The organism is Rhodococcus sp. MS16, assembly GCF_013277795.1.
In the GTDB taxonomy this organism is placed as follows: Bacteria; Actinomycetota; Actinomycetes; order Mycobacteriales; family Mycobacteriaceae; genus Rhodococcus_F; species Rhodococcus_F globerula.
Genome location: NZ_VBTM01000027.1, coordinates 1 through 57,671, shown reverse-complemented (window position 1 = coordinate 57,671; position 57,671 = coordinate 1). Strand labels below are relative to the sequence as shown.

General features: G+C 59.9%; 52 protein-coding genes. 34 read left to right on the top strand and 18 right to left on the bottom strand.

Features of this window, described 5'->3' with window-relative positions; all coding sequences use genetic code 11:
• Positions 1-1,130 precede the first annotated feature (1,130 nt).
• A complete protein-coding gene (locus FEZ60_RS31555) occupies positions 1,131-1,976 on the bottom strand; it encodes an IclR family transcriptional regulator (protein WP_080711852.1) in 846 nt (281 codons plus the stop codon).
• 565 nt (positions 1,977-2,541) lie between these two features.
• Here FEZ60_RS31555 and FEZ60_RS31550 point away from each other — a divergent pair.
• The 7 genes from FEZ60_RS31550 (at position 2,542) to FEZ60_RS31520 (ending at position 9,301) form a co-directional block, all read left to right on the top strand.
• The gene (locus FEZ60_RS31550) at positions 2,542-3,504 is read left to right on the top strand and encodes a hypothetical protein (protein WP_202026728.1); all 963 of its coding nucleotides are present in this window, start codon (positions 2,542-2,544) and stop codon (positions 3,502-3,504) included.
• Between the two features lie 212 nt (positions 3,505-3,716).
• Entirely contained in the window at positions 3,717-4,124 is a 408-nt protein-coding gene (locus FEZ60_RS31545) for a nuclear transport factor 2 family protein (protein ID WP_033236762.1), read from the top strand.
• Between the two features lie 181 nt (positions 4,125-4,305).
• Positions 4,306-5,052, top strand: coding sequence for an SDR family NAD(P)-dependent oxidoreductase (locus tag FEZ60_RS31540; RefSeq protein ID WP_033236804.1), 747 nt, complete (start codon positions 4,306-4,308; stop codon positions 5,050-5,052).
• A gap of 78 nt (positions 5,053-5,130) precedes the next feature.
• A complete protein-coding gene (locus FEZ60_RS31535) occupies positions 5,131-5,976 on the top strand; it encodes a TauD/TfdA family dioxygenase (protein WP_033236763.1) in 846 nt (281 codons plus the stop codon).
• 156 nt (positions 5,977-6,132) lie between these two features.
• Entirely contained in the window at positions 6,133-6,726 is a 594-nt protein-coding gene (locus FEZ60_RS32770) for a carboxymuconolactone decarboxylase family protein (RefSeq protein ID WP_051730736.1), read from the top strand.
• A 356-nt stretch (positions 6,727-7,082) separates the two neighbouring features.
• A complete protein-coding gene (locus tag FEZ60_RS31525; RefSeq protein WP_230590391.1) occupies positions 7,083-7,658 on the top strand; it encodes a VOC family protein in 576 nt (191 codons plus the stop codon).
• Positions 7,659-7,711: 53 nt separating this feature from the next.
• Complete coding sequence (locus tag FEZ60_RS31520; protein WP_230590393.1) at positions 7,712-9,301, top strand: FAD-dependent oxidoreductase; 1,590 nt, start codon at positions 7,712-7,714, stop codon at positions 9,299-9,301.
• A gap of 74 nt (positions 9,302-9,375) precedes the next feature.
• Here the strand turns inward: FEZ60_RS31520 and FEZ60_RS31515 are convergent, their stop codons facing one another.
• A complete protein-coding gene (locus FEZ60_RS31515; protein ID WP_033236766.1) occupies positions 9,376-10,356 on the bottom strand; it encodes an NAD(P)/FAD-dependent oxidoreductase in 981 nt (326 codons plus the stop codon).
• Positions 10,357-10,432: 76 nt separating this feature from the next.
• On the bottom strand, positions 10,433-11,950 hold the full coding sequence (locus tag FEZ60_RS31510; RefSeq protein ID WP_165826232.1) for an MFS transporter: 1,518 nt from the start codon (positions 11,948-11,950) through the stop codon (positions 10,433-10,435).
• Between the two features lie 592 nt (positions 11,951-12,542).
• Between FEZ60_RS31510 and FEZ60_RS31505 the strand changes: the two genes are divergently transcribed.
• The 3 genes from FEZ60_RS31505 to FEZ60_RS31495 all read left to right on the top strand — a co-directional run bounded on the left by FEZ60_RS31505 (position 12,543) and on the right by FEZ60_RS31495 (position 15,256).
• Positions 12,543-12,824, top strand: coding sequence for a ferredoxin (locus FEZ60_RS31505; protein WP_033236768.1), 282 nt, complete (start codon positions 12,543-12,545; stop codon positions 12,822-12,824).
• Between the two features lie 66 nt (positions 12,825-12,890).
• Positions 12,891-14,327, top strand: a complete 1,437-nt coding sequence (locus FEZ60_RS31500; protein WP_033236769.1) for an aromatic ring-hydroxylating dioxygenase subunit alpha — start codon at positions 12,891-12,893, stop codon at positions 14,325-14,327.
• A gap of 71 nt (positions 14,328-14,398) precedes the next feature.
• Positions 14,399-15,256, top strand: a complete 858-nt coding sequence (locus tag FEZ60_RS31495) for a VOC family protein (RefSeq protein WP_033236770.1) — start codon at positions 14,399-14,401, stop codon at positions 15,254-15,256.
• A 134-nt stretch (positions 15,257-15,390) separates the two neighbouring features.
• On the opposite strand, the gene FEZ60_RS31490 is transcribed toward FEZ60_RS31495, so the two are convergent.
• On the bottom strand, positions 15,391-16,191 hold the full coding sequence (locus FEZ60_RS31490) for a GntR family transcriptional regulator (RefSeq protein WP_033236771.1): 801 nt from the start codon (positions 16,189-16,191) through the stop codon (positions 15,391-15,393).
• 303 nt (positions 16,192-16,494) lie between these two features.
• Here FEZ60_RS31490 and FEZ60_RS31485 point away from each other — a divergent pair, with 303 nt between their 5' ends.
• The 3 genes from FEZ60_RS31485 to FEZ60_RS31475 are packed head-to-tail and all read left to right on the top strand — an operon-like array spanning position 16,495 to position 20,607.
• Positions 16,495-17,484 carry a nitronate monooxygenase family protein gene (locus tag FEZ60_RS31485; protein ID WP_033236772.1) on the top strand — a complete coding sequence of 330 codons (990 nt, stop codon included), beginning with the start codon at positions 16,495-16,497 and terminating at the stop codon, positions 17,482-17,484.
• A 7-nt stretch (positions 17,485-17,491) separates the two neighbouring features.
• A complete protein-coding gene (locus tag FEZ60_RS31480; RefSeq protein ID WP_051730737.1) occupies positions 17,492-18,271 on the top strand; it encodes an enoyl-CoA hydratase-related protein in 780 nt (259 codons plus the stop codon).
• 47 nt (positions 18,272-18,318) lie between these two features.
• Positions 18,319-20,607 (top strand): acyl-CoA dehydrogenase family protein, encoded by a 2,289-nt coding sequence (locus tag FEZ60_RS31475; RefSeq protein ID WP_172937874.1) that lies wholly within the window; start codon positions 18,319-18,321, stop codon positions 20,605-20,607.
• Between the two features lie 134 nt (positions 20,608-20,741).
• Here the strand turns inward: FEZ60_RS31475 and FEZ60_RS31470 are convergent, their stop codons facing one another.
• A complete protein-coding gene (locus tag FEZ60_RS31470; protein ID WP_092803950.1) occupies positions 20,742-21,641 on the bottom strand; it encodes an acyl-CoA thioesterase domain-containing protein in 900 nt (299 codons plus the stop codon).
• Between the two features lie 120 nt (positions 21,642-21,761).
• Positions 21,762-22,520 carry an SDR family NAD(P)-dependent oxidoreductase gene (locus tag FEZ60_RS31465; RefSeq protein WP_033236774.1) on the bottom strand — a complete coding sequence of 253 codons (759 nt, stop codon included), beginning with the start codon at positions 22,518-22,520 and terminating at the stop codon, positions 21,762-21,764.
• Positions 22,521-22,688: 168 nt separating this feature from the next.
• Here FEZ60_RS31465 and FEZ60_RS31460 point away from each other — a divergent pair, with 168 nt between their 5' ends.
• The 8 genes from FEZ60_RS31460 to FEZ60_RS31425 all read left to right on the top strand — a co-directional run bounded on the left by FEZ60_RS31460 (position 22,689) and on the right by FEZ60_RS31425 (position 31,991).
• Positions 22,689-23,000 (top strand): hypothetical protein, encoded by a 312-nt coding sequence (locus tag FEZ60_RS31460; protein WP_092805089.1) that lies wholly within the window; start codon positions 22,689-22,691, stop codon positions 22,998-23,000.
• 57 nt (positions 23,001-23,057) lie between these two features.
• Positions 23,058-24,563, top strand: a complete 1,506-nt coding sequence (locus FEZ60_RS31455; protein ID WP_092803947.1) for an AMP-binding protein — start codon at positions 23,058-23,060, stop codon at positions 24,561-24,563.
• 192 nt (positions 24,564-24,755) lie between these two features.
• Positions 24,756-26,036 carry a MaoC family dehydratase N-terminal domain-containing protein gene (locus tag FEZ60_RS31450; protein WP_033236777.1) on the top strand — a complete coding sequence of 427 codons (1,281 nt, stop codon included), beginning with the start codon at positions 24,756-24,758 and terminating at the stop codon, positions 26,034-26,036.
• Between the two features lie 93 nt (positions 26,037-26,129).
• Positions 26,130-26,912 (top strand): enoyl-CoA hydratase/isomerase family protein, encoded by a 783-nt coding sequence (locus tag FEZ60_RS31445; protein WP_172937870.1) that lies wholly within the window; start codon positions 26,130-26,132, stop codon positions 26,910-26,912.
• Between the two features lie 48 nt (positions 26,913-26,960).
• Positions 26,961-28,151 (top strand): acyl-CoA dehydrogenase family protein, encoded by a 1,191-nt coding sequence (locus FEZ60_RS31440; RefSeq protein ID WP_033236778.1) that lies wholly within the window; start codon positions 26,961-26,963, stop codon positions 28,149-28,151.
• Positions 28,152-28,404: 253 nt separating this feature from the next.
• On the top strand, positions 28,405-29,919 hold the full coding sequence (locus FEZ60_RS31435; protein ID WP_172937869.1) for a class I adenylate-forming enzyme family protein: 1,515 nt from the start codon (positions 28,405-28,407) through the stop codon (positions 29,917-29,919).
• Positions 29,920-30,008: 89 nt separating this feature from the next.
• Complete coding sequence (locus tag FEZ60_RS31430) at positions 30,009-31,163, top strand: thiolase family protein (RefSeq protein ID WP_033236780.1); 1,155 nt, start codon at positions 30,009-30,011, stop codon at positions 31,161-31,163.
• A 30-nt stretch (positions 31,164-31,193) separates the two neighbouring features.
• Positions 31,194-31,991 carry a crotonase/enoyl-CoA hydratase family protein gene (locus tag FEZ60_RS31425; protein WP_033236781.1) on the top strand — a complete coding sequence of 266 codons (798 nt, stop codon included), beginning with the start codon at positions 31,194-31,196 and terminating at the stop codon, positions 31,989-31,991.
• A gap of 101 nt (positions 31,992-32,092) precedes the next feature.
• On the opposite strand, the gene FEZ60_RS31420 is transcribed toward FEZ60_RS31425, so the two are convergent.
• A complete protein-coding gene (locus FEZ60_RS31420; RefSeq protein ID WP_033236782.1) occupies positions 32,093-33,148 on the bottom strand; it encodes an acyl-CoA dehydrogenase family protein in 1,056 nt (351 codons plus the stop codon).
• Positions 33,149-33,455: 307 nt separating this feature from the next.
• Here FEZ60_RS31420 and FEZ60_RS31415 point away from each other — a divergent pair, with 307 nt between their 5' ends.
• The gene (locus FEZ60_RS31415; protein ID WP_233364777.1) at positions 33,456-34,214 is read left to right on the top strand and encodes an enoyl-CoA hydratase-related protein; all 759 of its coding nucleotides are present in this window, start codon (positions 33,456-33,458) and stop codon (positions 34,212-34,214) included.
• A 102-nt stretch (positions 34,215-34,316) separates the two neighbouring features.
• Here the strand turns inward: FEZ60_RS31415 and FEZ60_RS31410 are convergent, their stop codons facing one another.
• The gene (locus FEZ60_RS31410) at positions 34,317-35,147 is read right to left on the bottom strand and encodes a TauD/TfdA family dioxygenase (RefSeq protein ID WP_033236784.1); all 831 of its coding nucleotides are present in this window, start codon (positions 35,145-35,147) and stop codon (positions 34,317-34,319) included.
• A 158-nt stretch (positions 35,148-35,305) separates the two neighbouring features.
• On the opposite strand from FEZ60_RS31410, the gene FEZ60_RS33025 reads away from it, so the two are divergent.
• On the top strand, positions 35,306-35,959 hold the full coding sequence (locus FEZ60_RS33025; protein WP_095887133.1) for a TetR family transcriptional regulator: 654 nt from the start codon (positions 35,306-35,308) through the stop codon (positions 35,957-35,959).
• A 35-nt stretch (positions 35,960-35,994) separates the two neighbouring features.
• Here the strand turns inward: FEZ60_RS33025 and FEZ60_RS31400 are convergent, their stop codons facing one another.
• Complete coding sequence (locus tag FEZ60_RS31400) at positions 35,995-37,701, bottom strand: MFS transporter (RefSeq protein WP_095887132.1); 1,707 nt, start codon at positions 37,699-37,701, stop codon at positions 35,995-35,997.
• A gap of 127 nt (positions 37,702-37,828) precedes the next feature.
• On the opposite strand from FEZ60_RS31400, the gene FEZ60_RS31395 reads away from it, so the two are divergent.
• A complete protein-coding gene (locus tag FEZ60_RS31395; RefSeq protein ID WP_165826234.1) occupies positions 37,829-38,278 on the top strand; it encodes a MarR family transcriptional regulator in 450 nt (149 codons plus the stop codon).
• Positions 38,279-38,401: 123 nt separating this feature from the next.
• Here the strand turns inward: FEZ60_RS31395 and FEZ60_RS31390 are convergent, their stop codons facing one another.
• Positions 38,402-39,166, bottom strand: a complete 765-nt coding sequence (locus FEZ60_RS31390; RefSeq protein WP_033236786.1) for an SDR family NAD(P)-dependent oxidoreductase — start codon at positions 39,164-39,166, stop codon at positions 38,402-38,404.
• A 154-nt stretch (positions 39,167-39,320) separates the two neighbouring features.
• On the opposite strand from FEZ60_RS31390, the gene FEZ60_RS31385 reads away from it, so the two are divergent.
• The 9 genes from FEZ60_RS31385 (at position 39,321) to FEZ60_RS31345 (ending at position 48,150) form a co-directional block, all read left to right on the top strand.
• On the top strand, positions 39,321-39,842 hold the full coding sequence (locus FEZ60_RS31385; protein ID WP_033236787.1) for a DoxX family protein: 522 nt from the start codon (positions 39,321-39,323) through the stop codon (positions 39,840-39,842).
• 58 nt (positions 39,843-39,900) lie between these two features.
• Positions 39,901-40,632, top strand: coding sequence for a tyrosine-protein phosphatase (locus tag FEZ60_RS31380; protein WP_092803921.1), 732 nt, complete (start codon positions 39,901-39,903; stop codon positions 40,630-40,632).
• Positions 40,629-42,245: an AMP-binding protein gene (locus tag FEZ60_RS31375; RefSeq protein ID WP_245006138.1), complete on the top strand. Its 1,617-nt coding sequence runs from the start codon at positions 40,629-40,631 to the stop codon at positions 42,243-42,245. The genes FEZ60_RS31380 and FEZ60_RS31375 overlap by 4 nt, the downstream gene beginning before the upstream one ends.
• A 170-nt stretch (positions 42,246-42,415) precedes the next feature.
• Complete coding sequence (locus FEZ60_RS31370) at positions 42,416-43,438, top strand: phosphotransferase family protein (protein WP_033236788.1); 1,023 nt, start codon at positions 42,416-42,418, stop codon at positions 43,436-43,438.
• A 31-nt stretch (positions 43,439-43,469) separates the two neighbouring features.
• Positions 43,470-44,126 carry a TetR/AcrR family transcriptional regulator gene (locus FEZ60_RS31365; protein WP_033236789.1) on the top strand — a complete coding sequence of 219 codons (657 nt, stop codon included), beginning with the start codon at positions 43,470-43,472 and terminating at the stop codon, positions 44,124-44,126.
• Positions 44,127-44,187: 61 nt separating this feature from the next.
• The gene (locus FEZ60_RS31360; RefSeq protein ID WP_033236790.1) at positions 44,188-45,492 is read left to right on the top strand and encodes an acyl-CoA dehydrogenase family protein; all 1,305 of its coding nucleotides are present in this window, start codon (positions 44,188-44,190) and stop codon (positions 45,490-45,492) included.
• Positions 45,489-46,232, top strand: coding sequence for a glucose 1-dehydrogenase (locus tag FEZ60_RS31355; protein ID WP_092803914.1), 744 nt, complete (start codon positions 45,489-45,491; stop codon positions 46,230-46,232). Before FEZ60_RS31360 ends, FEZ60_RS31355 begins: the two co-directional genes overlap by 4 nt.
• Before the next feature lie 105 nt (positions 46,233-46,337).
• Positions 46,338-47,099 (top strand): SDR family oxidoreductase, encoded by a 762-nt coding sequence (locus tag FEZ60_RS31350; protein WP_033236792.1) that lies wholly within the window; start codon positions 46,338-46,340, stop codon positions 47,097-47,099.
• A 73-nt stretch (positions 47,100-47,172) separates the two neighbouring features.
• Positions 47,173-48,150 carry an NADPH:quinone oxidoreductase family protein gene (locus tag FEZ60_RS31345; RefSeq protein ID WP_033236793.1) on the top strand — a complete coding sequence of 326 codons (978 nt, stop codon included), beginning with the start codon at positions 47,173-47,175 and terminating at the stop codon, positions 48,148-48,150.
• 55 nt (positions 48,151-48,205) lie between these two features.
• Here the strand turns inward: FEZ60_RS31345 and FEZ60_RS31340 are convergent, their stop codons facing one another.
• The 3 genes from FEZ60_RS31340 to FEZ60_RS31330 are packed head-to-tail and all read right to left on the bottom strand — an operon-like array spanning position 48,206 to position 50,954.
• Complete coding sequence (locus tag FEZ60_RS31340) at positions 48,206-48,982, bottom strand: crotonase/enoyl-CoA hydratase family protein (RefSeq protein WP_033236794.1); 777 nt, start codon at positions 48,980-48,982, stop codon at positions 48,206-48,208.
• Entirely contained in the window at positions 48,979-49,746 is a 768-nt protein-coding gene (locus FEZ60_RS31335; protein ID WP_033236795.1) for an SDR family NAD(P)-dependent oxidoreductase, read from the bottom strand. Before FEZ60_RS31335 ends, FEZ60_RS31340 begins: the two co-directional genes overlap by 4 nt.
• 47 nt (positions 49,747-49,793) lie before the next feature.
• Positions 49,794-50,954, bottom strand: coding sequence for an acyl-CoA dehydrogenase family protein (locus tag FEZ60_RS31330; RefSeq protein ID WP_095887123.1), 1,161 nt, complete (start codon positions 50,952-50,954; stop codon positions 49,794-49,796).
• 115 nt (positions 50,955-51,069) lie between these two features.
• On the opposite strand from FEZ60_RS31330, the gene FEZ60_RS31325 reads away from it, so the two are divergent.
• On the top strand, positions 51,070-52,134 hold the full coding sequence (locus FEZ60_RS31325) for a CaiB/BaiF CoA-transferase family protein (RefSeq protein WP_033236813.1): 1,065 nt from the start codon (positions 51,070-51,072) through the stop codon (positions 52,132-52,134).
• A gap of 97 nt (positions 52,135-52,231) precedes the next feature.
• Here the strand turns inward: FEZ60_RS31325 and FEZ60_RS31320 are convergent, their stop codons facing one another.
• The 5 genes from FEZ60_RS31320 to FEZ60_RS31300 form a co-directional block, all read right to left on the bottom strand.
• Positions 52,232-53,383 carry a thiolase family protein gene (locus FEZ60_RS31320; RefSeq protein WP_116104650.1) on the bottom strand — a complete coding sequence of 384 codons (1,152 nt, stop codon included), beginning with the start codon at positions 53,381-53,383 and terminating at the stop codon, positions 52,232-52,234.
• A gap of 49 nt (positions 53,384-53,432) precedes the next feature.
• Positions 53,433-54,662 (bottom strand): CoA transferase, encoded by a 1,230-nt coding sequence (locus FEZ60_RS31315; RefSeq protein WP_033236797.1) that lies wholly within the window; start codon positions 54,660-54,662, stop codon positions 53,433-53,435.
• Between the two features lie 38 nt (positions 54,663-54,700).
• Positions 54,701-56,359, bottom strand: a complete 1,659-nt coding sequence (locus FEZ60_RS31310) for an OB-fold domain-containing protein (protein WP_172937868.1) — start codon at positions 56,357-56,359, stop codon at positions 54,701-54,703.
• 102 nt (positions 56,360-56,461) lie between these two features.
• Entirely contained in the window at positions 56,462-56,689 is a 228-nt protein-coding gene (locus FEZ60_RS31305) for a hypothetical protein (RefSeq protein WP_033236798.1), read from the bottom strand.
• A gap of 35 nt (positions 56,690-56,724) precedes the next feature.
• A partial coding sequence (locus tag FEZ60_RS31300) for an amidohydrolase family protein (protein WP_172937867.1) occupies positions 56,725-57,671 on the bottom strand: 947 nt, incomplete at its 5' end.

Here is a 57,671-nt window from a genome sequence, read left to right as displayed (position 1 = left end):
GCAGTCAAGCGAGTGGGGAACAGCGGTGCGATGACAGTTACGAAGTGCGTCCGGATCGAAAGTGGACCGACGTGCCGGCCGAGAAGTCAGCTGAGGCGATATGCCTTCGGCCAGTTCACTTCCCATGCAGTTCTGGTGAGGAAGGTCTGCAGTTGAGCCGGCTCGGATACTGGCATCGTCGTCCTCACGCGGTCTCGGGATCTAACCAGTTCGTTGAGCACTCCTACGAAACAGCGCTCGTTATCGTTCCGGATAACGGAACGCATGTTCCGTGTTTCGATTAAGCTTGGCAGCTGAGGTTGTCAGCGTCAAGGGGTGTGCCCGGTCCTGTTCTTCAGGAGACCCATTCGCTCTGGACGATCAAGGTAATTTACTTGGTTCAAGAACTCAGTTCTCGGCAGAGTCCGATGTGTGTAGTGGTGCAGAGCCGTAATCTCGGTCGGCCGTGGAAGGTTGAAGTTTCGTGGATTCGGCGGCAATCGACCCAGTCGATCTTCCCGCCGGTTTGCGAGTTCGGGCTGTTCACAGGCCAAAACGGCCTCTATGTCTGACGGGTTCGGGCGTGCTGCACTCACCGCATATCTTCACGAAGGCGTTGTCCTATCTGGCGATATCGCGCCGGTGCGGACACGATCAGGCCTCGGTAATTCGCGTCGCCCTGGAGCTGCGGTGCTCAGTGGCGGCCTTGTGAAAGCTACAGATGTGAGCTGGGATCCGCAGTCGTTTCGGCGAATAGGTGCCGACAGATTGGCAATGCCTCCGGGTTTCAACGCTCAGATGACTAGATCGAATTAAGCGCCACTCGGTTTTGTCATCGCTCACAGTATGCGCCGTCGGCTACCCAGGGAGTGAATATATCGACCATCGGTAGCCGTGCACATGCCCTTCGGTCATTGGAGTTACCACCAACACGACCGTACGGTCCTATTTGACTAAAATCGGCTGTCTGCAATGGATTTGGTACCCAGGCGTATCTGCCTGTCTCGAGCAGACAGAGCCTTCGGGGCTACAAGACCGCGCCGTCAAGTGTCGACCCGCTAAAGCCGATTCCTGCAGCGATTCTTGTGGCGGGGGGAACGAATACGGAAGTCAGCCGAGGTCAGCATGTTTCGGCGGAATCTGACATTCGGTCAACTCGTAGGTACAGTCCCGCCCATACTGACAGTGAGGATCTCGGCCGAGTGGACGACGAGTCCGGCAAGGACAGGTTCGTCTGTTTCGTTGAACCGACTCTCGGGGATCGTGACGCCGACATCGCCGAAAACCTCACCGGAGGGCCCGAACACGGGTGCGGCCACCGCCACGGCGCCAACGATCCGTTCGGCGCGGGAACTGGCGTAGCCCTGGCGCTTAATCTCTGTAAGGCGTTCGGTGAGGCGCAACGTATCGTCGCTGATATCAGGCGATGTGCCGAGTTGTTTTTCCACGATCTCGCGGCGATCCTCATCGGGTAGGAACGCGAGGATCGCGAGTCCACTCGCGCCGGTGTGGACCGAGAGCCATTTGTTCAGTTGGAGCACGTAGCGGAGCGGATGAGCGGACTCGATGGACAAAGTGAACATCATCTGTTGACGTTGACTACTGTAAACACTGAGAAACGAGGTTTCTTCGCTGCGTCGAGTGAGCTCGCAGAGAACGTCGTTCGCCTTGTCGTGTAGTGGGAACTGGGCTATCGAGGTTCGGGCGATTCGCAGGAATTCCAGTCCGACTCGGTAGGTGCCGCTGGGTGTCCGATCTACCATTCCGAGTTGTTCAAGTTCGCCGAGTAGACGGTGGGCTGTGCTCGCGCTCGCGCCCAGTCGCGTACCTAATTCTCGGACACCGTAGGCCTCTTCACCGCTGTCGACCATGTGGACCAAAAGTTGTATTGCTCGCCCCAGTGGATCACGGCGCCGCCTGATTTCGTTCTGCTCCAACAGTTCCTGTGGACTTTCTACGACCAAGTTCATCTCCTCGGGATCTGCTCTTTGCGTCATTCGTCTTCTGTGTGGCACTTGACTCTTCACAGCGAAACGAGTGTCCCGTTCGATCGAACGTTAGCATCAACGTGGTCTCGCTGCGTGAAGTCGGGAGTCCAGCGCGACCCTTGCTCGGGTGTACTTCGGAAACCGCGTCGACATCAAGCAATGCATGTGACCGCACCATTTGTCGATGCTCGTGTCAGGTGATTGACACAATCCAAGCTACTATGCTTAATTGCTAGGATTCGATGTGGTCGGACCTGGATCGGTCCAACTCTGACCTGATCCAGGCATGGAGGCTGGCGCACTGCTGTGCGGCAGTCGGTCCGAGGTGAGTGCGAGGGACTGCCGGATCAGGGAGCGAGATGATCGCGAAGTGGTTGTGAACGACTGCAAGGGCTTTTTGCCATTTCCAGTAGGCATCGCGCTCGAACCGACACCCGCGAGGTAGTCGGCACCGTTCCGGATGTGTGCCGGTGTAGAGATCCCGGTACCGATACACAAACGCACCGGTGCACAACGATACCGGTGCGCAGAGGGAAATCGATCGATTGCATTGTCATGACACGAGAGGGTGACCATGTCTGAAAACACAAGAAGCATTATAAATGCTCAAGCTCGTGAGCGTGACTTTCGCGTCAAGATGATCTACCACCCTGTGCTTCACGTTGTTGATCTCGACGAAGCCGAAGATTTTTACCGGAGGGTTTTCGGCCGGTCGAGCACCCCCCTCGCGTCGGTAAGGAAAGCACCGCCGAAGCCGAATCATTCCATCGACCATTCGATATTTACTTCTGTTGGCGACGTTCTGATCGACAGTCTTGATCCGAAGCGGTACATCACTGGGGGAGTCCAGCGACCTGCAGTCGAGCAGGGACATTTGCAGACCTTCGGTTGGTACATCGAGGGAATGCCCGAGCTTTACCGCGAACTCAAGCATCAAGGCATCCGAGTTACCAACAGCCAGGACGAAATTGCCGAAGGCGACGAGCTGCCGATGGCCGGCCCGATTCCGCACTTCCATACGCTTCCGGTGGATGCCGGAATTCGTTACTACTTCTTTCCGCTGTTTCCCTTCAAGCCTGACCTCCGACTGACGCCTGACTGGTCTATTCCCGTTGTGTCAGAAGATGACCCGCTGGGCATCGAATACTGTTCGCACCACACGGTATTGACTGATAACCCGAACCGGGCACACAAGTTTGTCGTCGATGTCTTGGGTGGAACAGTCATCCATGAGGGTCACGACAATGTCCGGTGTGTCACCGGTTCGTACGTTCATCTTGCCGATGCGATCCTCCAGTACGCAGCACCGGATGCAGATTCGGCCGCGCAAGCAGACCTTGCTGCGAATGGTGCGGACGACGTGTATCACGCAATAACATGGAAAGTTGTCGACATCGATCGGGTCGAACGTCATGTCGAAGCCCAGGGCTTGCGCATCTTGACCCGCACTGACGACACGATCATTACCGACCCCTCTACGAGTCTCGGTGTCCCGTGGGGCTTTACAACCAAGAGGGTCCCAGGTGATCCGCGTTGAACATGTACGCCTGCGCGCACAGGGACGCCCAACCGCTGGGTTTCGAGAAGATTGCCGGAAAATATGCTTCCCATTTCTTAACAAACTGTGCTTAACTATCTGTGTTGGCAGTCACATCTCGAACCAAAATTGTGGGCATCCGCCGCCCATCCCACCCGCACCCTTCGATGCCCATTCCGTCTGTGTATCGATGTGCTGACTCAGGAGGTCGTATGAGTACGGAAACTCTGACCTACGCAGACGTTGTCGCAGGTGTCCAGGCCAGCCTCGCTGCATACACCCAGGCGATGGATTCTGGCCGTTTCGACGACGTCCTAGCCACATTCAGCAGCGACGCCGTATTCGAGATTCCCAATTTCGGTGTGGTTGCCGAGGGGCACGATGCGATCCGTGAGTACTACGCGACCACGACAGGTGGGGCGCCCTTACGGCATGTGGTCGTCAATACGCTTGTCTCCGATCAGAAGGAAGGCGAGGTAGAGGTGAGCAGTGACCTCCTCGTCCTTCAAAAGGGCGACGCCGGTTGGGGGCTCATCATGGTCGGTAAGTATCAGGACATCCTGCGGTCCGTCAGCGGCGCGTGGCTGTTCCAGCGCCGGACACTGTCCTTTGCAATCTGAGTTCCAAGGTCTTCGATCGACCGGCTGGTCAATTCGGAGTGCTCCGGGAACCAGCCGAAAGTCCGAGAATCAATCCGGTGCCTCCGGAAGATAATGCCGCGTTTGAAAGGTCCATGGTTATGGCCGTTAGGGATTGGTCGAAGTTCGTGAGTCTTTTTGAGGGATTGGGTCGGTGCTTGTGATGAAGCGTGTGGCGGTGGTGACCGGCGGCGGTTCAGGTATCGGTAGCGCAATTTGTCAGCGCCTAGGTGCCGACGGTTACGCGGTCGCTGTTCTCGACCTCAATGGTGACGGTGCCGAGTTGACAGCGAAAGAGATCGTAGCTGCCGGTGGCCAGGCTGTCGGGTATCAGCTTGACGTCAGTGATCGAACTGACGTCGATCGCGTCCTCGGAGAGGTCCGGGCAGAGCTGGGTTCAGTGAGTGTGCTGGTTACCAGTGCCGCGGTTGCCATTCAGGAGCCGTTCGCGGAAATCAGTGTGGAGTCCTGGAATCGGATCATGGCGATCAACCTCACCGGCACATTCAACTGTGCGCAATCGGTTTTGCCGGAAATGGTCGAATCTGGTTGGGGCCGCGTAGTTTTCATTTCCTCGTCGAGTGCACAGCGTGGCGGTCCGAAGATGGCCCATTACGCCGCGTCGAAGGGGGGTGTGATCGCGTTGACGAAGACGCTTGCTCTCGAATACTCGCCGTTGGGCGTGACGATCAACAACATTTCCCCGTCTTCGATCGACACCCCCAGTGTTCGCCGTAAGCAGGAAGCCGGTCTGGTCCCGTCGAATGAAGTGATGGGCCGACATATTCCAGTGGGCCGCATGGGCACCGGCGCAGATATCGCAGGGGCGTGTGCGTACCTGTGTTCTGACGACGCGTCCTTTGTTACCGGGCAGACCGTCAGCGTCAACGGCGGTTCCTACCTCGCCTGAACCTCGCCGTAGCCGCGCCGGCTACGGCGACAGGTCTATTCCGGACAGGAATCCTTTTCTCCAAGGAGACAACGTTTCATGAGTACCTTGACCATCAACACACTGACGGCGTCCATGGGCGCAGAGATCAGCGGCATCGGCCTCGACCAACTGCTTCACGACGACACTGTCCCGGAACTGATCTGGAACGCACTACGCGAGCACGGCGTCCTTCTTTTCCATGACCTCGGGTTCACTCCGGACACCCAACTCCAATTCAGTGAACGACTCGGCACCCTGGACCGCACCAACGGGGAGCAGTACAACGAACCCGGAATTCAGCGGGTCTCGATGGACCCGAAGAAGAACGGTGGCCAGGAGACCGTGCGCGGCACGTTCAACTGGCACATGGACGGCTGCACTCTGCCCGCCGAGAAGAACCCCTCACCGGCAACAATCCTCACCTGCGCGGTCACATCCGAGACCGGCGGCCAAACCGAATTCGCCAGCACCCGTGCATTCTTCGACTCGCTCAGCGATGAAGAGAAGGACCGGTTGTCGACGATGCGGGTTGTGCACTCCGTCGCCGGTTCCCGGCGACGAGTGATCCCGAACCCTACTCCGGAGCAGGAACAGGCCTGGGCGGCGATGCAGAGCCGTGAACACCCGATGGTCTGGCGGCACCGTGAGGGCCGCCCTTCGGTGATCATCGGCGGCACGTCGGACTACATCGTGGGTATGGGTAAGGACGAAAGTCGGTTGTTCCTCGACGATCTCGTTGCTCGGGCCACAACGCCGGATCGGGTGTACAGCCACGAATGGTCGGTCGGTGACACCGTGATCTGGGACAATCCGGGGATGCTGCACCGTGTGCAACCCTACGAAGACGGTTCCGCGCGCGAAATGATCCGCTGCACACTTGTCGGTGAGGAACCCACTGAGTAACACCCAGCTTGGGTTTGTAGGGTCTGCTGCACAGCCGCAGAAAACGTAAGGCAATATGTCAACGCGTAGACCGTGTGGGGGAGGTCGACAAAGGTGAGCGACCCCAGTCCGACTGGATCGTCAGTCCCGTCTACCAGAGCACAATGGAGTGACGCAGTGAGTGAACCCCGGATTGTTCCTCGCCCCCTGGAAGATTGGGACGAAGAAGTTCGAGACGCGTTGTCTGTCCTGAGCACGGGCAAGAGCAACTCGACTGTCGGCGCGCAGCCACCGGTCGTGACTCCTCCCCAGCCCCGATCAGTGCCCAACATCATCGCTATCTACGCGTGGCACCCTGAGTTGAGTCGCAGTTGGCTGACGTTTTCCAATCATCTGCGCGATTCGACGTTGAATGAACGGGACCGGGAGCTACTCACGCTCGGGACTTCATGGTTACGACGAGGTGAGTACGAGTGGGCGCAACATACAGGAATGGGTCGAGCTGCGGGGCTCTCCGATGACGAGATCGAGGCCGTCAAAATTGGCTCATCGGCGACTATCTGGAGTCCGATGGATGCGGCTTTGCTCTGCGCCGTAGAAGAAATCTGCCAGGACCGTTACGTTTCCGACGCCACCTGGGCTGAGCTTGCAACATACTTCGATCGCAAGCAGATGATGGACGTGGTTTTCCTGATCGGCGCCTACGACATGCATTGCATGGTGTTCAACACCTTCGGGCTGCAACTGGAACCTGGAATGCAAGGTTTCTAGTCGCCCTGGACTCCCCACGATGAAAGTCCTTGTGGAGCAGTCGGTCAATTCGCAGGGGGACGTACCCACTGGTGCGGCCCGCCCCGACGGCCTGTGGGGGACGTTTGTCGATGCCGCGAATCGGAGTCGCCGGGTCCAACACCTGTGATGCACTGCGCTGTTCGGGGCAGTCGACCGGTTAGGCGCTCGAGCGTCCACTACCGCTGAAAGGATCGGATCCGATTCCGCCTGATGGTATGAGCGGTGGACTCGATGCCTTCCGAGCGGCGACAGTCAATGTGTTGTGGGCTCGGTGATCTGCACACGCTCGTGGCGAGCGCCCACTCATATCTACAAGGCTGAAGGTGAGGTTTCGGATGAAATCATTGAGTGATCTGCTACGTAACTGTATGCAACTCGGATATGTGGCAGACGATATCGATGCCGCCGCAGAATTTCTCGAGAAAACGCTGGGGACAGTCCAGTGCGTGAAACACTATCGATCGTCATTGGGTCGTCGGCCTGATGAGATTGCGGCCGAAGAGTCCTCACGTGCGAATGGGAATGAACCCCAGGGATCGTTCGTAGTTGTCGGAGGAACAATAGCCGAAGAATGGGTGATCGATGTCGCGTTGGTCAACGCCGGCGCAACCAACATCGAGATCATTCGGCCGGTCAGTGGCGCGGTCGATCTTTACCGGGGCGCACTGCGCGGCGGTGCTCCAGCGACACTCCATCACATGGGTTTTCGCGTGGACGATTTCGACGAGGCATCCGCAATCGTTGCCGAAAGTGGGCGTACGTGGGCGCAATACGGAAGAAGCGGCGGTATCCGGTTCGGTTATCTGGATCTGACGGCGGAACTCGGTCACTTCGTCGAGGTGATGGAACTCGACGAAGCCGGTGCGAGCGGATTCGCGAAGCTGGAAGCGGCCTCGAACGTGGTCAATTGATTTCCGCTACATCGCGTGTCGCGCATTTCCGGTAATACACGAGAGGAATGAAAGTGGAAAGCAATAAGATTGATGACATCTACGATGTCATCGTCGTCGGTTCAGGTGCCGGGTTGGTCGGTGCACTCGCTGCGGCTTCGCGCGGTCTGCAGACTCTTGTCATCGAGAAGACCGAGTTCATCGGTGGTACAACCGCATACTCGGGGTCTGGCCTGTGGCTGCCAGGCAATGCCGCGGAGCGTCGCGCCGGGGTCGACTCCGGTCCGGATCAAGCCCGGCCTTATCTGGATGCGATCGTCGGTGACGATGCTCCCTCTGCGCTGAGAGAAGCCTTTCTGCAGGTGGGGGCGCCGATGATCGACGAACTGGAGAGCCATGAATGGCTTGGACAGTTTTACTGGCAGGGCGTTCCTGACTACTTCGAGAAGGCTCCGGGCAGCTTGTCGACCGGGCGCACGATTTTTCCTGAGCCGCTTGATCGTTCGGCTTTGGGTGACCTCGAGCCGCTGGTTCGGCGACCGCAGTGGGCTGAGCGTTCGGGTGCAGAGCCGGGGCCCGTCATGACTGGCGGGCAGGCGCTGATCGCTCGACTGTTGCTTGCCTTCGTAGCCACTGGTAACGGAACGATCCGCACAAACACCGGTCTGGAGCGGCTCGTTCTGGAGGGCGACCGCGTAGTTGGGGTCGACGCGACCACGGATGGTGGATCGATAACTATCCGTGCGCGTCAAGGCGTGCTCCTTGCAGCCGGTGGCTACGAGAGGAACGCTGAACTGCGTCAGAAATATCAACCGGAAGTGACGGATGAATGGTCCCAGGGAGCGCCCGGCAATACTGGTGATGCTCTAGTTGCCGGCATGGAAATCGGTGCTGCGACTGATCTACTCGAGGAAGCCTGGTTTGCTCCGGGACTGGTGGTTCCCAATGAGCGTCCGGTGTTCTATACCTCTGTGTGGAGTGGCATTTGGGTGAACGATGCCGGTGAGCGTTTCATGAATGAACGACTTCCGTACGACAGGTCGGGTCATGAGATACTTCGTGCGCACCGAGCGTCGGAGGTGTCGCATCTGCCGACGCATTGGGTGTTCGATCAACGCCAGTTCGACAACGAACGGGCATTTGCATCGCCTCCGGTCGCACCGCAGTCCACGAATTGGTTCGATGTGGACAAGTTCCTCGCTGCCGGTGTTCTCCGAAAGGCTGACACACTCGAGGAGTTGGCAGAGCTTATCGGTATTCCGGCAGGCGCCCTGACGAAGAGCGTCGAGCAGTTCAACGAGTACGCGCGCAGCGGCAAGGATGAAGCGTTCGGCCGAGGCGACGCACCGTGGGATCGAATCATCGTCGGTATGTGTGGCAGTCACGAGGACGGCCCGAATCCGTGCCTGGGTGTAATCGACAAGGGGCCGTTCTACGCGGCGCAGATCGTACTGTCGGATCTCGGGACGAAGGGCGGACTGAAGACGGACGAGAACTCCAGAGTTCTGCGGGAGGATGGGTCTGTGATTTCAGGTCTCTATGCCTCGGGCAACACGATGGCACCGATGACTGGTCGGATTTACCCCGGTGCGGGTGGTCCGGTGGGATCGTCGATGGTCTTCTCGTACCTGGCTGCTTTGGACATGGCTGGTCCGAACGGCTGATTCGCGAAGTGTCAGATGAAAGTCGATGGCCCCGAAGGATTTCCTTCGGGGCCATCGACTTTCTGATCTGGTGTTTATGCAGCGTCGGTTGAGTGACCAGGAAAGAGCGAGAGTGCAGGATCCAAGGCGACGGCTGCGTTGTTGACAGCTGTGGCAACCTCGCCGAACCCGACCGACATGAGCCGAACCTTGCCTGTGTACGACGTGATATCGCCGGCCGCATAGACATGTGCGGCGGTGGTCTGCATACGAGTGTCGACGACGATCGTGCGGCGGTCCAAGTCCATGCCCCATTCAGTCAGCGGTCCGAGATTGCTGATGAATCCCAAGGCGGCGACTACCGCGTCCGCCGGGAGGATTCGAGGCTCACTCTGACCGTCGATTCGAATGTGGGCTTGCTGCAGTGTGCCGTTTCCGTGGAGCGCCTCTACCTGTGCGTCGGTAATGATCTCGACGCCGCTGTCCATCAATTCCTGAACACTCGCCGCGTGGGCTCGGAACGCGCTGCGGCGGTGTACCAAAGTGACGGATCGAGCGATCTTCCGCAGGGCAAGGGCCCAATCTACGGCGCTGTCGCCGCCGCCCACGACGAGTACGTCGCGGTCAGTGTGTTCCTGCGGGTCGGGTACGAAATAGCTCAGGCCACGATCGAGAAACTCTTCTCCGGCCGGGAGTGTGCGGGGAGTGAAGGTCCCGATGCCGGCGGTGACGATCACTGCACCGGCATTGACAACGGTGCCATCGGAGAGTGTGACAACAGGGCGACCGTCGGTGTAACCGAGAGTGACTGCTTGGCGCCCTAGAAGGTAGATCGGTTTGAAAGCGTCGGCTTGTGCCTTCAGCGCAGCGACAACTTCCCGGCCGAGAGAGCCCGGGACGGCTGCGATATCGCGGATCTCCTTCTCGGGATACAGTGCGGTGATCTGTCCTCCGCACTGGGGAAGGGCATCGACGAGCACTGTGGACAAGCCGCGAAAACCTGCAGAGTATGCACCGAACAGTCCAACGGGACCTGCACCGATGATGAGGATGTCTGTCGTAACGGTCTCGGCCATGGGCCAACCTCCTGATGTGTGGCAACGATGAGTTTGGTCTGCTACCGAAGCGTGTCGGCAGACCAACGTGTAGATGTCAGATCTTGTTGGCTTCTAGATCGGCTGCTGGCGGTGCGACGCCGTCAGCGGTATCCGATGCTGGGTTCGGGCTGTTGACCGAGAACTCCTCGAAGCTTTCGCCACGCCGCTCGCGGAGAACCGTGGCACCGACGACGAGGGCAACGACACAGATAGCGGCCGAGATCCACAGCCACATGGTGATGCCCTGGTCTTGGTAGAACACACCACCTTCCGGTGCGGCCATCATGTAGGGAGCCAGGACAGCGAACATGACGACGGGAAGAATCGAGGATGCTCCTGTCGTACACAACTGAACCGTGCCGGCGGTCGATCCTTGGTCGCCGACGGGAGTAGCACGCATAACCAGATTCGGGATCGCAGCGTTGGACACGCCGCCTGCCAGACCGAGGAGCAGACTGCCGATCATCACGGTGGCGAAAGTATCGTGTGCCAGCGCGAGCGAGATCAACGCCGTCGCAAAGAGGGCGACTCCAAGGGTCAGGAATATCCGCGGGTTCCGCCCCCGTGCAAGGAGGAAGCCGATGACGACGCCGCCGATGACCGTGGCCAGTTGTTTCGGAGTCGCGATGCCCGAGAATTCGATGGTGTTCAGTCCGAGACCGTATGTGCCGCCGTTGTCCTTCGAGGTCATGGCGAGCAGGGGGATCAGCTGGTAGATCGAGGCGGATATCGAGTATGAAATCGCTCCGGCGAACGCCACGAAGACGAGGGGCTTACGTCGGAAGAGCGAAAGATTGATGATGGGCTCGTTGGCATTACGGGTGTGTCGCACAAACAGGAATCCCAGCGCGATGCCGATGAGCAGGAGCGGTGAGGCTTCAAGCCAGCCCCAAGTCCGGCCCATACTCACGTAGAGCATCACAGGCAGGACAGCACCAGCCAGGATGAGGCCGCCTAGTAGATCCGGCTTGGTCTCGCGGCGCATCTTCGATTCGGGCAGGGTCACCCAGATAGCAACGCAGAGGCCGAGAGTCCATATGGCATCGAACAGGAACATTCCGCGGAAGCCGTAGTTTGCCAGTAGCCAACCGATGACTGTAGGTGCCGCGAGGGAGAAGGCGCCCATTCCTGTCACGGTGATACTGGCCGCGAATGCGGCTTGTTTGGGCGGGTAGATGTCACGGACGAAAGAGGGGATCAGCGAGAGCGTTGCGAGGATGGGACCCTGGAGTACACGACCGATCAGCAGGATCGTGAAGTTCGGAGCGACGGCACAGATGAGGGCACCAACTCCGGACACCATCATCGTGATCAGCAGCACCCGGCGTTTGCCGTAGAGGTCGGCAGTTTTACCGAGCAGCGGTGCACATACCGCGCCGACGAGGAAGTAGACGGTTGTCAGCCAACCGCCCTGCGTCGTCGGGAATGCCTTCAGAATGTCGGGCAGGCCGATTGAAACCATGCTGGTGCCCAGCGAGAGCGCTTCGAGCACCATCGCCATGAGAATTGTTCCGACTATCAGGCGGACGGTCCAACCCTGCGCGGATCCGGGGTCGCTGCCATTCTTTGTCATCGAAAGTGCCATCTGAGATCTCTTCTCATTGAGGTAAGGACGAACCTGCAGGCACGCAGCCTCGCGAGTGTTCGCTCTATGAGGGACTAGGTGTAGCTGTGGTGCAGAAGACGGTCGGCGACGTTGCATGATCCGGCAATGTGGGGTCTTCAGGGCCGCAACGACTTCCGTAACGATGCTGAGACGAATGGCCGGCGTCAGATTGCCGTCGGCACGAGGAGGGGATTGTGCGTGTTGTCGGCGCAAGTGCAGTAGCCGCGCCCTCACACGCGGGTCCGTCATTGTCCGGCAAGCATAAATCGTGTTCATGCAAGTTACATAGTCCCGGTTCCGTTTGATGGAATGGCGAATGGACATTCGGAAACGACTGGTGGAGAGTATTTTTCAGGCCGGATATATGGGTTTCGGCGGGTGGCAGTGACTCCTCGCGAACGTGCAGATCTGGTTAGGACGTTGTTCGAGCAGTCGGTCGCGCATCGCTAGATTGCGCCTAGGCACTGCCGTCAACAGTCGCTGCGTATCGGATTGCTGTCGGGGAAGTAAACCTTCTGCGAGGCCCCGGAAAAGCTAGTGGACGAGGAAGGCATATCGCATGAGTGACGAAGTTCGAGTGTGGATCGAACACAACCTGTGTACTGGAGATGGACTGTGTGTTCAGTACGCCCCCGATGTCTTCGAGTTCGACGCGGGTGGGGTAGCACACGTCAAGAACGACCCTGCTGGACCCTTGTTGACCGATGAGGGGGCGTCGGCGAATGTGCCAGAACACCTTCGCCTCGATGTCATAGATGCAGCAGACGAATGTCCCGGTAACTGCATCCACGTTGCCCGCCTGTCAGACGGTGTCGAAATCGCCGGTCCGAACGCCGGCTAGTCGTTGTCCCAGTTTCCCGTGCAGACACGCACGATTGAGCATCAGTTACAAGAGGAGTGATTGTCGATGTCCGTTCTGGATGAATCCAAGGTCGATCGGGTTGTTCCGTGGTTCGAGGGTGATGTTCCGGCGGAGCAGGTTCCTGAGAAGTACCGTCTGGGAAGAGCTTTCATTCCGAAGACTCGCTTCCTTGATCAAGAGTTCTTGGATCTCGAGCTCGGTAAGATGTTCACTCGGACGTGGCAGATTGCGTGTCGGGTTGAGGAGTTGCCGAGTGTCGGTTGCTTCGTGGAGTACGAGATCGGTCGTTATTCCATTCTGGTGGTGCGTGAGTCGAAGGATTCGATTCGTGCGTATCACAATGCGTGTCGGCATCGCGGTACTCGCCTTGCGCGTGGGCGTGGTCGGGTGGGTTCGTTGATCTGTCCTTTCCACGGGTGGCGGTGGAATTTGGACGGTTCGATCAAGTTGGTGCTCGACCGTGAGGAGTTCGTGCCGCGTTCGGATGACGATCTGGGTTTGGGGAAGGTGCGAGCGGAGCAGTGGGCGGGTTTCGTATTCATCAATATGGATCCTGAGGCGAAGCCGCTGCTCGAGTATCTGGACCCGATCGCGAGGATTTTCGAGCCGTTCCAGATCGAGAATTTTCGGATCCGGTGGGGCAAGGGCGTTGTGATGGAGTGCAACTGGAAGACGGCGTTGGATGCGTTTCTCGAGGCGTATCACGTTGCGGGTACGCATCCTCAGCTGTTTCGTCTTGATCGCACCAATGACAAGATTGCGTCGTTGCGCGAGCTTGATATTCGTCCGTGGGCGCCGACGACGGTGTATGAGCGGCATGCTCATTATTCGGCGCTCGGACCGAAGTCGTCGGCGTCGAAGGATGCGGGCAAGGATCCGTCGAAGCGTAGTGGCGACGGTAAGTCCGATGAGCGCTTGTCGGTAGCGAATGCAGTGCAGTACCTGCACGAGGATATGGGTGGGCTGGAGAACGAGCGTAGTTGGCGTGCTGCGGAGGCGTTGAAGACGTCGGAGGTGCCTGAGGGTATGTCGGCGGGTCAGTATTTCCTTCAGTTGTATCGGGAGCTTTCGATTGCGGAGGGCTACGACTGGCCGGTTATTACGCCCGAGCAGTGGACGGAGGCGGGTAGTGCGTGGAATGTGTTCCCCAACAGCATTATTCTTCCTGGTCAGGGGTCTGTGTTCTGGTATCGGTCGCGTCCGGTCGACAATGATCCGAACAAGTGTCTGTTCGAGGTTTTCAGTCTTGATCAGATTCCGGTTGCCGACTACGACAAGAAGCGTGAGTTTACGCCGGAGTATTTCGATGATTACCGCGATGCCGATATGGGGCAGGTTTTCAATCAGGACTTCGCGAATATGAAGGAAGTGACGGTGGGAATGCATTCGCCGAGCTTTGATGGTCATCGGCTCAGCGAGGAGCAGGAGATGACGATTTGGAATCATCATCGTGTTGCGGATCGCTATATCTGGACCGACTGACCTCGGCACGCAGCAATTCGTGTTTTGTTTTGTTCGTTTTTCTTTGCGTCATTTGACGATTGGAGTGGAAAATGGGGATTCGATCTCTCGGCTATGTCAGGCTGAATGCACCTGACATCGATGCGTGGAAGACATTCGGGGAGGACTTCCTCGGGCTGATGCGTATCGACGGAGACAATCCGGACTCGCTCTATTTCCGAATGGACCACTATCCACCGCGTCTGGTGGTATCTGCGGCGGAAGAGTCCTCGCTCGGGGCACTGGGTTTCGAGGTGCTGAACCAACGTGACCTGGCTGAAGTCGTGACTGCCGTAGAAGCAGAGGGAATCAAGGTCACCGCTGGTTCGACTGAAGAATGTGCTGAGCGACGGGTTACAGGATTCGCTCGGTTCGACGATCCGGCTGGAAATCCGGTCGAATTGTTTTACGGACCCGTGCTCGATCACGTTCTCATCAACACGCCATTGGTGAGTCGTTTCGTCACCGGTGACATGGGAATGGGACATGCCATCGTCTCCGCCGAGGATGTGCCGTCGGCGTTCGACTTCTATTCTCGCGTACTTGGATTCGTCGAGCGGAACACAGCGGGCCCGACGTACTTCATGGGTTGCAACCCGCGACATCATTCATTCGGTCTTGCTCCCACGCCTGGCCCGGGCAAACTGCTCCACTTGATGGTCGAAATGGCTTCGATCGATGATGTCGGTCGTGCCCTCGACCGCGCCGCTGACCTGAACATTCCGATGATGAACACACTCGGCAAGCACACGAACGACCAGATGCTGTCGTTCTACGTCTATTCGCCGGAGTTGTACGCGATCGAATGTGGTTGGGAAGGCATTCGGGTTGAGACCGAGGAACCGACCTACGCGATAACCGAAGGGGCGCTCTGGGGACACAAGTTCACCCCGCCGCCGCTCCCCGCCTGATTGCAGACATGATGCCCCGGTGCTCTTTTTGAGCGCCGGGGCATCAGTCATATAGCGCGTAAGTTCCTGCACGGAAATCTAACTGGCTTGCCGGTCCGGATGAACAACGTTCGGCAATAACTCGTCCAGGCGGATCAGTTGAGGATGTCGCGGACTTGTGTGTTTTCGTTGCCGGCCAGCAGCATTGCCTGTGCGGCCTTCATGTGTTTACTCCAGTGAGTCGATGCGCCGTCGCCGTCGCGTTCGCGGAGGAGTTTGATGAGTTTTCGCAGCGATCGGATGAACAACCTGTATCGCTGCTGAGCGGCTTCGGCGTTGGACATGGCGCTTTCGCGGGCGATATTGCCGGAATGGCGTTCGAAAATTTCTTGGAGCATTCCGCCTATCAGTGCAAGTGTGGCGTTTCCCGACAACTGGACCATTCGGAGGTGAAACCGTGCTGCGGCAGGGCCGAAATCACCTACTGCGAAGGCCGCGGGTACTTCCTCGTCGATCAGCCGTTCGAGTTCGTCGAAGTCTTCAGTTGACCCGGTTTCGGCGAGGATCCGAGCTGCTGCTGGTTCGATAGCTTCGCGGGCGGCAAAGACGTCGACGACGGTGGCACCCGATAGCTCCAGTAGGAGCGAGGCAGGCCGGGCGACCACTTCGGGGCCTGGTACACACACGCGTGCACCGGATCTCGATCCGCGACGGACTTCGACGAGTCGTTCGGATTCGAGGACTCGAACCGCTTCTCTGAGTGTCGGACGGCTCACCGCGAAGTGTTCCATCAGTTCAGCCTCGTGTGGGAGGTGGTCGCCGTCCTTCAGTTCGCCGTCAACGATCATGCTGCGAAGCTTGAGTGCAACCAGCTCCGCGGTCTTCGGGGTGCGGATGGCGCGCCCGGAAGGTGATCGTTGCTCGAAGACGGGCGCTATGGCGGCGTCATCGGTCATGGGTACGTACACCTTCTCTAGTCAACGGTAACTATGCATACTCAGTAAAGCATCCTATTTAGAACATTGGCGGGAGCTGGGCGCATTGTCACTACGGTGTGGGTGGGCACGTGTGGAAGTTCTCGAACCTCGTGGTTGCCGAATACGGACAGCATGAGTGTGTTCCGTTCTCGATTCCCTGGATTTCACGGACTGATAATGTCACATAACATAGTAAACTATGTTACCTTCGTTGAAATGGACGGTGTGGTAGCTCACCGTGATACTGACTGCCGGATTTCCGGCACACGCCAAGGAGCGGCAATGTTGACGACACGGTTTACCGAGGAATTTGGCGTTGAGCACCCCATTGTGCAGGGCGGCATGATGTGGGTTGGACGAGCAGAACTTGCAGCAGCGGTGTCCGAGGCCGGGGGTCTCGGTATCATCACGGCGCTGACGCAGCCGACTCCGGCGGCGCTTGCGCTCGAAATCGAGCGGTGTAAGGCGCTGACGGACAAGCCTTTCGGCGTAAATTTGACACTCACTTTGTCGGTTAATCCACCTCCGTACGCCGAGTTCCGGCAGGTGATCATCGATTCCGGTGTAAAGATCGTGGAGACAGCCGGTTCCGATCCGACGGTGCACGTCGAGCACCTGAAAGAAAACGGTATCAAGGTCATTCACAAGTGCACCAGTGTGAGGCACGCACTCAAAGCGGAGCGGATCGGCGTCGATGCCGTGAGCATCGATGGATTCGAGTGCGCAGGACATCCGGGAGAGGACGATGTCCCGGGCCTGGTACTGATTCCTGCGGCGGCGGATGCGCTGAAGATTCCGTTCATCGCTTCTGGCGGCTTCGCCGACGGCCGCGGACTTGCTGCGGCACTCGCCCTGGGCGCGGACGGAATCAATATGGGCACTCGGTTCATGTGCACCCAGGAGAGCCCCATTCACGAGAACATCAAGCAGCAAATCGTGGGAGCCTCAGAACTCGATACCCAATTGATCTTCCGCCAGCTCCGCAACACGATGCGCGCAGCGCGAAACTCGGTCAGTGAGGAGGTTGTCGAAATCCTTGACAAGGGTGGGCGATTCAAGGATGTCAAGGATCTTGTCGTGGGTACCCGCGGCCGCAAGGTCTACGAGTACGGGGATCCGGAGGCCGGCATCTGGACCGTTGGTGTCGTTCAGGGATTGATCCATGATGTTCCTTCGGCCGGTGACCTCGTGCGCCGAATCGCTGCGGATGCGGAGACTCTGCTGGGAAACCTCGCCCGCAATGTTGTTGTCAGCCCTGTGACTGCGGGCTGAGCTTCTCATGACAGAGACTGGTTCAGCAGTCGTGAAAACTGACGAGTCGCCGCTTCTGGTCGAGCGAGACGGACACGTCACGGTCTTGACACTCAATCGTCCGGAACGTCGCAATGCGATCAACCGAGCAATGCGAAAGGCGATCAAGAAAGAACTCTGGAAGGCCGACGCCGACGACGACGTCCGCGTCGTTGTCATCACCGGTGCCGGCACCTCGTTCTCCGCAGGAGTCGATCTCCCCGAGGCGCTTTCAGGCCCGTCTCCGCGAACAGAAGGTGCTACGCCGACACAGGTATTGAGAGGAATTTCGAAACCTGTCATCGCCGCTGTGAACGGACCGTGCTATACCGGCGGTTACGAACTCGTGGTGAGTTGCTCGTTCATCATTGCCTCGGACCTCGCGGAGTTCGCCGATACTCATGCGCAGATCGGCCTGCTCAACGGATGGGGCGGCAGCGCGATGCTCCCACGAATGGTGGGGTTGCCCGCAGCCGTACAGTTCATGCTCAGCGGGGAACCGATAGACGGTGCGACCGCAGCACGGATCGGGCTCGCGAATGAGGTTGTAGTGCATGACCAACTCATGGACCGCACCCTCGAGATTGCTCACAAGATCGCGGCCGGTCACCCTGGTGCGATCCAGCGAATGTTGCGTCTTCTCAAGGAAGGCGCAGGAGCATCCACGTCGCACGCCCTCGGTCTCGAAATCGAGGCGTCGGTGGGCTTCCGCACGAACGGTGCCGATGTCGGTGCTCGTTTCGGCAAGCGTCGCGCTGAAAAAGACTGATCCAGAGAAGTTTTCGAACCAAGCAAGGGGAGGTGGCCGCGGTGGAAATGGCTTCTACGGCAGTACTCGACGCGCATATCGGCGACTGGCGTGTTCGCCTGACCGCACTACTCGACGACTATCGGGCACGTACGCGTCCGGCTACGTCCCGGGCTCGATTCGAAGAGTCGGTGTCCTGGCAGAGTGAACTCGTCGACGCGGGTTTGGCGGCCCCCGGCTGGCCCGCCGAGGTCGGCGGAATGGAACTCCCACTCGAAGACCAGCTCGACTACTACCGGATGACATCGCAGGCCGGAGTTCCGAAGCATCCATGTGCTATGTCGATGATTGTGGCACCCACGATCATCGTCCACGGGACCCAAGAGCAAAAGGACCGTTTCCTCGATCCACTCTTACGTGCGGATGAACTCTGGTGCCAAGGCTTTTCCGAACCAGGCGCCGGAAGTGACCTCGCATCACTGTCCACCCGCGCAGTCCGTGACGGAGATGTCTATCGGGTGACAGGTCAGAAGATCTGGACAACGAAGGCCGACAAGGCCGATTGGATCTTTGCGCTTGTCCGGACCGGACCGGCCGGTCGAGGAACATCGGGCATCACCTACCTGTTGATCCCGATGAACTCACCGGGAATCGAGGTGCGACCCTTGCGCGATGCTGCCGGAGGCCACCATTTTGCCGAGGTCTTCCTCGACGACGTCGAGGTACCGGTTGCGAACCGCCTCGGGGTCGAAGGCGAGGGATGGTCCATCATGCGGACATCTCTCGGCCATGAACGCGCTACCGCCTTTCTCGCGGACGAGTTCCGTTACCGAGGGACCGTCGACAAAGTTGTCCGTCTGGCGATTGATCAGGGCTATGGAAGCGACCCACTGATTCGTCAGGAGCTTGCACAGCTCGAGACGTCGGTGCGGAGCATCGCGGCGAATAGCGCGAGGGCGCTTGATGCGGTACTGCGCGGTGAAGATCCAGGCGGTGTCGCGTCGATCAACAGGCTGGTCAAATCCGAATTCGAACAGCGTTTGCATTCGTTGGCGCTGCGGCTGACCGGGAACGCGGTCGTTCTCGGCGCGCGTTCGACCGGAGTGGTTGAAAATGGACGGTGGACTTTCGGATATCTGATGTCACGAGCAGCCACGATCGGCGCCGGAACCGCGGAGATCCAACGCAACACGATTGCGGAGGGCGTGCTCGGACTGCCGTCGCATCGAGGCGAAGGTCGGCGGATTCCCACGGTGACACCCGGCCGGCCGCTCATCACCCCGGAAGAGGACGAAGCAGCATTGCGTGAGGTCGTCGGTTCGATGGTGTCCTCCGGTGTAGAGACCGAGCGGCTTCTTGCCCGGGAAGTGGCACCCGCCGACTACGACATCGGGCTCTGGGACAATCTGGTCAGCTTCGGGCTACCCGGTTTGGCCGCACCGAGCTCTCTCGGTGGAGGGGACGCTTCACTGCGTCTGTTGTGCGTTGCCGTCGAGGAAGCCGCATACCATCTCGCGCCCGTGCCGCTGGTCCCCACGGCAATCGCTCTGGAGTTGCTCCTTGCGGTCGGGGCGCAGGACGCGGCCGAAGCTGTCATCGGTGGAGCGACTGCGGCCTTCGTCGCCGCGGTGGACGATCGTGGATGGGTTCGCGACGAGGGATTACCGGTGGTCGAGGGCGGCCGGCTGACCGGCACCGTGGAACGTGTCGTGGGTGCGCCGGTAGCCGATGTGCTGGTGGTGCTCGCGACTGATGCGGCTACCGGCGATCCGGTGCTCGCGACCATTACATCGGAGGAGTTCACAGCTACGACACAGAACCCGGTGGATCTGACTTCGACGGTAGGCATAGTTACGTTCGATCGGGCGGCGGCGACGACCGTGGCCTCTGGAACCGATGTAGTTCGTGCACTCGAGTCCGCAGGTCGTGTAGCCCGTTTGCTGGTTGCCGCGGACTCGGTCGGTGTTGCGAATCGGGCGCTCGCACTCGCAGTCGAGTGGGCAGGCCGGCGTGAACAGTTCGGTCATGCCATCGGTTCGTTCCAGGCGATCGCTCACAAATGCGCGGATCTGCTGGTCCTCGCGGAAGGCGCTCGAGCCCAGGTGCTCGAGGCTGCGGATCGTGATGCTGCTGATCCGGATGCTGCAACAGCTGCCGATCTTGCTGCGGCAGAGGCGTTGTCGGCGGCGGTGAAGGCAACCGAGGAATGTATCCAGATTCATGGTGGTATCGGTTTCACCTGGGAGCATCCATCGCATCTGCTCCTTCGGCGAGCAATGGCGAATGAGGCTTCGATCTGTCGGCCCGAGGTGCTGAGGGATCTCGCCGCCGGCGAGTTGATCGCCCGTCTGGGGTAATCAGCGTGATCAGTGTGATCCGGACATGACGAAGGCCGTGAACCCTGGGTGACCAGGCTTCACGGCCTTTTATTGCGTATGTGGTTGACCGGTATAAAGATTGGGAAACGTTCGATGGCGCAGGGGATCGGCGTTCAGAGCGGAAAGCGGAGCAGGCCCTCCTGCGTTGTACTTGCCACCAGCGTGCCTTTCCGGTCGAAAAGGCGGCCTGTGCTGATTCCGCGTCCGCCACCCATCCAGTATCCGTGCTGTTCGTATAGATGCCATTCGTCAGATCTGAACGGTGCGTGCAACCACACCGCGTGGTTCATGCTCGCCAGCTGGAGTCCGGGTGTGTCGATATGTCGGGCATGGGGAGGGAGGGTCGCCGAAAGCAGGAACAGGTCTGAGCAATATGCGAACCCCGCGGCATGGATCAGACGTTCGTCCCCCAGGGGTTCCAGCGTGCGAATCCACGCGCGTTGCCGCGGCGGTCCGTTCTCTCCTCGTCGGCAGGCGAGTCGTGGGTACTCTTCGGGAAAGCGGAACTCGATTCCGACGCCGGCCATCAATGGCGGGAGCCAATTCGCCTCGGCGGCTTCCGAAATGGTGAGGCTGTCCTGAAAGTGAGGTAGATCCTCCGGTAGCGGTGGTACAGGAGACGGCTCTATATCTTGATGTCGCAGTCCCTCTTCATCTCGTTGGAAAGATGCCGTAGCCAGGAGTAGCGTCCGTCCACCTTGAACGGCGCGTACGTGGCGGGTGGTGAAGCTCGCGCCATCGCGCACGCGCTCGACGTGGTAGTCCACTGGGAGATCGGACCTTCCCGGGTGGACGAAATTTGCGTGCAGTGAATGGGGGTGGTGCTCGTGCTCGATGGTACGGCCTGCCGCGAGGAGCGACTGTCCCAAGGTCTGTCCCCCATAGACGCGGCGGACACCAGTGTGTGATTCACCGCGAAAGCTGTTCGAATCGAGTTGCGCGAGTTCAAGGATCGAGCTGACCGGTGGACGGGAAAGGCTGGCTAGGGCGGGCGTCGCCAATGGATGAGGCATAGCTGAAAAGTATAACTAGGTAATCTTGAATCAGTATTGCGGGCGCGCCCGCGGCCGATTCGGCACGTCGACACGAATCAGCCACGGCAGGAGGGGGATTGGCGAATCAGGTCGCTGGAACTAGCGGGGTGCGAATCGCTGTCCGGCGTCCAGGCGCAGGGCCTGTCCATTGAGCATTGGATTGTCGACGACCGCGAGTGCGAGCTTGGCGTATTCCTCCGGTCGGCCCATTCGCTTCGGGAACGCCGCGTCCTCGACGAGAGGTGCGACCTGCTCGTCGGTGAACTTCGCGGTGGCGCCGGTGGCGAACAAGCTGGGTGCAATTGCGACGACGCGGATGCCCTGCGGTCCGAGGTCTCGTGCCATGACCAGTGCCATCGCGGCGATGCCGGCCTTTGCGGCGCTGTAGGCGACCTGGCCGATCTGACCCTCGAAGGCGGCGATGGAGGAGGTGTTGACGATGACTCCACGCTCCTCGTCCTCGGGGTCGTTGCTGGACATGTGGAAGGCCTGCAGCCGATTGAGGTTGAAGGTGGAAATCAAGTTGAGATCGATGATCTTTCGAAAGCTGTCGAGGTCGTGGGGGCCGTTGCGGCCGAGGGTCTTCTTCACGGATCCGCCACCGGCGGTGTTGACGGCGATGTGAAGTCCGCCCAGTTCGGTCACGGCGTTGCCGAGAGCTTGTTCGGCTCCCTCGAAATCAGTGATGTCGATCGGATGGAAGATGCCGCCGATGTCGGTGGCGATTTCTTTGCCGTCACTGGTCTCCCGATCGAGAATTGCGACCTTGGCTCCCGCCGCGGCGAGGGCTTCGGCCGTCGCCCGGCCCATGCCCGATGCGCCGCCTACCACTACGGCCTTCTTTCCGGTGATATTCATACGTCGTCCTTAATCGTGTAGGTGTTCGCCTGTGAAGGCTTGAGTTAACTTATAGTACTATCTAAACTATGTGACGCGCGCTACCTTTAGGGGGCATAGGTGCGTTGTCCGAAGAATTCTCAGTGGCCGTGCGCGGCCGAACTGCTTGTCCCCATGAACGGAGCAATCGTGATTCTCAAGGTCGGTCAATCGTTGGCCAGCAATGTCGACACCACCACACTGATCGTGGTTCGCTCTCCTCAGGGAGGTGACGTGACACTGACCTGCGGTGGGTCTGCGATGGAAGAGGGCAAGAAGCCCTCGGGAGACGGTTCCACGATCGATCCGGCGAACACCGGTGGCGCCGTGCTCGGCAAGCGGTACGTCGACGAGTCTTCGGGTTTGGAGGTGCTGTGCACCAAGTCCGGTCAGGGGCAGCTCGCATTGGACGGGGTCGCGCTTGTGCTCAAGACCGCAAAGCCGCTTCCGTCCTCCGACTAGCAGTCTGCTTTTCGGCCAAGTAGTGCGTACCCAGAACGAAGACGAGTGGAGTGACGGATGAATATTTCGATGCTGCTGGACATGGCGGTCGATGGTTTCGGCGACCGCGTTGTCATCGGATCGAAAGACGCGGGCATCTCCGCGACGAGGTTGAACGAACTGGCAGTGGCCGGCGCAGACATGATCCGGAAATCGGGTGCTGATGCAGTGGTGTATCTGGCAGTCAACGGTCCGGCTTTTCCGGTCGCGATGTTTGCCGCTGCGCGCGCAGGCGTGCCGCTGGTTCCGGTCAACTACCGTTTGGGTCGCGAGCAGCTCGATTCACTTCTGTCGAATCATCCCCGAGCGCTGGGTATCGCTGACCCGAACCAGGCTGCCGTTCTGGCGAGTGCCGGACTGAGTGTGCATACGCCGGAAGAGTGGATGCGCTTGCTCTCGGGTTCGGACGTGACGACGGCCGATGAGGAGGAGGCTCTCGATGACGACGGCCCGGCGGTCGTCATCTATACCTCCGGCACGACCTCCGCGCCGAAAGGCGTGCTTCTTCGCCACGAGAATCTGTCGTCGTACGTGTTCGGATCGGTCGAATTTGCAAGCGCGGAGGATGCGGACGCGGCCTTGGTCAGTGTTCCGCCCTATCATATTGCGGCAGTAGCGAATGTGATCACGAATCTCTACGCCGGTCGTCGAACGATGGTCCTCGAGCAGTTCACGCCGGAGCAGTGGCTCGATACGGTTCGCAGTGAAGGCGTCACAAACGCTCTCGTGGTTCCCACGATGTTGGCCCGAATTGTGGATTCCGATGCGACAAAGGATATTCCGTCCTTGCGGGGCCTTGCATACGGCGGAGCGCCGATGCCCACTCGGGTTATCGAGCGAGCGCTGCAATTGTGGCCCGAGATCGGTTTTGTCAATGCTTATGGATTGACCGAGACCAGCTCGACCATCGCAGTTCTCGGCCCTGATGATCATCGAACAGCGATTGTCGGCGATGACGAAAAGGCCAGGGCACGACTTGGTTCGGTGGGTCGTCCGGTCCCCGGGGTCGAGATCGAGATTCGCGGAGACGATGAAACGGTCTTGGGGGCAGGAGAAGTGGGCCGAATCTGTGTGGCCGGTGACCAGGTGTCGGCAGAGTATGCAGGAGTTGGTCGGATGGTTGACGGCCGCGGCTTCTTCGATACGCGGGACAAAGGATATCTCGACGACGAGGGCTATCTTTTTGTCGGAGGTCGTGTGGACGACACCATTATTCGAGGCGCGGAGAACATCGCTCCCGCCGAGATCGAAGATGTGATTCTGCGGCACCCGGCCGTGCTGGATGTTGCCGTCGTCGGGATGCCGGACGAAGAGTGGGGGCAGCGAATCGAGGCGGCGGTTGTGCTTCGTCCGGGCGAGGGCGCCGATGTGGACGAATTGCGCGCCTTTGTGCGCGAGAAGTTGCGCAGTAGCAAGACACCTGAGCGAATCGTGTACTGGGACGAACTCCCGCGCACGGAGACGGGCAAGCTTGTCCGACGACATGTGGTCGAACGGCTCGGTACGCAGGTAGCACCTATCTGATCTGGTTACGTTCAGCTGCAGTCGATTTCGACTTCGCATCTTGGTTCGTGCCAACATCCGATCCTTGGAATCTCTTACATATATTACTAAGTTGACCTACTATTGGGTGGGGTCGAGTTGGATCATGCCGCTCGCCCAGTTGGCGTATCGGCATAGACATCATTTGCGCCCTATCGATCACGGAGGAATTCCATGAGCACATCGGAGATCACGGAAGCTGAACCCGAGGTTTACAGCTTCCTCGAGGACGACATTCAGCGGGCCCGGGACCTGGTCGGCATTTACCACGCCGTCACCCAGCGCGAGCAGTTCAGCCGGGTCACGCCGGACGTGGTGCGCAACTTCGCCCGCAGTTACGGAGACGACAATCCGTTGTTCGTCGATGAAGAATATGGACGTGACACACGCTGGGGTGGCCAGATTGCACCGCCGATGATCAACATCGGACTGCGCAAGGAACTGCTCGCAGATCGTGTCCCGCGCGAACAGCGTCGCCCGGCCTTCCGTGGTATCCACGTGTTTGTCTCCGGCAGCACAACCGACTGGTACCGACCTGTGTACGACGGTGACACCGTCTACTCGTTCCACGGCTTCGAGAAGGTTGAGCTCAAAGAGTCCGAATTCGCGGGCCGATCGCTACTCGTCACGCGTATTCACGTGCAGTTCAACCAGCGCGCAGAGGTCGTGCAGGCGCAGCGCGTGCTCACGATCCACACGGAGCGGCACGAGTCGAAGAAGCGAAAGAAGTATGACGCAATCGAGCCTGCGACATACACGCCCGAGGACATTGCGAAGATCGACGAGATCTACGCGGCCGAGAAGCCTCGAGGTGCAGAGCCTCGATACTGGGACGACGTACAGGTCGGCGAGAGCCTCGACCAGATGGCAAAGGGCCCGCTGACAGCTACCGACATGATGGTCTTCCATTCCGGTGGTTACGGTTTCGCGCCTTATACGCCGTCGGCCTCGCGCCTGACATACAAGAATCGGCAGCGCATCGCCCCGTTCTACATTCCCAACGAACAGGGCGTTCCTGATGTGGCGCAACGCATCCATTGGGATAGTGAGTACGCCCGCTCCATCGGCCTTCCGGCTGCATACGACTATGGAATGATGCGTGACTGCTGGCTGACGCACGTCCTGACCGACTGGATCGGTGACGGAGGCTGGATCGAGACGATGTCCAGTCAGATGCGTAAGTTCAACTACCTCGGTGATACCCACATCTTCACTGGAGAGGTTGTGGGGAAGAGAATAGAAGGCGACCGACACCTGATCGACATCGAACTCCGGGGAACAAGTCAGCGCGGCGAGGTGACCTGTCCGGCTACAGCGACGGTGTCGCTGCCGAGTCGGGAGTCCGACCTTGCCGTTCTCCCGACCGCGCCGGCGGAGTGGGAGCGGATTGCCGCGCAGATGCTCAAGCGCAACGGTGAGTTGCGTGCGCAGGCACGTTCTGGCTCGAAGGCTTGAGCAACCGCGCCGATCCGCTCACGTGCCGGCGAGTCGGGTAGCTCGGTGGCTGAGAAATTTCGTTACGGTGTGTCCCTAACTTCAGGAGGACCTGTGGACTTGAGCAGTTTGACGACGGTGATCGCAGAGCAGAACGATCATGTTCTGACGATTACGTTGAACCGCCCCGATCGGATGAATTCGTTCACCAATGTCATGCGGAGCGAGTTCCGTTCGCTGTGGCACTACGCGGCGGAGACGGACGACGTCCATGTTGTGGTCCTGCGGGCAAACGGGGATCGCGCATTCAGCACCGGGATGGACGTCAAGGAAGGGACGTACGTCGCCGAGAACGTATTCACCCGCCGAGACCCGGGCGCTGACCTGTCACCGAAGCAGAACGGGTGCTGGAAGCCTTTGGTCTGTGCAGTGCATGGCATGGTCGCGGGCGGTGCGCTGTACTGGATCAATGAGGCGGACATCATCATTGCAAGTGATGATGCGCAATTCTTCGACCCGCACGTTTCTTACGGCCTGGTCGCGGCGCTCGAGCCGATCGGGTTGGCGCACCGCATCCCGATCGGGGAGGTGCTGCGCATGGTTCTGCTCGGTCTCGACGAGCGGATGTCCGCGGAGCGTGCCCGCGAGATCGGACTGGTCAGTGAGATCGTGTCGCGCAGTGATCTGTGGGACCGCGCGCAGGATCTTGCCGGCCGGATCGCGGCCAAGCCGGCGGCCGCGATCCAGGGAAGTATTCGTGCGATCTGGGAGTCGAAGGACTCGACTCGTTCGCACGCACTCGCCACGGCGATGTCGTACACATCGTTGGGCAATCCGATCGGCAAGGCTCAGGTCAGCCGATCAGAGGTGCCTACGCGAAAGTACGAGGTTCGATGACCGCCGCGTTGGCGCACTGCGCCGGCACAATGCGCAAAGGGAGCTGAGATGGACTACGGCATGACTGCCGAACTCGAGGATTTCCGCGCCGAGGTGCGGGCATTCGTGAAGGCCAACGCGCCTGCGATCGCGCCCAAGGCGGGGGTGCGCACGGCAGAGGATGCGGAAGAGCTTGCGTTACTGAAGGACTGGACACGAAAGCTCTTCGATGCTGGATACGTGGGTGAGTCGTGGCCGGAACGTTTCGGGGGGCAAGGTAATCCGGAATCGATGGAACGCGAGGTGATTGTGGGGGAAGAGTTGGCTCGCGGCCGCACCCCCGCCGCGGTTCAGGGGGCCTCCAAACTTGTCTCGAACGCACTGCTCGACTATGGAACCGAGGAACAGCGAAAGGCGTTCCTGCCCGGCATTCGTTCCGGTGAGCTGATCTTCTGTCAACTTTTCAGCGAGCCGAGTTCCGGTAGCGACCTGGCTTCACTGCGTACGAAGGCGATACGTACCGACGACGGCGGGTTCCGGATCAGCGGACAGAAGGTCTGGACGACCAACGGTCAGTGGGCTGATTACGGCTATCTGCTGGCGCGTACGGATCCGGAAGCGTCGAAGCATCGGGGGATCAGTGCTTTCATCATTGATATGCGATTGCCGGGCGTGGAGGTGCGCCCCCTCCGCGAGATGACTGGCACTTCGGACTTCAATGAGGTGTTTCTCGACAATGTCGAGGTAGGTCCCGATGCTCTGATCGGTGATCTGAACCAGGGTTGGGTGATTGCCAATTCCAGTCTTGGACATGAACGCAGCGCAGTCGCAGCCAGCGCAGCCCGGCTGCAGCAGAATGTTTCCGCTCTCGTCGATCTCGCCAAGAAGGTGACGAGGAACGGACGTCCCGCTATCGAAGACGGCGCCGTACTGGACAAGCTCGGTCAGTTGACTGCGTCGGTCGAAGCGCTCTCGGCGATGGTGTACGCCAACGTAAGTCGGTGGTCACGGAAGACAGAACGGGTCTTCGACGGCCCGATGGCAAAACTGTTCTTCAGCGAATTGGGAGTCGAGATCGCGCGATTCGCGCTCGAGCTCAGTGGTGAGGCCGGCGTTCTTGTCGAGCGCGACCCGAATGCAATCGATTGTGGGCGTTGGCAAGACGAATTCCTGTATGCCCGCGCTTATACGATCGCGGGCGGAAGTTCCGAGATCATGCGCAACATTATCGCGGAACGTGGATTGTCAATGCCGCGCTGACGCAGGGATTTACATAGCCGGCGCCGCCGATTTCAGGATGTGCATCGCTCCGGCAAGGGGAGACTCGTGATATTCGAGTCTCCCCTTTTTTGTTCGGAGCCATCACCGAAGAAATAAAAGAATTGACCTAGTTAACTATGTGATCTATCTTATAGTTACACGCGTTCTATCGGCGCGATCGGATGCCGGGTGGCGCCTTATGGGCGGGCCGGGGGAGCAATGGCTTCCTCGTCGGCAGAACTGGAGGCAGTCAATGGCGGGAATCAGAGACGGGTTGGGTGCTCTGTGGTTGGCACCCGATGGCGCGAACATGATCCAGCAGGATGGTCGATGGGTCACATGGGGTGAGGTTCGCGTCCTCGCTGAACGTATCGACGAGCAACTCAGCCGGGTGGGATGCGACGAGGGTTCTCGTGTCGGCGTTGTTCTGGGAAACAGGATGGAGTCCGTCGCGGCCCTCGTGGCCATCCTCGGCAAAGGGCGAACAATCGTCACGCTGAACCCGATGCAGCCGGCTGCACGTCTGTCATCGGACCTGGTGAGTTCCAAACCGCAGGTCGTTCTCGGCCCCTCGAGTGTCTGGAAGGAGACTGAATTCTTTTCGGCTGCTGAGGATTCGGGAATTGTGGGCTTCGCTGTAGATGGCGTCGAGCTCCGACAATGCAGTGGCGGATCCTCGGCAACGATCGAAGCCCTGCACACCGAGGAGCATCCGGTGGCGGTGGAAATGTTCACCTCTGGAACAACAGGACCTCCGAAACGGGTCCCGCTGACATGGCGCCAGCTCGATTCCGCGATGTCAGCGGTGCACGGCCATACCGGTGCGGCCGGCCCTGAACGCGACCCGCTCACCGGACGGGTGTCATTGGTGTTCTTGGCGATGGTTCACATCGGCGGCCTGTGGGCAGTTCTGCAGGCGCTCACCGAAGCTCGACCCTTTGTCCTACTCTCGCGATTCACCGTAGACGGGTGGGTTACCGCGGTATCCGAGCATCAACTGCGGGTCGCCAGCTTGCCCCCGGCGGCAATGCGATCGGTACTCAGTGCCGATATCCCGGCAGAGAAGCTGTCGAGCTTGCGTGCGGTGACGGCAGGCACGACCTACGTCGGCCCGGATCTGGCCGAGGAGTTCACGCACCGGTACGGCGTGCCCGTATTGATCATGTACGGTGCCACCGAGTTTTCCGGTGCCATCGCCGGATGGACCAAGCCGCTGCATACCGAATGGTGGGCGCGCAAGCGTGGCAGCGTCGGGCGGCCGTTTCCGGGCGTGCATCTGCAGACTGTCGACGACAACGGAGAGGTCCTGCCGGTCAACGAGACCGGAAAGCTCGAAGTGCGGGCGGGTCAGACCGGTAAAGGTGCGAACGGTTGGCTGCGTACCAGCGATCTCGCGCACATCGACGAGGACGGATTCCTGTATATCGACGGTCGAGCTGACGACGCAATTGTCCGGGGCGGCTTCAAAGTTCACCCGGAGGTCGTTTCGAACGCCTTGCGTGCGCATCCGTCGATCCTCGACGCGAGTGTGTACGGGAAAGCTGACGATCGGCTAGGACAGGTGCCGGTCGCTGTTGTCGAGCTTGTGGACGGTGCGATTCCTTTGGTCGAGGACGAAGTGAAGACATTCCTCCGTGGCCAGTTGACCGGTTACGAGGTGCCCGTCGATATCCACACCGTCGCGGAACTTCCGCGGGGAGTATCACTCAAGATCGATCGTCGCCGACTGCTGGAGTTGGTGGCAGATCTCGAAGCTGCCCGAGTTTGACGCAGGCGATCGTTAAACGCCTTTTCGAATCGCTCGTGGTACCACTCAAACGAATTCGGGCTGCTGCCCGGTAATGCAAGGAGTACAACATGACTGCAGTCATCGTAGAAGCAGTGCGCACCCCGGTCGGCCGACGCAACGGCGGATTGTCGAGCGTTCATCCGGCCGATCTGTCGGCCGTAGTTCTCAATGCGTTGGTCGAGCGCGCCGGTATCGACCCTTCAATTGTCGAGGATGTCATCTGGGGTTGCGTCCAGCAGGTCGGAGACCAGGCCAACGACGTTGCTCGCAATGCGGTGCTGGCCGCCGGCTGGCCTGAATCCGTTCCGGGGGTGACGGTCGACCGTCAGTGCGGTTCGTCGCAGCAGGCGCTCAACTTTGCCGTCGCCAGTGTTGCAGCGGGACACTACGACGTTGTCGTTGCCGGTGGTGTCGAGTCGATGTCCCGAGTGCCGATGGGGTCCGCGGGAACCTTCGAGGGGAGCCCGTACAGCCCGGCTTACATGGAGCGCTACAACGGAGTCAAGCCGAACCAGGGCGTTGGTGCAGAGGCGATCGCGGAGAAGTGGGGTCTGACGCGAAATGACCTGGACACGTTCGCAGTTCAGTCACATGAACGTGCAGCAGCTGCTCAGGATGCAGGGCTGTTCGACCACCAGATCGTTTCGGTGACGACGCCGGACGGCACCGTGGTCTCGCGAGATGAGGGAATCCGTCGCGGCTCTTCTGTCGAATCACTCGGAAAGCTCAAGACGGTCTTCAAGGAAGACGGTGTCATCCATGCGGGTAACGCGTCACAGATCTCGGACGGCGCGTCGGCGCTGCTGATCATGAGCGAAGAGGCCGCTGCGCGGTACGGGGTGACTCCGATAGCGAAGATTCACTCGGTCGCTGTTGTCGGAGACGACCCGATCATCATGCTCACAGCTCCGATCCCGGCCACGAAGAAGGTGCTCGAGAAAGCTGGTCTGACTGTCGACGATATCGGTGTCTTCGAAGTCAACGAAGCTTTCGCGAGCGTGCCACTTGCGTGGCTGGCAGAGGTCGGAGCGGACCCCGCGCGGGTCAACCCCAACGGAGGTGCAATTGCTCTCGGGCATCCCCTCGGTGGATCGGGCGGACGAATTCTGACGGACATGCTGCATCACATGCTTCGCAACAACATCCAATACGGCTTGCAGACGATGTGCGAGGGCGGCGGACAAGCCAACGCCACCATCCTCGAGCTCGTGAACGCGCGCTGAAACCCGATCCAGCACAAGGAGGAGACAACAATGAGCGAAACGAACGAACCCGCGGTTCTCGTAGAGCGAGTGGGCAATGTCATGGTGATTACGATCAACCGTCCGTCAGCACGTAACGCGGTGAACTCCGCAGTAAGTGCGGGCGTCGGCGGAGCATTGGACGAAGCTGCCGCGGACCCCGATGTGCGTGCGATTGTTCTGACAGGAGCAGGGGAGAAGTCCTTCTGTGCGGGTGCTGACCTCAAGGCTATTTCGAGAGGTGAATCGGTGTACGCGCCGAATAATCGGGAATGGGGATTTGCCGGTTTCGTCAACAAGTACACCGACAAGCCCACGATTGCCGCGGTTAACGGAACGGCACTGGGCGGTGGCACGGAGTTGGCGATGTCCGCGGATCTCATCGTTGCGGCCGAAAATGCAACCTTCGGTTTGCCCGAGGTCAAGCGTGGGCTTATTGCGGGCGCTGGTGGTGTCTTCAGGTTGCCTGAACAGATGCCGCAGCGACTGGCAATGGAAATGATCTTTACCGGCGATCCGATCAGTGCCGCCCGCGCACTCGAGGTCGGTCTGATCAACCAGGTTGTGCCCGAGGGGCAGGTTGTCAGTGCGGCTGTCGAACTGGCACAGCGGATTGCGGTCAACGCGCCGTTGTCGGTGCAAGCCAGTAAGCGCGTCGCTTACGGTGTCGTGGACTCGATCCGCGTCGAGGAGGCTGACCGGTGGGTTTTGTCGGCCGCCGAGTGGGATCAGCTCGCAACTAGTGAGGACTCCAAGGAGGGGCCTCGCGCGTTTGCGGAAAAGCGCGAGCCGGTCTGGAAAGCACGCTGAACCGAGTTCTCTGATTATTCCGAAACGACCCGGGTTGCACTTACTCAAATGCAATCCGGGTCGTTTTGTGTTGGCTTGCTGCCTCGTAGTCTTGGTTCGGCTCAGACGTTGACGAGGCGGCGACGGTGGTAGCTCACCGAACCGTCGAGTAGCTCGTCGACTTTGATTCGGCGGATGAGTAGATGCAGGTCGTGCTCCCAGGTGAATCCGATTCCGCCGTGTACTTGCAGCGCCGTCTGAGCGGCGGAGCTGGTTCCCTCACCGGTGAACGCTGCGGCCGCCGCGACGGCCCGAGCGCGGACACCGGGGTCGTCCCCGTCGAGAGCCACAGCCGCGGCCCACAATGCCGCGCGCGATGCCTCGATTGACAGGGCCATATTTGCGCAATGGTGTTTAACGGACTGGAAGCTTCCGATCGGTTGCCCGAACTGCGTGCGTTGCCCTGCGTATTCGACCGTGAGGGCGAGGAGTGCTTCTGCGGCGCCGAGCGCGTCGACGGCTCGGAAGGTTGCCAACTGATCACGAACGAAACCCACTGTGCCGCTGGATAGCAGCGTCCACTCGCCGGCTTCGAAGGTGAGATCAATCTCGGCTACCGCCCATGACCGCGTTACATCCAGAGTTTCGAGGACACGCGTGCTGACGGCTGCGATGTCCACTACTGCGGCGACCTCGGCGCCGTCGATAGTGGATGTGACGAGAAGGAGTCGGTGGGCGTCTATCAGGCCCGTTATCGGAGCCGTAGTTCCCTGTACTCGAAGTGATGTCCCTTCGACTGTGGCATGCAGCGCGGAGTTTTCGGGTGAGCTGAGCGCCGGCACGACCAAGGACGCCCCGTCAGTGGTCTCGTCGAGGGCCTGGTGGCCGATTTGTTCGAGTAAGCGGGCCGCCGCAGCCAACTCGGCCACGGGTACGGGGCTTCCTGCGCGGCCGTGCTCCTCTGCCAGCACCAGCAGATCGACGTGCGTGCCACCCATCTCTGTTGTGAGAAGACCGATCAGACCCGACTCGGCAAGACGGCGAAGGCGTGCCGGCGAAACTCGCGCCGGAGCATCGTCTATCAACGGGCGGCGTTCCATGAGGGGTGAGTTCTTCACCAACCAGGCCCGTTCGGCCTCCGCTAGGGCTACCTGCTCGTCACTCAGCGCGAAGTCCATGGCTCTCCTCTATAAGTCGTATTTCTTGACATAGTTAACCATGTCATCTACCTTTTCGGTAGTGACGCCAAGGAGTGCGTCTGCATCGAGAGTCCACTTCCTTCCTTCGTTGTCTGGTCTGGCGTCGAGTGGTCGTCGCTGCATCCGTGTGGCTCGCTCAGGATAGTGTGCACCACTTATTCGGCGGTCGCGCTGAGCGGCCTGAAACCTCCTCGGAAAATCAAACGTCACACTTTGGCGTAGTTGTCTCTGCGTCTTCACGTTATCCAGATAACTTAGTTATGTAAGAAGAGATGGGAGTGCGACGGTGGAATTCCTGCGTGTCGAACGTCGCGACGGTGTCGTAACGGTTGTGATGTCGCGTCCGGAGAAGAAGAACGCGGCGAATTTGGAGATGTGGCGCGAACTGGCCGAGACGTTCACCAGTGTCGAGCATTCACATACCGACCGCGTGTTGGTGCTGACGGGAGACGGCGGCGACTTTTGTTCCGGCGCCGATCTGGCAAGTGTGAACGGTGATCCTCTCGACTTCATGTCCGATGCGAGTGATGCGGCACGCGCGTTGCACGCGTTGACAATTCCGACGATCGCCAAGGTGGACGGTGTCGCCGTCGGCGCGGGGTGGAACCTCGCGCTGGGCTGTGATCTGGTGGTTGCCAGCGATCGAGCTCGGTTCTCGCAGATCTTCGTTCGTCGTGCGCTCTCCGTCGACATGGGCGGTTCCTGGTTACTCCCAAGGTTGGTCGGAATTCAGAAGGCGAAGGAAATCGCTTTTTTCGGTGACATGTATTCCGCGGCGGAGGCAGCAGAAATGGGTTTGGTCACGCGGCTGGTGCCGGTAGCCGACCTCGACGCAACTGTGGACGAGATGGCCGAGCGGCTCGCTGCGGGACCCGCGCGTGCGCTCTCCCTGACAAAACAGCTTCTCGATGCGTCTGCAGACGGGGGGAGTCTGGAGTCTGCATTGAGGTTGGAAGCACAGGCTCAGGGCAACAACATCACGGGTGGCGATGCGGCTGAAGCGAAGGCGGCGTTCCTCGGGAAGCGGGCGCCGGTATTCCGCTGAGACTGTTCGAGGGTTATCCGATGCCGCCCCAACATCTTTCATGAAACAGGTCAACTAGCGTGACCGTGCGTCGCGCAGATCGTCACGACAGCGAGGCGTGTTCTAGTACGGGCGGTCGCCGGAGATAGTGACTCGATGCATTTCGCGAACGCCTTCGCCGGTGTCGTGGCACGCGTAGTGCTGAGTGGTGCGGTTGTCCCAGAACGCGACTGATCCCTCTCTCCAACTGAACCGGCACTGGTACTCAGGCTTTGTCGCCTGCCGGTACAGGAATTGGAGGAGAGAGTCGCTCTCGCGAAGGTCCATGCCGACGATTCGGGTCGTGAAAATTTCGTTGACGTAGAGCAAAGGTGCTCCGGTGTCCGGATTGGTTCGCACAACCGGATGCTCGACGGGCGGAAAGCGTTTGGCCATAGCTGCGCGATCTTCTGGCGCCAGTCCTGGTCCGAAGGCTCGGTCGAAGTCGTGGATTGCGCGTAGTGGCCGCAGTGCTCCCTGCATCTGGGGGCTCAGACCCGCGAATGCTGCTTCCATGTCTGCCCATAGGGTGTCACCGCCGACGGGGGGAATTTCGACGGCGCGCAAGATCGAGCCGAATGACGGATGCTCACGCCAACTGACATCGGAGTGCCAATAGTCCTCGCCGTACGGGAAATTCGCGCGTGCAGTAGCGACATCCGGTGCCCTCCGGAGCGTCATCAACTCGGATCGATCGGCAGTGGCCACGGGATGTGCTTCGAGCGTGCCGAACAGGCGACCGAAGTCGAGGTGCTTGTCAGGGGTCATGCGTGTCTGATCGCGAAAAAAGAGAACCTTGAATTCGACCAGCGCTTTCCTTAGTTCGGCGACTATTTCTGGACGGAGGGTTCCGTCGAGTTCGACGCCGTGAACTTCTGCGCCGATGCGGCTGCTGAGAGGGCGAACATGGATCATGAGACCTCGTTTCCGGGTTGAGTGGAGACGGCGCATGCATTCGATTTGTCGAATACGAACGTAGGATTGCGTTGCAATCAAACAACTGTTTTAAACTAAATCACATGCCTTACTGCAGGGTCAATGGTTGAGAGGAGGGGCGTGAGAGAATCAGAACCATGCGCGAGGCGTCACAGTTGTCGGTCCGTGAACGAAACCCCGTCGAGTTATTGCAGGTAGCGGAGCAGCTCTTTGCTGTCCACGGGATCGACGGTGTATCCCTACGGCAAATCGGCAGTGCGGCGGGCCATCGCAATCCCGCAGTTGTGCAATACCACTTCGGGTCGAAAACGGCTCTGCTGCAGGCGATCCTCGAGTATCGACTGCCCCCGATCAACGCCGCACGACTCGAGTTTCTCGACCGGATGCGCAGCGAGGGACGTCAGGATGAATTACGTGCCCTCGTCGAGTCCATGGTGCGACCTCTGGTTGACCTCGATCCGCACACCAACCACTACGTGGCATTTCTTGCTCGACTGATGTCCGACCCGGAGAAACGCGCCGGTGCATATGCCACCACGATCGACCATGTGGTGAGCGCGCAAATTGCGGCTGAGGGGATCAAGGCAGCGCTCACTGAACTGTCCGAACCGCTGCGTCGGCATCGGCACTCGATGGCTGTCGAGCTGATGATGCACACGATTGCGAATCGTCAATCTCGGATGGTTGCGGGCGAAGACCAGGAACTGACCCGCGAAGAGTTCGAGACCGACCTCGTCGATGCGATGGTCGGATTGCTCACGGCGCCGCCCACATTTGTCGAGGGCCGCTAGGAAGCTGACTGCTCGAGTCACGATTGAGGAGTGCGTTACGAACTGCTCGTATTGGGTGGCGATGCGGCCGACGTCACGCGATCGCTTCCACTTCCCGAGTATTCCGCGAGGGCCATTTCACGTTCGGCACCAAGCTTCTCCGAGTGTCGTGGAACATTGACGGTATCCAAGTCGTTTGATGCTGTGTCCAACACGATGTCGGAGAGTTGCTGGATACCTGTTTTGGTTCCGAGGACGGCATTGGGCATGAAAATGGTACAGATCAGGGCGATGACGGCGAACGGAACGGAATAGAGGAATACCTCTCCGACGCCTTGGCCGTATGCAGACTCGACAGTGTTGCGCACCTGATCGGACAAGGCCGGGAGGTTCGGGAGATTACCGTCCGTTAGTCCGCTTGCCGATCGCGCGATGCCTGCTTGCTGTAGGCCCTGCTCGATCTCGGTATCGACTCGAGTGGAGAGGACAGCACCGAACACTGTCACGGCCAGGACACCGCCCAGGCTACGGAAGAACGTGGTGGCGGAGCTGGCAGCGCCGATCTCGAGTACGCTTGCGGAATTTTGTACGACGAGAGTCAGGTTCTGCATCAGCATGCCGAGGCCGAGACCGACCAGCGGTGTGGCCAGGAAAATCACGGTAAAAGGAGTGTCGACTCGCAGGGTCGAGAGCAGGAAAACGCCGACCGTGAGGAGGGAAGCGCCTGTGATCAACCATCGCTTCCACTTCCCTGTCCTGCTGATGAGAGCGCCGACGACGGTGGAGGCGATGAGGTTGCAAGCAACTTGCGGCAAGGTGATCAGACCCGCTCCTGTGGCTGTGGCACCACGACTGAGCTGCATGTACTGGCTGAGGAAGATCGAGACGCTGTAAATGACGATGCCGACGGACACGCTGGCCACGACCGCCAACGTGAAGGTCCGTTGCCGGAACATGTGCAGGGGGAGGACGGGGTTCTTCACTTTGCTCTCGACGATCAGGGTTACGACGATCAGCACTACTGCACCGACACCCAGACACCACGACAGCAAGGATTCCCACGCGAATTGCTTGCCGCCCAGCGAGAGCCAGATGAGAAGCGTCGAGATCGCGGCAATGAGCAGAATCGACCCGGCATAGTCGATATTGGTAGCGCCCCTACGTGTCGGCACAATGAGCTTCAACTGGATGACGATCATCGCGATCACTGCAACGGGAATAACGAGGTAGAAGTTCCAGCGCCAGCCGACTGTGTCGGTGACAAAGCCACCGAGGAGAGGGCCGCCGGCTGTGCCGGTTACGACGACAGCACCGAGGACGCCCATGTACTTTCCACGCTCGCGAGGGCTGATGATGTCAGCGATCGCGACTTGGGAGAGTGCCATCAGTCCGCCGGTTCCGACTCCCTGTATCAACCGCGCTCCGATCATCAGCGTGGGCTCGTGTGCAAATCCGGCGGCGAGTGAACCGGCGATGAAGATAGCGAGTGCGATTTGCAACAGACGTCTGCGATTGAAGAGGTCGGCCAGTTTGCCCCAGATCGGGGTGCTCACCGTGGTCGTGAGCAGGGCTCCGGTGACAATCCAGGTGAGCGTCGATTGATCACCGTGAAGATCGGACACGATACGCGGGAGAGAAGTGTTGACCACCGAGGTCGACAAGATGCCAACCAGCATTCCAATGAGGATGCCGGCGAATGCTTCGTTCACTTGGCGTCGGGACATCGTCGGCGATGAGCCGTTCTCGGCCGTCGTTTCGGTCATGGGATTCCTCGAGAGCTGTGCGATCCGAAAAGTATGTGACGAAAGTCAAACATATATAGTTGATTTAAGCAACTAAAATCGACGGAAGATGTGCAGTGTGTGTCGTGGCAAGATCTATGCTGATCCTGTGAGTTCGACACAACGTGAAGCCGATATCCGCTCGATTCAAGCGGGGATCAGTCAGCTCGTGCGGGGTTCGAGGAAGGCGTTGATCACGAATGTGGCTCTGATAGCGCCCGAGATGGCGCCGGCCGCTTTTGTCATCATGACGCAAATTGCGGACACGTTTCCGGCATCGCCGGCAGCGCTGATTGCCGCCACAGGATTGGACAGAAGTGTGGTGAGTCGACATCTCACGGCTCTCACCAGGGACGGCTATCTGGTCTCTGAGCCTGATCCCCATGACGGCCGCGTGGCTTTGTTCTCCCCGACGCCCGATGCCGCGGAGAAGTTCAGTGCGGTCAGTAAGGCGAGGCACGGCTGGACAGCAGACGTGGTATCGGATTGGACGCAGCAGGATGTGTCGGTGTTCGTCTTGTTGCTGGATAGGTTCAATCAATCTGCCTACGGAAATTGAGGACTGTAGCGACCAATGAGAGCGACTGGGCAAGACGAGTATTCGTGGTGTTCGTAATCCGCGGAATCGAAATCGGTGCGCTGTTTCCTCGCATGCCGATTTCGATTCCGTTCTGATCTCGGACTAGACCGGGCCCATACGAATCGCGCCGTCGATTCGGATGGTCTCGCCGTTGATCATGGCGTTGTCGACGATCGCCAGCGCGAGCTTGGCGTACTCCGTCGGAGCGCCCAAACGGGACGGATGGGGGACCTGGGAGGCGAGCGACTCCCTCACTTTGTCGGACAGGCCGCCGAGGATCGGCGTCTCGAAGGTACCGGGCGCGATCGTAACGACGCGTACGAACTTGCGTGCCAGATCGCGAGCCGCGACGATGGTCAGCCCCGCAACGCCGGCCTTGGAAGACGAGTAGGCGGCCTGGCCGATCTGTCCTTCGAAGGCAGCCACGGATGCGGTCATGATGATGATGCCGCGCTCTCCGTCGACCACGTCGTTCTTGACCATGCGGGCAGCGGCCAGTCGCAATACATTGAACGTTCCGACGAGATTTGTACTGATGACATCTTGATAGAGCTCCAGGCTCCCTGGTGTGCCGTCTTTTTCGACCACGCGCAGTTTTCCGCCGCGTCCAGCGCAGTGCACGACTGCCCGCAACGGGGCTTTGCTCTCCGCCTCGGCGAGGGCGGCGTCGACAGCCTCGGGATCACGGACGTCGGCCGGCATGAATGTAGCCAGGTCGCCTAGTTCCTTGGCTACTACTTCGCCGTTCGAGGATGGCAGATCGATGATTACTGTCGGGACGCCGCGGGCTAGGAAAGCCTCTGCGGTCGCCCGCCCGAGGCCGGAAGCGCCGCCGGTAACTGCAGCAGACGCGTTGGTGAGGTCCATGGTGTGCCTTTCGATGAGGTGAGTGCGGAATTGGTCGTTTCGAACGAGCCGGGAGGTCCACCCTTGTTTATAACTTAGTTATAGAGGTAATATTTGTCTATTAAACCGGCAGTTCGAGGAGTGATGTGCTGTCGATCAGACGGATGGAGTGGTAGTGAATTCGATCGACACGGGACTGCTGATCCTGCGGGTCTGCTTGGGCCTGACCATGGCCGCGCACGGATACGGGAAACTCTTCCGAGGTGGCCGAATCCCAGGCACTGCACGATGGTTCGAGAGCATCGGCATGCGACCGGGACTGGTGCACGCGTGGTTGGCTGCTGCCACCGAAGTTGCTGCGGGCATCTCTCTTGCGTTGGGCCTGCTCACTCCGTTCGCTGCTGCGGGCTTTGTCGCCCTGATGTTTGTCGCGGCGTGGACTGTGCACCGCGACAAGGGATTCTTCATCGCCGGAGACGGGTGGGAGTACAACATGGTGCTCGCAGTGGGTGCTGTCGTCGTCGCGATCACCGGACCCGGAACGGCAAGCCTCGATAACCAGTTCTTCGGTGGCGAGTTGTTCGCCGGCTGGGCAGGCGGTCTCACGGCGGCGGTCGGCGGCCTAGTGGCGGCGGGAATTCTGCTCGGAAGTGCCTATCGCCCCGAAGTTGTTGCCGCGGAACCTGCTCGAGGTTGACCGTGAAAACTGTTGAAGGTCAAAATGTTAACTGGATCAGTAGTGTCCGGAGTCGCGTGTGACCGGCCGGGGGTTGGTCAATCTCCGGGACGTCGGCGGTTTGCCGCTCCTAGGCAAGGGCGCGACCGCGCACGGCATCCTGTATCGCGGAGACGCTCCTTACCCCGGCGATTCCGTGATTCCCGAAATTGCATTGTGGCCACCCAAGAGCGTCATTGATCTGAGAGGTGCAAGGGAACGTGCTCGGTTTGCCTATGAATGGCCGGTAGGAACCAGCGTGCATCACGTACCGCTTTCTGCCGCTGCGGCCCCCGACGCTCAGCCGAGCGATCTGTCAGTCGTCTATGCGCGCATGATCGACCGCGGCAGTTCCTGGGTCGGTGAACTTCTTGATCTGGTTACCCAGCCAGAGGGCCCAGTTTTGTTGCACTGCACGGCCGGTAAGGACCGTACCGGTGTTGCGGTAGCGGTATTGCTTCTTGCTGCAGGCGTGCGGCCTGAGGCCGTCGTCGATGACTACGTGCGTACCGAGCGGACTCTGCCTGACCTCATGGCTCGATGGTTCGACGTCGGTGTGCGCACCGCGAAGTCGCCGCCGCTTCCGGAGCAGTACATGCACGCGCCGTCCTCGGCGATCGAACCGATCGTCGAACGAATCACCGCAACGCGTGGGGGACCGGCGCAGTGGATGCTCGATCACGGTGCGGATCCTGTCCTGCTCGACATGTGGCGAACTCGACTGCACGGAGCCCCGGTGCCGGCGCTCATCCAACGGGCGGATGGAGTGTGAAGGGTTTGCCGGGTTCGATGTGCAGGGCTGAGGTCATCAGTGATCTCAGCGAATTGTGGTACCGAGAGGGTTTTCACTCACACCGAAGTTGGGTCGACGTTCTACCCGAGAAATGTGCGGAGAATGCGCTTACCCGAATCGTGTACGTCGCGGCCGACGGCGCACAGAGCGAGACCACGGTTGGTGAGATCTACTCTGCTGCAGAAGATGTTGCTTCGGCCCTGCGAGGGTACGGCATCGGTTCGGGTGACTCTGTAGCAGTTCAGCTGCCCAATTGTTTCGAGGCATCGGTAGCCTACGTCGCCGTACTTCTGGCAGGCGCGGTACTGGTTCCGATTGTGCATGTGTACGGCCCGAACGAGGTGCAGTTCATTCTCGAGCAATCAGAGGCGAAGCTGTTCATCCAGCCGAACCAATGGCGCTCGATCAACTACGGTGATCGGGTCGGGGATTATCGGGATATCGTCACCCTCGAACGAATTGTCGTGGTTGGTGACGACGGCCCGGATGGTTGTCTCGCATGGTCGGATTTGAGCACGCATGCGACATACACAGCTCCCGCAGTACATGCGGACGACATTGCGCTGCTTATCTATACCTCCGGGACCACAGCGGCCCCGAAGGGTGTTCAGCACAGTCATAATTCGCTGCTTTCGGAGGTCAGGTCTGCTTCCCGCTATCTCCGCGGCCGCGACGATTCGGTGCAACTCGTTTCCTTTCCGCCCGGACACATTGCCGGCGTCTCCAGTGTGCTGCGCCCTCTTGTACACGGCTGGAACGCGGTGTACATGCAGATGTGGGATCCGGAACTTGCTGTCGAACTGATCTCGTCCCATCGGGTGACTGCGACAGGTGGAACCCCATTTCACCTTGCCGGGATCCTCGACGTAGACGGTGTTGCCGACAAGCTGACGACGTTGTCCGACTTCCTCATTGGTGCATCCACGGTGCCGGAGGATCTCGTGCGTCGGGCGCAGAGAGTCGGTATTGCAACTTTTCGTTGCTACGGATCCACTGAGCATCCGACGGCCACATCAGGGGGCGTCGACGATCCCGAGGATGCGCGTTTGGGAACAGACGGCGCACCGATGGATGGGGTACGTGTGCGTGTCGTCGATGAACTCGGCATCGATGTTCCGGTCGGGGGCGACGGCGAGATCATACTTCGAGGTCCGGACCAATTTGTCGGCTATCGCGACAGTAGCCTCAATGCCGAGGCATTCACAGAAGACGGGTGGATGCGGACCGGCGATCTCGGGCACCTGGATGTCGATGGTCGGCTGACGATCACCGATCGTATGAAGGATGTCGTCATCAGGGCTGGTGAGACGATGTCTTCCGGCCAGATCGAAGACGTGCTCGTCACGCACCCGGCGATCCGGGAGGGCGCGATCGTTGCAGCTGCGGACGAACGTTACGGCGAAGTGGTCGCGGCGGTTGTCGTACTTTCTCCGGGCATGAAACTTGAACTCGCCGGACTTCGTGAGCATTTCGCGGCGTCCGGGCTCGCCAGAGTGAAGACACCCGAGCGGCTTGTTGTCGTTGACGAGCTCCCTCGAACAGCGCTCGGCAAGATTCGTAAGGCGGAGCTCCGCTCCGCGCATTTCACCTGAGAATAGTCCGCGGAAGATGCTCTCGGAGTTCAGTCTTCAGATTCCGGGTATATTCCGGGCCTGGTTCTGCTGAGTGGAATGCGTCTATTGACATCGTGCCGAAACCTCAGAATCATGTTCCCAGAATGACAATCTCACTTTTGGATTGTCCGAAATCCGAAGGATCTTCCATGACAACGGAATCCGAACATACCGAACTCCTCGCCGATCTGAGCGTCCGAGCTGGCGATGCCAGTCGCAGTTGGCAAACAAATCTCGAGGTTTCCAACGTGCGGCCACTGACCGGCGGAACATCGAGCCTGACATTCATCGCCGACGTTTCGGGTGGGGCAATCGACGAATCTGTCGTCCTCAAGGTTGCGCCCCCAGGACTGGCACCCGTTCGAAATCGAGACGTGCTACGTCAGGGACGTGTCATGCAGGCGTTGCAGGGTGCTGCCGGGGTGTCGACACCGGCAGTCTATTTCGAGGACGCGGGTGATCCTCCTTTCGTGGCAATGCAAATGGTCGCTGGAGAATGTGTGGAACCACTGCTCGATGCTCAACGTCCTCGAGACGGAGTGGCGCGTGCGCAAACACGCGAGAGGTACCTCTCCGCTACGCGGATGCTTGCTCATCTGCATTCGGTCAAGCCTTCCGATATTGGTCTGGGTGACGAGCCGGTGGTGTCGCTGGGCGATGAAATCGACAGGTGGACCAGAGCATTCGAGACAGTTTCGGATGATCTGAGCGGTGACTATCTGCGATGTGCAAAGGCATTGCATGCGACGATGCCAGTCCCGGCGGAACCCGTCGTCAACCACGGTGACTATCGATTGGGTAACACGCTCTGTGAAGGAGACCGTGTCACAGCGTTGATCGACTGGGAAATCTGGTCGGTCGGTGACCCGCGAATCGATCTCACCTGGCTCACCTACTTCACCGATGAGGCCGCCCACCCCGCGGCCTACTCAGAAAAGCCTTGCGGTACACCAACTGTCGACGAGGTTGTCCGGATCTACGAGCAGACCCTGGGTCGGCCAGTCGAGGACATCGAATGGTTTCACGCACTCACGCGGTACAAGGAAGCCGCCGCGACAGCACTATTGATCAAACGCGGACGCAAACGCGGAGCATTGAGCCCGGCATTCCAGAAGATGGAACCCGCCCTGCCTGGCCTGCTGACAGAAGCACTCGCGCTGATCGGATATTGATCGCGGCAATCGAAGAACGAGAGCATACGTGATGTCCGAACCACGTCGCGATGTAGATAACGCACCGCCGGTGATCGCGGGTGGGAGTCAACTCCGTCGAGTGCCTAAGCCTGGTCGGCAGGCCTCGTACGACGGCGAGGTGAAGTTACTGATCCGGGCTACCCAGACTGTGATGTTGAGTAAGGGGTGTACCGATCAGCCCAAAATTGCCGAAATCGTCCGCGAGGCGGGAATGTCGAATCAGGCCTTCTACCGGCACTTCCGGAGTCGAGACGACATCATCGTCGCGCTCTACGAGCAGGGGCTCCTGAACATCCATGCCTACCTGAAGTATCGAGTATTCAAGCAGTCCGGATTTCAAGGGCGTCTCGCCGCCTGGATCGACGGAGTCTTGGCGCAGATCGAAGATCCTGATCTCTCCGATGTAAGCCGGGTAATCATCTGGAACATGGGCCAGATTGCCAGAACTAAAAGCGAGATCAAGCCAGTCGGACTCAGCCGTATCCGGGATCTACTCTGCGGCATCCTTATCGAGGGCAACGTCCCGGACCCCGAACGCACCGCCATGTTCATTCAGACCTTGGTAATGGGCCTGACGACAACATATCTCGAAGCCGATCACACCCCCATACAAGAAGAACGCGAGCATCTGCTGCAGTTTTGTCTCAAAGCCGTAACCGAACACTGAAGTTCGCCCGACCGTGCGTGTCGCTCGAGTGTGAACCCCGTACTAACAAAGGACTCATACGATGTGGAATTTCCAGACCGATCCTGAATTTCAGGCAAAGCTCGACTGGGCGGCGACATTCGTTCGCGAGGAGTGCGAGCCGCTGGACCTGCTCTTCCCTCACCTCGGTCAGCCGTACAACATGGAAAACAAGGCCGCACGGGCCATACTCGGCCCGTTACGAGACCGGGTCAAAGAACAGGGTCTGTGGGCGTGCCATCTCGGTCCGGAGCTCGGCGGGCAGGGTTACGGTCAGCTCAAGCTTGCGTTGCTGAATGAGGTTCTAGGTCGGTCCATGTGGGCTCCAACGGTTTTCGGTACCGCGGCACCGGACACCGGAAACGCCGAAATTCTCGCGATGTACGGAACCGATGCACAAAAGGCGAAGTATCTGCAGCCGCTGCTGGATGGCGACATCGTTTCATGCTTCTCGATGACCGAGCCGCAGGCAGGGTCTGATCCCAAGGAGTTCGTCTGCGCGGCACGCAAGGACGGTGACGAGTGGGTTATCAACGGCGAGAAGTGGTTCTCGTCGAATGCGCGCTACGCGTCGTTCCTCATCGTCATGGCGGTGACGGACACCGAAGCGTCGCCGTACCGCCGGATGTCGATGTTCGTCGTGCCCGCTGAAACCCCAGGAATCGAGATCGTCCGCAACGTCTCCGTCATGGGTGATCGAGACGAACTCGACGAGGGAACGCACGCCTACATCCGTTACAACGACGTGCGCCTGCCGGCCGACGCGATCCTCGGTGGCCCCGGACAGGGCTTCGAAGTGGCTCAGTCTCGACTCGGCGGCGGCCGCGTCCATCACGCCATGCGCACCGTCGGCAAATGCCAGCGTGCCCTGGACATGATGGGCGAGCGAGTGCTCTCGCGTCGTACGCAAGGCGAGACCCTTGCGAAGAAGCAGATGGTGCAGCAGTTCATCGCCGATTCGGCGATCGAACTCGAGCAGTACCGACTGCTGGTGATCAAGACCGCATGGGTCATCGACAACGAACCACACGGTGCGGCACGCACTTACATCGCCATGTGCAAGGTTGCGATGGCGAAGATCTATCACGACATCATTCACCGCGCGATCCAGATTCACGGTTCACTGGGAGCCACGACTGAAACCCCGCTGCATATCTGGTGGAGCGGCGTCATCTCGATGGGCTTGGCGGACGGACCGACCGAAGTGCACAAGGTTGCCGTCGCACGCGGTGTACTCGCGAACTACGAGCCCACTGAAAACTTGTTCCCCAGCGAGCACATTCCCACCCGATTGGCCGAGGCAAAAATCAAGCATGCCGCTATTCTCGAGGAGCACGGAATCGCATGAGCAATCACTTTTCTCTCGAAGGTAAGGTCGCCCTCGTCACCGGTGGCAGTCGAGGACTGGGACGTCAAATGGTGTTGGCCTTCGCTGAAGCTGGCGCCGACGTCGTGATCACCAGCCGCAAAGCGGAAGCGTGCGCCGACGTCGCCAAAGAGGTAGAAGCCCTGGGCCGCAAGGCTCTTCCGGTGAGCTGTCACGTCGGTAAGTGGAACGAAATCGATGCACTGGTCGAGAAGGCCTACGAGGTGTTCGGGCGGATCGACGTCTTGGTCAACAACGCCGGTATGTCTCCACTCGCGCCGTCGTCGGCTGAAACCAGCGAGGAGCTTTTCGACAAGGTCATCGGCGTCAACTTCAAAGGCCCGTTCCATCTGTCATCGTTGGTCGGTGAGCGCATGGCAGCAGGCGACGGCGGATCGATTATCAACATCTCGTCTTCGGGAGCGCTCTTCCCGCAGCCGCGATTCGGCCCTTACGCCGGCGCGAAGGCGGCTCTGAACACGCTGACGGGAGTATTTGCACGCGAGTACGGACCCAAAGTGCGAGTCAATACGATCTCCGCGGGTCCGTTCTTGACCGACATCTCCAAGTCGTGGGCTGAAGAGAAGCGGCACACTACGCAGAGTGCGATCGGAAGGCCTGGAAACCCCGAAGAGATCATCACTACTGCCCTGTACCTTGCGAGTCCCGCATCCAGCTACACCACCTCGTCATTGATCCGCGTCGACGGCGGCTTGTACTGAACGGCAAAGGCGCGCGTTTACCGAACTTCGGTTCCAGTGAACGCGCGCCTTTGCGGTAGGTGCGCCGCTCAAATTCGTTTCAAATCAACAGATACGGAGTACGCAATGGGAAATCGAAATTTGACTGATCGACGTGTCATCATCACCGGAGGCGCTAGTGGAATGGGCGGCGCGTTAGTCAAGGCGTTCGGTGAATCGGGCGCAAAGGTAGTCTCCTTCGACGTCACAGCGGACGAGGGAGCGCGGATTGCCGCTGAGGCAGGCGCGGAGTTCATTCGGTGCGACGTCACCGACAAGGAATCGGTTGACCAGGCCTTCGCGCGGGGTGTGAAATCCTTGAAGGGCCTCGACGTATTGATCCACGCCGCTGGAATCGCTCCTGGCGCGCCGGCAGAATCCACGCCGCTGTCAATGTGGGAGTCCACTATGGCGGTCAACGCCACGGGGACGTTCCTTACTAACCAAGCGGCATTCGAGTACCTGAAAGATGGAGGCGGGCGCATCATCAACTTTGCCTCCGCAGCAGGTGCAAAAGGCTTGATGGGTAAGGCCGCGTACGCAGCGAGTAAGGGCGCCGTGCTGGGCTGGAGTCGGACCGTAGCGGCCGAATGGGCGCAGTACGGGATTACCGTCAACTCAATCGCTCCGGCAATTCGTACGCCGATGTACGAGACGACGCGGGCGTCGATGACACCTGAGCAACTGGTCGAGCACGACCGGAAAATGACAAACCTGATTCCGCTCGGTGGCAAACTCGGAAACGTCGAGGATCTGGTTCCAGTACTCGAATTTGTTGCAGGCGAAGGCTCACGATTCATGACGGGGCAGATCTTCGCAGTCGACGGCGGGTCGCTCATGGTCAGGTAGCGGGCGGGCGGCAGCGCGATAACACCAAAAGTGGAAAACCCAAGCAAACCCCACTCGGCAGGAAGGCCATAGCATGCGAGCAGCGCGGTGTGAGATCCACGGAGATCCGGACAAGATTGTGATCCGTGAAATACCCGATCCGGTAGCCGGACCGTCGGAGGTGCTTGTGGGAATCGAGGCTGCCGCCGTGAATTATCCGGACGTCCTCATCGCTGCGGATCGCTATCAGGTGACGGTGCCGACTCCGTTCACTACGGGAAGCGAATTCGCTGGGCGGGTGCTGGCAGTCGGAGCCGAGGTCACGAACTTCGTACCCGGGGATGCCGTGATGGGCACGGCATTCGGCGGTGCATTTGCGGAGCAGATCACCGTTCCGCACACCGCACTGTCGCCGGCCCCTGCAGGGTTGGACATGATCCATGCCGCAGCATTCAACGTCACTTACCGAACCGCATACCACTCTCTGACGACATTCGGAGATATGAAACCTGGGAACTGGGTGGTGGTTCTCGGCGCCGCTGGTGGTGTGGGCACTGCCTGTATCGACATCGCGACTCGTCTCGGAGCTAAGGTGATCGCCGCAGTGTCCACCGCGGAACGCGCTGAAGCCTGTCGTGCGCTCGGCGCCGTGGAAACGATCGCCTACGACGACGAGGATCTCAAACTGCGGATCAAGGAAATCACCGGCACGGGTGCTGATGTGGTGATCGATCCGGTGGGTGGTGCGTACTCGGAGCAAGCGATTCGAGCGATCGGGTGGGGCGGGCGCTATGTCTGCCTAGGTTTTGCGCAAGGTGATATTCCGCGGATCCCGATGAATCTAGTTCTCCTGAAAGGCGCGATCCTGCGAGGGTTCGAGATTCGTACGCTCGCCGCTCATCTACCGCAAGCTGTCGAGGAGGGTCGCAAGGAGATCGAACGTCTTGTCGGACAAGGAATGAAGCCCTACGTCTCCGAAATCTACACACTCGATGAAGTGCCGCTCGCCTTGACTCGTATGTCGGAACGGCTCACTACAGGCAAACTGGTCATCGACATGACCCGGCGTTGATACCAGCCGATGCCTACGACTGCTTTCGAGTGGCCGTAGGCATCGGCCATTTTTATTACCGGCCTTGCCAGTTCGGCGTTCGACGTTCCGAAAATGCAGCCGCGCCTTCGCGCGCATCAGCGGAAGCGAAGACCGGATCCGTGTATGTGTTCTGGCGCTCGAAGGCTTCCGAATCGGTCCAGGTCCGTGATTGAAGCGCCAGAGCCTTGCTGGCGCGCACCGCCAGCGGAGCGTTTGCACTGATCGCTGTTGCCAAAGCGCGTGCGCCTTCCGCCGCGGAACCGTCGTCAACCACTCGATTGACCAGGCCATGCGTGAGCGCAGTCTGCGCGTCGATCGGTTCGCCGGTGAGCAGCATCTCGAGTGCGACAGCGCGGGGCAGGGTTCGGGGAGCACGGAAGATTCCGCCGGCGCGCGCGGCAAGGCCGCGCTTTACCTCCGGAAGTCCGAACTTGGCACCACTGCCTGCGACAACCAGGTCACAGGCCAGAACCATTTCGAATCCTCCGCCCAGTGCCCATCCTTCGACCGCGGCGATCAGGGGCTTCGCTGGTGGCGCTTCGACGAGGCCACCGAAACCGCGGCCCTGAACCACTGGCCGCTCACCGAGCTGAAATCTCTTCAAGTCCATTCCCGCGCAGAATGTTCCGCCACTGCCAGTGAGAATTGCAACCGACAGATCCGGGTCCTCGTCGAGACGAGTCAACGCCGCGGCGATCTCGGTCGCAGCGGTCAGCGTCATCGCATTGCGTTGTGCAGGACGGTTGATGGTGATCGTGAGAATCCCGGCATCAGCTTCCACGAGCACGTCGGCCGTTGTCAGTGCGCTCATCGAGGCGCCATCCGGATCGCGCCGTCCAGTCGAATAGTTTCACCGTTCGCGTACGAATTCGTCAGGAGTGCAGTGGCCATTGCCGCATAGTCCTGCGGGCGACCCAGTCGCTTCGGGAAGGGCACGCCTGCGGCAAGGCCCTCACGGATGTCCGAGCGAAGTCGCGCGAGCATGGGAGTGTCGAACAATCCCGGAGCGATCGTGTTGACTCGGATCCCGAAGCTTGCGAGATCGCGTGCCGCGACGAGTGTCATGCCGTGAACAGCGGCTTTCGATGCGGTGTAGGAGGTTTGGCCGATCTGACCGTCGAATGCAGCCACCGATGCAGTGAGCACGATGCTGCCTCGCTCACCGTCGAGGGGCTCGTTGCGTGCCATCCTGGCTGCGGTGCAGCGGAGGACATTGTAGGTGCCGATGAGGTTGATCTCGAGGACGTTGCGGAAGCTTTCCAAGTCGTTCGGATTGCCTTCCTTGTCCAGAATGCGTAGACGATCGCCGCCGCGTCCGGCACAGTGCACGACTCCGCGCAGGGGGCCGATCGCCTCGGCAGCGTCGAGTGCGGGACCGAATGACGCCTCATCGGTGATATCGATCGGCGCAAAGACGGCCGCGTCGCCCAGGCGTGCTGCGGTCGCTTTTCCGTCGGACTCGGCAAGATCGGCGATCACCACGCGCGCACCGGCCTCGACGAGAACGGTGGCCGTTGCTTCACCGAGGCCGGAGGCTGCTCCGGTAACCAGGAATGTGTTGTCTCGCAATTGCATGTGTCAGGCTTTCTTCGGAAGGGGAGGGGAGGATCGAGGGGTGTGTGTCATGAGGAGAATCGGGCGGCTACGTCGCGGCCGATGATTTCTTTCATGATTTCTGTTGTGCCGCCGACGATGGTTTGCACTCTGGCGTCGGCGTAGGCACGTGAGATCGGGTACTCGTCCATGTACCCGTATCCGCCGTGCAACTGCAGGCATCCGTTGACGACGCGATTCTGCAACTCGGTGGACCACCACTTGGCCTTCGCTCCGAGGGTAGCGTCGAATGTGCCGTCGTTGTACGCGAGAATGGACTGCTCCAGGAACGTTCGTGTGATGTCTACTTCGGTCGTCATCTCCGCAAGCCGGAATCGCGTGTTCTGGAGGTCGATGATGCGTTGGCCGAATGCCTTTCGCTCGCTGGTGTAGCGGCCCGTCCACTCCAGTGCCGCCTCGGCCGCGCACAGGGCGCGCCATGCAATCGACAGGCGTTCGAGTGGAAGCTGCGCCGTCAGGTGGTGGAACCCACGGCCTTCCTCACCGACGAGATTAGACGTAGGGACACGCAGGTTATCGAAGGCGATCTCGGCCGTGTCCTGGGCGTGCAAGCCCAGTTTGCGCAGCTTGCGACCCCGTACGAATCCGTCGGTGGTGGTGGGTACGAGGATGAGCGACAGTCGGGGGCGTCCATCGACCTCGCCGGTACGTGCGGCGACGAGAACTAGGTCGGAAGAGAATCCACTTGTGATAAATGTCTTGGAGCCGTTGATGACCCAATCGTCGCCGTCTCGCACCGCCGACGTCTTCATCGCACGGAGGTCGCTGCCGGCCGAGGGCTCCGACATGGCAATGGACGTGACGATGGAGCCCTCGGCCATCCCGGGGAGCCACTCTTTTTGCTGTTCGGCCGTCCCGAATGTCGTCAGGTACGACGCGACGATATCCTCGTTGATCGAGAACCCGGAAGCGAGGGATGCCGCTCCGACTGCGGCAAGTTCCTCCTGGATCACACAGCGGAAGCGATAGTCCTTCATTCCGCCTCCGCCGAGGTCTTCGGCGATTCGGATACCGAGAATTCCGTGTGCGCCTGCGGATTTCCATACGTCGCGGCCAGTGCTTGCGTCCTCCTCCCATCGGTCGAGGTTCGGGGTGACTTCACGCTTCACGAATTCGCGCACCAGTGCGCGGAACTGGTTGTGGTCATCGTCGTAAAATGGTTGAGGCACTTGGCTTCTCCTAAATTGATCGGTAATACTCGTGCTCGGCGTCCAGTTTGTCGACATGGGCGAGCCTGCGGTTCAATCTACCGACAGACTAATTTGAAACCAAGGGATGGATGACATGAAATCTAGTGCGCCGCTTAGTGGTCTGCGAGTTGTCGAGTTTCTCGGATTGGGACCGTCTCCGTTCGGTTGCATGCTGCTGGCCGATTTGGGAGCTGAGATCCTGACCTTGCGCCGCCCCGGATCGGAGATACCGGCGTTGGTGCGTAACCGGTCGACGATGGAAGTCGACCTCAAAGATCCAGACTCGATTCGGTTCGTACACAATGCCATCGGATCTGCTGATGTCTTGGTGGAAGGGTTTCGTCCCGGTGTCATGGAGCGTCTCGGATTGGGTCCGGATGATCTCGCCGCTGTCAACAATCGTCTGATCTATGCCCGGATGACCGGATGGGGCCAGACGGGTCCGCTTGCGTTCACCGCCGGGCACGATATCAATTACATCGCACTGACAGGTGCGCTGCACTCCGCCACCAGAGCGGGTTCGGTGCCCATGCCGCCGGCTAACCTTCTCGGTGATTTCGGTGGCGGCGCAATGTATCTCGTCACAGCGATTCTGGCAGCTGTCTTCGAGCGCGACCGGACCGGCACGGGGTCGGTTCTCGATATCGGGATTCTCGACGGCACCAACTATCTGACCTCGATGCTTCACGAATACCGCGCGACTGGACGGTGGTCCGACGAACCCGGTACGAATCGGCTGGACACAGGCGCTCCTTACTACGATGTTTATCCCTGCGCTGACGGTAAGTTCGTGGCTGTAGGAGCTCTGGAAGATCCGTTCTTCGATGTGCTCCTCGAGGTCCTCGGGCTCGAACCCGAATTGGCCCAGGGTAGGCACGATCCCCAGGCGTGGCCTGCTCTTCGAGATCGAATTGCGGCGGCCGTCGCGACGAGAACCCGTGACGAATGGGCTGACCTCGCCGGCCACACCGACGCATGCTTGACGCCGGTTCTCAGCCTGGCGGAGGCGCCGCACCATCCGCACGTTGCCGCACGGGGCATCCTCGTCGCCGAGGACGGTGATGCATGGACTCCGCGACTGCCGATCGGATACTCCGACGCCGCTAAGCCAGTAGACGACATCCTCCGGTTGTGGGGTCAAGGGACGGCGGGCCCGTAAATCTCTGTGCCGTATTGGTTTCACCGTCCCGATGACTGACAACCGTCATCGGGACGGTTCGTAAGTGCGCAAGATCAAACGGCGACCACGGTCCGCGTCACTCGACGAGTTCGTAGATCGTTGCGTTGGCAGTTCCGCCGCCCTCGCAGATGGTCTGCAACCCGTATTTGAGTCCGCGATCGCGCATGTGGTGAACGAGCCGGGTTGTCAGGATCGCCCCTGACGCGCCGAGGGGGTGCCCCACCGCGATTGCGCCACCGAGTGGATTGATGCGTTCGAGATCCGCACCGAGTTCGATCTGCCATGCCAGCGGAACCGGCGCAAACGCTTCGTTGATCTCGATTGCGCCGATGTCGTTGATTCCGAGACCGGCACGGGCGAGAACTTTCTGCGTGGCGGGAATGGGAGCAGTGAGCATCATGACGGGATCTGCACCGACAACCGAGCCGGCGAGCAGACGAACGATGGGGACCAGCCCCAACTCTGCGGCCTTTTCCGGCGTCGTGATCATTACTGCCGATGCGCCGTCGGAGATTTGTGACGCGTTTCCGGCGTGGATCACACCGTCGTCGCGGAATGACGGCTTCAGCTTGGCAAGCGTCTCCGGCGACGTTCCGCGCCGCAGACCTTCGTCGACAGCGAGCTGTGCTTCGCCGATGTCTACCGTTACAAGTTGTGAGTCGAACGCTCCGCCGTCGATTGCCTTGGCTGCGAGTTCATGAGATCTGGAGGCGAACTCGTCAAGCATCTGACGCGAGAGATTCCACTTCTGGGAAATCAGTTCCGCGCCGATTCCTTGGTCGAGCTTGTCGACGTCGTATCGGTCGAGAACGGTTTGACCATAAGGGAAGCCGGAAGCTCGGGCTGCGCCGAGTGGAATCCGAGACATCATCTCGACCCCTCCCGCGACAGCAATATCGTAGGCGCCCGACATCACCGCGTGGGCCGCTGATTCGATGGCCTGTTGACCTGATCCGCACGCACGGTTGACGGTGACAGCCGGTACGCTTTCCGGCCAGCCCGCCGCCAAGGTTGCGAATCGCGCGACATTGCTGGACTGGTCACCGAGTTGAGTGACACAGCCCCACATGACGTCGTCGATCAACGACGGGTCGACTCCGGTCCGTCGGATCAGCTCATTGAGCACCAAAGCGGATAGATCAACTGGGTGGACGCTGCTCAACGACCCGTTCCGCTTGCCGATCGGCGTGCGTACCGCCTCGACGATGACGGCTTCTCTGATTCGCATGCTGTTTTGACTCCTGTCGTTCAAGCGGATGGATTGTGTTGGGCGCCAGCTAGGTAACGGCTCCGGCGATCTTGAGTTCGATGAGTCGTTCATCGTCGAAGCCGAGCTCGCGCAGAATGTCGTCGGTGTGCTCGGCGAACTGTGGGGCGCGGGTCATCTGCACTGGGGAATTATCAAATTTGACTGGATTTGCGACGAGTTTCTGCGGCACGCCGTCAGCATCTGTGACCTCGACGATGCGGCCGTTGGCGACGAGCGATTCGTCGTGACCCAACTCCCAGCTGTTCTGCACGGGAGCCCACGGTCCGCTGAGATTCGTGAGGACTGCGGTCCACTCGTCGTAGGGGCGCGAGGCGATCGCGTCGGCGAACCAGCCGGTGATTTCTTCACTGTGCTCGGTGATGGACTCCATGGTCTGGAATCGGCTGTCCCCGGCGAGATGCTCGAGGCCCAGAGCGGTCACGAACTCGTTCCAGAACTTTGTGGGCTGGAGCATGGAGAATTGCAGCCAGCGGTTATCCGAAGTGCGATAGGAGCCGGTCAGAGGATTTCCTGCCGCGGCGGACTTCTTGCGTACCTTGGGTAGTGGTCCGCCGGTGAACAGCGCCAGGTTGACCGTGAACTGTGTAGCCCAGGCACCTACTCCGAGTAGGGAGACGTCGACAACCGATGGCTCGCCGGTGCGTTCACGGCCGGCGATCGCGGCTGCGATACCACCCGCGATGGTCATACCACCGATGTTGTCGCCGTAAGCGCCTGCCGGCATGAACGCCATGTGTTCGGTATCCGGCGGCATCAGGCCGTCGGCACTGCCACCGCGAGCCCAGAATCCGGTCGCGTCGAATGAACCACTGTTGGCGTCGGGACCTTCGCTGCCGAAACCGCTCCCGGTGACGTAGATGATGTCGGGATTGATTGCCCGGATTTCTTCGAGCGTCAAACCTAGCTTGGTGCGCAGGCCGGGCAGGTAGTTGGTGAGGAACACGTCGCTTCGGCGTACGAGTTCGGTGAGAACCGTGCGTGATTCAGGATTCGCGAGGTCGATGCCGATGCTGCGTTTGCTGCGGTTCGGTCCTTCCATAATCGGTGCGAACGACGACCCAGGGCGGTTGGCGTCGTAGCCGAGAACGCGGACGAGTCCTCGCTGCGCGTCTCCGTTCACGGCGTGTTCGACTTTGGTGATGTCGGCACCCCAGTCCGCGAGCACAGCCGCGGCAGCGGGCACAAATGTGTATTGGGCTACTTCGAGGATGCGGATACCTTCGAGTGGTCGTTGCATGTCAGCTCCTGATGATGGGAGGTTCGGGGTGAGTGGAATCAGTCGGCGCGCAGCAAAATTGCTCCAGATGGCACTCCGCCACCCGAGGTAACTACTGCGACGCGTGGATCTGTGACTTGACGGCCAGGTGCTTGCCGGCGAAGTTGCAGCACGGCCTCTCGGAAGAATCCGTAACCATGGGTCCGACCGGCAGAAAGCTGGCCTCCGTGCGGATTGAGCGGTAGACGCCCGTCGATCGCGATACCGCGGCCACCGTCGATGAAGTCCCCCGCGCCGCCGAATTCGCAGAACCCGAGGGCTTCCAGCCAGGACAACGCATTGAAAGTGAACCCGTCGTAGAGCAAGGCGACGTCGACGTCATCCGGCCGCAGGTCGGTGCGACTCCACAAATGCGCGCTGGGTCCGAGAGATTGCGGTAAATGGGTAAGAGTGCCTTGATCCCAGGAGAGATTTTCCATCATCTGAGTACCGACAGCCTCGACGAACACGGGCTTGTGGCGCAGGTCCTGCACGGTGTCGACGGCCGAGACGATGACCGCTACCGCGCCGTCGACGGGAACGTCGCAGTCGTACAGGCCGAACGGTGTGGAGACCGGGCGGGCGGTGAGGTAATCCTCCATGGTGATGGGGGTGCGGTATACGGCCTCCGGATTAGCGGAGGCGTTGTCGCGGGTATTTACGGCGATTGCCCCGAGAGCGTCCTTCGCATCGCCGTAGCGGTGGAAGTAGTGCGACGCTTGGCAGGCAATCCAGTTAGCCGCAGACATCGCGCCGAAAGGATGACGGAATTCGAACATGTCCGTGGCTCGGCCGGCGCCGGACGCCCAAGCGCCGGAGCGGACGAGTTCCGAGTGCGAGGATTCCCACACCGTTCTGAAACACAGCACGTGCCGGCATAGTCCTGAGGCCACCGCAAGCATCGCGGCCACGATCGATCCGTTCTGCCCGGGTAGTTCACCGCCTGCGTTGACCCAGGTCGGACGTATCCGCAGTGCTTGCTCGACGGGCATGATTCCGCCTTCGGACATGCCGCCGACGGATCTGCCTGGGTAGGTGGACAATCCGTCGATGTCATCGAGCGTCAGACCGGCATCGGTGACGGCGGCCAAGCATGCATCGACAGTGAGTGAGAGCGGGTCGGCCATGAGTCGGCGGCCGATTTTCGACTGTCCGACCCCGCTGATCGCGACCCGATCCTCGAACCGGTTGGTGCTCACCGGTTGGCGCAGCCGGGATTTGTAGTTTTCGGGTTCGGGGAGCGGGCCGGGCTCGTCGGCATCGGGATCGATCTCGAAGAGCGGCAACCAGATTGATTCCTCGACCTGCTCGAATACGACACGGACTCGAGTACCGACCTGGACATCAGTTGGCTCACACCCGACGATATTCGTCGTCAGGCGCACCTGCGGATCTTCCGCCAACGCGACAATCGCAATGACGTACGGCGGCGGGAAGTTCGGAAGCCACTGTTGGACATTGATCGTCACGCCGACGACAACAGCCTTTCCCGATACTGGATGCAGGGGGAGCTTGCGACCATGACAGTCCGGGCACAGCACCGACTGTGGATGTGTGCGTTTACCGCAATCCGAGCATTGGGCGATCCGCAGGATGCCATCGGCGCCCGAGGCCCAGAACTCGGCGCTTGCCAGTGTCGGCTGGGGCAGTGGCCGGCCGGTATCCACGATGGGACTCACGTGTTCTCCGCTCGAAGTTGCGATTTCGTTGTTCGTCGTTGGCGCGGGACACCGCTGACCCGTTGGTGCCGGCGCCGCTGCAGGGTGTCGGATTGCACAGCGTTACAGGGTATTCGGTGCACGATGGCGATCCCGGATGGCAACCATGGCAGCGATTCTGCGCCGCCGGTCGGAGTGGCTGAACAGGCCGGCGTCGGCGTCATCCGGAGATTCGAGGCGTTCTTTCTCGGCTTTGATCTCCGCGTCCAGTAATTCGCCTGCCAGGTCTCGCGTGAGCAGGTCCTGGTCGACCCAATCATCTTCTGGGAACTGCTCGATCAGTTCTTCCATGGCATTCCTCCCGGTTTCTCGGTCGCGGCAGTGGTTTAGGTGCGGGGAAAGTGCAGCAGGGCACGGGCATTGGTTTCGACCATCTTCTCGACTTCGTCATCGGGAACATCGATCATCGCGTCGTGTACTTTCTTGCGACTGTTCGGCCAGTTCGAATCCGAGTGCGGGTAGTCACCCTCCCAGGTGATGTTGTCGATACCGACGTCGTGACGGTTCTTGATACCGAAGTTGTCCTCGATGAAACAACCGAAGAGGTGCTTGGAGAACAATTCCGACGGACGCACTGTTTGGTTGATGTTCTGGTAGAACCGGTGCTTCTCCCACGTCTGATCCATCCGTTCGAGCATGTACGGAACCCAGCCGATCCCGCCCTCGGAGAGCAGGAACTTCAGTTTCGGATGGCGATGGAAAACCGGGGAGAACAACAGATCGGCGGTCGCGTACATCGAGTTGCACCCGAAGAGTGCCGTCATCACGGCCATCGGGGCTTCGGGGGCGGTGATCGGGGCCTTACCCGAGGTGCCGAAGTGCACGGTCAACGGGATGTCGACATCCTCACACGCCGAGAACAGCGGATCCCAGTGATCGGTGTGGAACGACGGAAGTCCCAGCGGTACAGGATTTTCGGGGAAGGAAATCGCTTTCGCGCCCTTGGCTGCGGTGCGGTAGACCTCTTTGACGCATTCCTCCACCGACCACAGCGGCAGGATCACCAGCGGGATCAACCGGTCCGGGGCGCTCGCGCACCATTCGTCGATGTGGTAATCGTTCCAGGCCTTGACCGAGAGCAACGCCAACTCCCGGTCCTTGCCTTCGAGGAAGACCGTTCCGGCGAACCGGGGGAACGAAGGAAAGGACAGTCCGGCTTGGACGCCGTCGATATCCATGTCCAGCACACGGGCTTTCGGGTCGAAGCAGCCGGCGATCATGTCCTCGTACCGGGTGGGCTCGGCGCCGTACTCCTCGGGTTTCTTCCCAGCCA

What these genes read in the sequence shown, in the direction of transcription:
- FEZ60_RS31410 (WP_033236784.1), bottom strand. Translation starts at nt 35,147, where the DNA reads ATGATCCATGTTCGCCCTCTCAGCAGCCGCATCGGCGCAGAAGTTCAC.
- FEZ60_RS31470 (WP_092803950.1), bottom strand. Translation starts at nt 21,641, where the DNA reads ATGCCTCATCCATTGGCGACGCCCGCCCTAGCCAGCCTTTCCCGTCCA.
- FEZ60_RS31465 (WP_033236774.1), bottom strand. Translation starts at nt 22,520, where the DNA reads ATGAATATCACCGGAAAGAAGGCCGTAGTGGTAGGCGGCGCATCGGGC.
- FEZ60_RS31475 (WP_172937874.1), top strand. Translation starts at nt 18,319, where the DNA reads ATGGCTTCTACGGCAGTACTCGACGCGCATATCGGCGACTGGCGTGTT.
- FEZ60_RS31370 (WP_033236788.1), top strand. Translation starts at nt 42,416, where the DNA reads ATGACAACGGAATCCGAACATACCGAACTCCTCGCCGATCTGAGCGTC.
- FEZ60_RS31510 (WP_165826232.1), bottom strand. Translation starts at nt 11,950, where the DNA reads ATGACAAAGAATGGCAGCGACCCCGGATCCGCGCAGGGTTGGACCGTC.
- FEZ60_RS31525 (WP_230590391.1), top strand. Translation starts at nt 7,083, where the DNA reads ATGAAATCATTGAGTGATCTGCTACGTAACTGTATGCAACTCGGATAT.
- FEZ60_RS31540 (WP_033236804.1), top strand. Translation starts at nt 4,306, where the DNA reads ATGAAGCGTGTGGCGGTGGTGACCGGCGGCGGTTCAGGTATCGGTAGC.
- FEZ60_RS31450 (WP_033236777.1), top strand. Translation starts at nt 24,756, where the DNA reads ATGAGCACATCGGAGATCACGGAAGCTGAACCCGAGGTTTACAGCTTC.
- FEZ60_RS31435 (WP_172937869.1), top strand. Translation starts at nt 28,405, where the DNA reads ATGGCGGGAATCAGAGACGGGTTGGGTGCTCTGTGGTTGGCACCCGAT.
- FEZ60_RS31400 (WP_095887132.1), bottom strand. Translation starts at nt 37,701, where the DNA reads ATGACCGAAACGACGGCCGAGAACGGCTCATCGCCGACGATGTCCCGA.
- FEZ60_RS31365 (WP_033236789.1), top strand. Translation starts at nt 43,470, where the DNA reads ATGTCCGAACCACGTCGCGATGTAGATAACGCACCGCCGGTGATCGCG.
- FEZ60_RS31355 (WP_092803914.1), top strand. Translation starts at nt 45,489, where the DNA reads ATGAGCAATCACTTTTCTCTCGAAGGTAAGGTCGCCCTCGTCACCGGT.
- FEZ60_RS31495 (WP_033236770.1), top strand. Translation starts at nt 14,399, where the DNA reads ATGGGGATTCGATCTCTCGGCTATGTCAGGCTGAATGCACCTGACATC.
- FEZ60_RS31345 (WP_033236793.1), top strand. Translation starts at nt 47,173, where the DNA reads ATGCGAGCAGCGCGGTGTGAGATCCACGGAGATCCGGACAAGATTGTG.
- FEZ60_RS31535 (WP_033236763.1), top strand. Translation starts at nt 5,131, where the DNA reads ATGAGTACCTTGACCATCAACACACTGACGGCGTCCATGGGCGCAGAG.
- FEZ60_RS31420 (WP_033236782.1), bottom strand. Translation starts at nt 33,148, where the DNA reads ATGGACTTCGCGCTGAGTGACGAGCAGGTAGCCCTAGCGGAGGCCGAA.
- FEZ60_RS31320 (WP_116104650.1), bottom strand. Translation starts at nt 53,383, where the DNA reads ATGCGAATCAGAGAAGCCGTCATCGTCGAGGCGGTACGCACGCCGATC.
- FEZ60_RS31485 (WP_033236772.1), top strand. Translation starts at nt 16,495, where the DNA reads ATGTTGACGACACGGTTTACCGAGGAATTTGGCGTTGAGCACCCCATT.
- FEZ60_RS31315 (WP_033236797.1), bottom strand. Translation starts at nt 54,662, where the DNA reads ATGCAACGACCACTCGAAGGTATCCGCATCCTCGAAGTAGCCCAATAC.
- FEZ60_RS31500 (WP_033236769.1), top strand. Translation starts at nt 12,891, where the DNA reads ATGTCCGTTCTGGATGAATCCAAGGTCGATCGGGTTGTTCCGTGGTTC.
- FEZ60_RS31505 (WP_033236768.1), top strand. Translation starts at nt 12,543, where the DNA reads ATGAGTGACGAAGTTCGAGTGTGGATCGAACACAACCTGTGTACTGGA.
- FEZ60_RS31455 (WP_092803947.1), top strand. Translation starts at nt 23,058, where the DNA reads ATGAATATTTCGATGCTGCTGGACATGGCGGTCGATGGTTTCGGCGAC.
- FEZ60_RS31490 (WP_033236771.1), bottom strand. Translation starts at nt 16,191, where the DNA reads ATGACCGATGACGCCGCCATAGCGCCCGTCTTCGAGCAACGATCACCT.
- FEZ60_RS31440 (WP_033236778.1), top strand. Translation starts at nt 26,961, where the DNA reads ATGGACTACGGCATGACTGCCGAACTCGAGGATTTCCGCGCCGAGGTG.
- FEZ60_RS31305 (WP_033236798.1), bottom strand. Translation starts at nt 56,689, where the DNA reads ATGGAAGAACTGATCGAGCAGTTCCCAGAAGATGATTGGGTCGACCAG.
- FEZ60_RS31325 (WP_033236813.1), top strand. Translation starts at nt 51,070, where the DNA reads ATGAAATCTAGTGCGCCGCTTAGTGGTCTGCGAGTTGTCGAGTTTCTC.
- FEZ60_RS31555 (WP_080711852.1), bottom strand. Translation starts at nt 1,976, where the DNA reads ATGACGCAAAGAGCAGATCCCGAGGAGATGAACTTGGTCGTAGAAAGT.
- FEZ60_RS31340 (WP_033236794.1), bottom strand. Translation starts at nt 48,982, where the DNA reads ATGAGCGCACTGACAACGGCCGACGTGCTCGTGGAAGCTGATGCCGGG.
- FEZ60_RS31390 (WP_033236786.1), bottom strand. Translation starts at nt 39,166, where the DNA reads ATGGACCTCACCAACGCGTCTGCTGCAGTTACCGGCGGCGCTTCCGGC.
- FEZ60_RS33025 (WP_095887133.1), top strand. Translation starts at nt 35,306, where the DNA reads ATGCGCGAGGCGTCACAGTTGTCGGTCCGTGAACGAAACCCCGTCGAG.
- FEZ60_RS31430 (WP_033236780.1), top strand. Translation starts at nt 30,009, where the DNA reads ATGACTGCAGTCATCGTAGAAGCAGTGCGCACCCCGGTCGGCCGACGC.
- FEZ60_RS31350 (WP_033236792.1), top strand. Translation starts at nt 46,338, where the DNA reads ATGGGAAATCGAAATTTGACTGATCGACGTGTCATCATCACCGGAGGC.
- FEZ60_RS31425 (WP_033236781.1), top strand. Translation starts at nt 31,194, where the DNA reads ATGAGCGAAACGAACGAACCCGCGGTTCTCGTAGAGCGAGTGGGCAAT.
- FEZ60_RS31480 (WP_051730737.1), top strand. Translation starts at nt 17,492, where the DNA reads ATGACAGAGACTGGTTCAGCAGTCGTGAAAACTGACGAGTCGCCGCTT.
- FEZ60_RS31360 (WP_033236790.1), top strand. Translation starts at nt 44,188, where the DNA reads ATGTGGAATTTCCAGACCGATCCTGAATTTCAGGCAAAGCTCGACTGG.
- FEZ60_RS31515 (WP_033236766.1), bottom strand. Translation starts at nt 10,356, where the DNA reads ATGGCCGAGACCGTTACGACAGACATCCTCATCATCGGTGCAGGTCCC.
- FEZ60_RS31545 (WP_033236762.1), top strand. Translation starts at nt 3,717, where the DNA reads ATGAGTACGGAAACTCTGACCTACGCAGACGTTGTCGCAGGTGTCCAG.
- FEZ60_RS31550 (WP_202026728.1), top strand. Translation starts at nt 2,542, where the DNA reads ATGTCTGAAAACACAAGAAGCATTATAAATGCTCAAGCTCGTGAGCGT.
- FEZ60_RS31335 (WP_033236795.1), bottom strand. Translation starts at nt 49,746, where the DNA reads ATGCAATTGCGAGACAACACATTCCTGGTTACCGGAGCAGCCTCCGGC.